Origin of the sequence: Cohaesibacter gelatinilyticus, assembly GCF_900215605.1 — a bacterium.
GTDB classification, from domain to species: Bacteria; Pseudomonadota; Alphaproteobacteria; order Rhizobiales; family Cohaesibacteraceae; genus Cohaesibacter; species Cohaesibacter gelatinilyticus.
In genome coordinates this window covers 115,344-173,014 of record NZ_OBEL01000005.1, presented here as the reverse complement: position 1 = coordinate 173,014, position 57,671 = coordinate 115,344, and the positions used below count along the sequence as shown (strand labels likewise).

At 49.9% G+C, this 57,671-nt stretch carries 52 protein-coding genes and 1 tRNA gene (2 of these 53 cut by a window edge); 31 read left to right on the top strand and 22 right to left on the bottom strand.

Going from position 1 to position 57,671, the window contains the following annotated elements:
* A protein-coding gene (locus CRO57_RS18520; protein ID WP_244580147.1) for a TRAP transporter substrate-binding protein crosses the window boundary here: on the bottom strand, window positions 1-476 show its 5' portion. It extends 688 nt beyond the left edge of the window; 476 of the gene's 1,164 nt are visible here — the first part of the coding sequence; its start codon is at window positions 474-476; the stop codon falls past the left edge of the window.
* Between the two features lie 177 nt (window positions 477-653).
* Here CRO57_RS18520 and CRO57_RS18515 point away from each other — a divergent pair, with 177 nt between their 5' ends.
* Window positions 654-2,249 carry a GMC family oxidoreductase gene (locus CRO57_RS18515; protein WP_097154981.1) on the top strand — a complete coding sequence of 532 codons (1,596 nt, stop codon included), beginning with the start codon at window positions 654-656 and terminating at the stop codon, window positions 2,247-2,249.
* Window positions 2,250-2,817: 568 nt separating this feature from the next.
* Here CRO57_RS18515 and CRO57_RS18510 read toward each other — a convergent pair.
* Window positions 2,818-3,777 (bottom strand): NAD(P)H-dependent flavin oxidoreductase, encoded by a 960-nt coding sequence (locus tag CRO57_RS18510; protein ID WP_244580146.1) that lies wholly within the window; start codon window positions 3,775-3,777, stop codon window positions 2,818-2,820.
* A 78-nt stretch (window positions 3,778-3,855) separates the two neighbouring features.
* Here CRO57_RS18510 and CRO57_RS18505 point away from each other — a divergent pair, with 78 nt between their 5' ends.
* Window positions 3,856-4,728: a LysR family transcriptional regulator gene (locus tag CRO57_RS18505; RefSeq protein ID WP_097154979.1), complete on the top strand. Its 873-nt coding sequence runs from the start codon at window positions 3,856-3,858 to the stop codon at window positions 4,726-4,728.
* Between the two features lie 6 nt (window positions 4,729-4,734).
* On the opposite strand, the gene CRO57_RS18500 is transcribed toward CRO57_RS18505, so the two are convergent.
* Window positions 4,735-5,040: a DUF2218 domain-containing protein gene (locus tag CRO57_RS18500; protein ID WP_097155180.1), complete on the bottom strand. Its 306-nt coding sequence runs from the start codon at window positions 5,038-5,040 to the stop codon at window positions 4,735-4,737.
* A 94-nt stretch (window positions 5,041-5,134) separates the two neighbouring features.
* Entirely contained in the window at window positions 5,135-7,126 is a 1,992-nt protein-coding gene (locus CRO57_RS18495; protein ID WP_097154978.1) for a TonB-dependent receptor domain-containing protein, read from the bottom strand.
* A gap of 277 nt (window positions 7,127-7,403) precedes the next feature.
* Here CRO57_RS18495 and CRO57_RS18490 point away from each other — a divergent pair, with 277 nt between their 5' ends.
* The 5 genes from CRO57_RS18490 (at window position 7,404) to CRO57_RS18470 (ending at window position 13,915) form a co-directional block, all read left to right on the top strand.
* Window positions 7,404-8,408, top strand: a complete 1,005-nt coding sequence (locus tag CRO57_RS18490) for a helix-turn-helix transcriptional regulator (protein ID WP_170956165.1) — start codon at window positions 7,404-7,406, stop codon at window positions 8,406-8,408.
* 402 nt (window positions 8,409-8,810) lie between these two features.
* On the top strand, window positions 8,811-9,617 hold the full coding sequence (locus CRO57_RS18485) for a DeoR/GlpR family DNA-binding transcription regulator (protein WP_210200937.1): 807 nt from the start codon (window positions 8,811-8,813) through the stop codon (window positions 9,615-9,617).
* Window positions 9,617-11,143 (top strand): glycerol-3-phosphate dehydrogenase, encoded by a 1,527-nt coding sequence (gene glpD, locus CRO57_RS18480; RefSeq protein WP_097154975.1) that lies wholly within the window; start codon window positions 9,617-9,619, stop codon window positions 11,141-11,143. The genes CRO57_RS18485 and glpD overlap by 1 nt, the downstream gene beginning before the upstream one ends.
* Window positions 11,144-11,190: 47 nt before the next feature.
* A complete protein-coding gene (gene glpK, locus CRO57_RS18475; RefSeq protein ID WP_097155179.1) occupies window positions 11,191-12,702 on the top strand; it encodes a glycerol kinase GlpK in 1,512 nt (503 codons plus the stop codon).
* 166 nt (window positions 12,703-12,868) lie between these two features.
* Window positions 12,869-13,915 (top strand): DUF1176 domain-containing protein, encoded by a 1,047-nt coding sequence (locus CRO57_RS18470; RefSeq protein ID WP_097154974.1) that lies wholly within the window; start codon window positions 12,869-12,871, stop codon window positions 13,913-13,915.
* 66 nt (window positions 13,916-13,981) lie between these two features.
* Here CRO57_RS18470 and CRO57_RS18465 read toward each other — a convergent pair whose 3' ends face one another.
* A complete protein-coding gene (locus CRO57_RS18465) occupies window positions 13,982-15,313 on the bottom strand; it encodes a sodium-dependent transporter (protein ID WP_097154973.1) in 1,332 nt (443 codons plus the stop codon).
* 526 nt (window positions 15,314-15,839) lie between these two features.
* On the opposite strand from CRO57_RS18465, the gene CRO57_RS18460 reads away from it, so the two are divergent.
* From CRO57_RS18460 to CRO57_RS18435, 6 genes are all read left to right on the top strand, one after another.
* A complete protein-coding gene (locus tag CRO57_RS18460) occupies window positions 15,840-16,949 on the top strand; it encodes a cystathionine gamma-lyase (RefSeq protein WP_097154972.1) in 1,110 nt (369 codons plus the stop codon).
* 101 nt (window positions 16,950-17,050) lie between these two features.
* Window positions 17,051-17,338 (top strand): DUF1330 domain-containing protein, encoded by a 288-nt coding sequence (locus tag CRO57_RS18455; protein ID WP_097154971.1) that lies wholly within the window; start codon window positions 17,051-17,053, stop codon window positions 17,336-17,338.
* Between the two features lie 220 nt (window positions 17,339-17,558).
* Entirely contained in the window at window positions 17,559-19,025 is a 1,467-nt protein-coding gene (hutW, locus tag CRO57_RS18450; RefSeq protein ID WP_097154970.1) for a heme anaerobic degradation radical SAM methyltransferase ChuW/HutW, read from the top strand.
* A 45-nt stretch (window positions 19,026-19,070) separates the two neighbouring features.
* Entirely contained in the window at window positions 19,071-19,583 is a 513-nt protein-coding gene (hutX, locus tag CRO57_RS18445; protein ID WP_097154969.1) for a heme utilization cystosolic carrier protein HutX, read from the top strand.
* A 327-nt stretch (window positions 19,584-19,910) separates the two neighbouring features.
* The gene (locus CRO57_RS18440; protein ID WP_097154968.1) at window positions 19,911-22,052 is read left to right on the top strand and encodes a TonB-dependent receptor plug domain-containing protein; all 2,142 of its coding nucleotides are present in this window, start codon (window positions 19,911-19,913) and stop codon (window positions 22,050-22,052) included.
* Window positions 22,053-22,142: 90 nt separating this feature from the next.
* Entirely contained in the window at window positions 22,143-22,508 is a 366-nt protein-coding gene (locus CRO57_RS18435; protein WP_141401274.1) for a hypothetical protein, read from the top strand.
* A 109-nt stretch (window positions 22,509-22,617) separates the two neighbouring features.
* On the opposite strand, the gene CRO57_RS18430 is transcribed toward CRO57_RS18435, so the two are convergent.
* Complete coding sequence (locus CRO57_RS18430; protein ID WP_097154966.1) at window positions 22,618-22,950, bottom strand: antibiotic biosynthesis monooxygenase family protein; 333 nt, start codon at window positions 22,948-22,950, stop codon at window positions 22,618-22,620.
* Window positions 22,951-23,132: 182 nt separating this feature from the next.
* On the opposite strand from CRO57_RS18430, the gene CRO57_RS18425 reads away from it, so the two are divergent.
* From CRO57_RS18425 to CRO57_RS18385, 9 genes are all read left to right on the top strand, one after another.
* Complete coding sequence (locus CRO57_RS18425; RefSeq protein ID WP_097154965.1) at window positions 23,133-24,119, top strand: heme/hemin ABC transporter substrate-binding protein; 987 nt, start codon at window positions 23,133-23,135, stop codon at window positions 24,117-24,119.
* A gap of 15 nt (window positions 24,120-24,134) precedes the next feature.
* Window positions 24,135-25,220, top strand: a complete 1,086-nt coding sequence (locus tag CRO57_RS18420) for a FecCD family ABC transporter permease (protein ID WP_097154964.1) — start codon at window positions 24,135-24,137, stop codon at window positions 25,218-25,220.
* Window positions 25,217-26,047 carry a heme ABC transporter ATP-binding protein gene (locus CRO57_RS18415; protein WP_097154963.1) on the top strand — a complete coding sequence of 277 codons (831 nt, stop codon included), beginning with the start codon at window positions 25,217-25,219 and terminating at the stop codon, window positions 26,045-26,047. The genes CRO57_RS18420 and CRO57_RS18415 overlap by 4 nt, the downstream gene beginning before the upstream one ends.
* A gap of 54 nt (window positions 26,048-26,101) precedes the next feature.
* Window positions 26,102-26,521, top strand: a complete 420-nt coding sequence (locus CRO57_RS18410) for a hypothetical protein (protein ID WP_097154962.1) — start codon at window positions 26,102-26,104, stop codon at window positions 26,519-26,521.
* A gap of 28 nt (window positions 26,522-26,549) precedes the next feature.
* On the top strand, window positions 26,550-27,584 hold the full coding sequence (locus tag CRO57_RS25015; protein WP_210200936.1) for a MotA/TolQ/ExbB proton channel family protein: 1,035 nt from the start codon (window positions 26,550-26,552) through the stop codon (window positions 27,582-27,584).
* Window positions 27,574-27,957: an ExbD/TolR family protein gene (locus CRO57_RS18400; protein WP_097154961.1), complete on the top strand. Its 384-nt coding sequence runs from the start codon at window positions 27,574-27,576 to the stop codon at window positions 27,955-27,957. The genes CRO57_RS25015 and CRO57_RS18400 overlap by 11 nt, the downstream gene beginning before the upstream one ends.
* 13 nt (window positions 27,958-27,970) lie before the next feature.
* The gene (locus CRO57_RS18395; RefSeq protein WP_141401273.1) at window positions 27,971-28,405 is read left to right on the top strand and encodes an ExbD/TolR family protein; all 435 of its coding nucleotides are present in this window, start codon (window positions 27,971-27,973) and stop codon (window positions 28,403-28,405) included.
* Window positions 28,405-29,364 (top strand): energy transducer TonB family protein, encoded by a 960-nt coding sequence (locus CRO57_RS18390; protein ID WP_097154960.1) that lies wholly within the window; start codon window positions 28,405-28,407, stop codon window positions 29,362-29,364. Before CRO57_RS18395 ends, CRO57_RS18390 begins: the two co-directional genes overlap by 1 nt.
* A gap of 132 nt (window positions 29,365-29,496) precedes the next feature.
* On the top strand, window positions 29,497-30,138 hold the full coding sequence (locus CRO57_RS18385) for a DsbA family oxidoreductase (RefSeq protein WP_097154959.1): 642 nt from the start codon (window positions 29,497-29,499) through the stop codon (window positions 30,136-30,138).
* A 115-nt stretch (window positions 30,139-30,253) separates the two neighbouring features.
* Here CRO57_RS18385 and CRO57_RS18380 read toward each other — a convergent pair whose 3' ends face one another.
* Window positions 30,254-31,060, bottom strand: a complete 807-nt coding sequence (locus tag CRO57_RS18380) for an undecaprenyl-diphosphate phosphatase (RefSeq protein WP_097154958.1) — start codon at window positions 31,058-31,060, stop codon at window positions 30,254-30,256.
* A gap of 199 nt (window positions 31,061-31,259) precedes the next feature.
* Here CRO57_RS18380 and CRO57_RS18375 point away from each other — a divergent pair, with 199 nt between their 5' ends.
* The 7 genes from CRO57_RS18375 to CRO57_RS18345 all read left to right on the top strand — a co-directional run bounded on the left by CRO57_RS18375 (window position 31,260) and on the right by CRO57_RS18345 (window position 37,520).
* Window positions 31,260-31,952, top strand: coding sequence for a glutathione S-transferase family protein (locus tag CRO57_RS18375; protein WP_097154957.1), 693 nt, complete (start codon window positions 31,260-31,262; stop codon window positions 31,950-31,952).
* 60 nt (window positions 31,953-32,012) lie between these two features.
* Window positions 32,013-33,203 (top strand): tRNA epoxyqueuosine(34) reductase QueG, encoded by a 1,191-nt coding sequence (gene queG, locus CRO57_RS18370; protein ID WP_097155176.1) that lies wholly within the window; start codon window positions 32,013-32,015, stop codon window positions 33,201-33,203.
* 75 nt (window positions 33,204-33,278) lie between these two features.
* Window positions 33,279-34,148, top strand: coding sequence for an SDR family oxidoreductase (locus CRO57_RS18365; protein WP_097155175.1), 870 nt, complete (start codon window positions 33,279-33,281; stop codon window positions 34,146-34,148).
* Between the two features lie 196 nt (window positions 34,149-34,344).
* Window positions 34,345-34,421, top strand: a tRNA-Arg gene (locus CRO57_RS18360).
* 490 nt (window positions 34,422-34,911) lie between these two features.
* Window positions 34,912-35,310 (top strand): MAPEG family protein, encoded by a 399-nt coding sequence (locus CRO57_RS18355; protein ID WP_097154956.1) that lies wholly within the window; start codon window positions 34,912-34,914, stop codon window positions 35,308-35,310.
* Between the two features lie 17 nt (window positions 35,311-35,327).
* Window positions 35,328-36,029: an SDR family NAD(P)-dependent oxidoreductase gene (locus tag CRO57_RS18350; protein WP_170956163.1), complete on the top strand. Its 702-nt coding sequence runs from the start codon at window positions 35,328-35,330 to the stop codon at window positions 36,027-36,029.
* A 300-nt stretch (window positions 36,030-36,329) separates the two neighbouring features.
* The gene (locus tag CRO57_RS18345; protein WP_170956162.1) at window positions 36,330-37,520 is read left to right on the top strand and encodes an MFS transporter; all 1,191 of its coding nucleotides are present in this window, start codon (window positions 36,330-36,332) and stop codon (window positions 37,518-37,520) included.
* Between the two features lie 90 nt (window positions 37,521-37,610).
* Here CRO57_RS18345 and CRO57_RS18340 read toward each other — a convergent pair whose 3' ends face one another.
* The 3 genes from CRO57_RS18340 to CRO57_RS18330 all read right to left on the bottom strand — a co-directional run bounded on the left by CRO57_RS18340 (window position 37,611) and on the right by CRO57_RS18330 (window position 41,466).
* Window positions 37,611-38,447: a TrmH family RNA methyltransferase gene (locus tag CRO57_RS18340; RefSeq protein WP_097154953.1), complete on the bottom strand. Its 837-nt coding sequence runs from the start codon at window positions 38,445-38,447 to the stop codon at window positions 37,611-37,613.
* Between the two features lie 2 nt (window positions 38,448-38,449).
* Window positions 38,450-39,664 carry an RsmD family RNA methyltransferase gene (locus tag CRO57_RS18335; protein ID WP_097154952.1) on the bottom strand — a complete coding sequence of 405 codons (1,215 nt, stop codon included), beginning with the start codon at window positions 39,662-39,664 and terminating at the stop codon, window positions 38,450-38,452.
* Window positions 39,665-39,789: 125 nt separating this feature from the next.
* Window positions 39,790-41,466, bottom strand: coding sequence for a methyl-accepting chemotaxis protein (locus CRO57_RS18330; RefSeq protein WP_097154951.1), 1,677 nt, complete (start codon window positions 41,464-41,466; stop codon window positions 39,790-39,792).
* A gap of 365 nt (window positions 41,467-41,831) precedes the next feature.
* Here CRO57_RS18330 and CRO57_RS18325 point away from each other — a divergent pair, with 365 nt between their 5' ends.
* Complete coding sequence (locus CRO57_RS18325) at window positions 41,832-42,314, top strand: DM13 domain-containing protein (RefSeq protein ID WP_097154950.1); 483 nt, start codon at window positions 41,832-41,834, stop codon at window positions 42,312-42,314.
* A 114-nt stretch (window positions 42,315-42,428) separates the two neighbouring features.
* On the opposite strand, the gene CRO57_RS18320 is transcribed toward CRO57_RS18325, so the two are convergent.
* From CRO57_RS18320 to CRO57_RS18290, 7 genes are all read right to left on the bottom strand, one after another.
* Window positions 42,429-42,650: a hexameric tyrosine-coordinated heme protein gene (locus CRO57_RS18320; protein WP_097154949.1), complete on the bottom strand. Its 222-nt coding sequence runs from the start codon at window positions 42,648-42,650 to the stop codon at window positions 42,429-42,431.
* A gap of 204 nt (window positions 42,651-42,854) precedes the next feature.
* Complete coding sequence (locus CRO57_RS18315; RefSeq protein ID WP_097155174.1) at window positions 42,855-44,957, bottom strand: methyl-accepting chemotaxis protein; 2,103 nt, start codon at window positions 44,955-44,957, stop codon at window positions 42,855-42,857.
* 502 nt (window positions 44,958-45,459) lie between these two features.
* Window positions 45,460-47,277, bottom strand: a complete 1,818-nt coding sequence (gene iolD, locus CRO57_RS18310) for a 3D-(3,5/4)-trihydroxycyclohexane-1,2-dione acylhydrolase (decyclizing) (protein ID WP_097154948.1) — start codon at window positions 47,275-47,277, stop codon at window positions 45,460-45,462.
* A gap of 93 nt (window positions 47,278-47,370) precedes the next feature.
* Window positions 47,371-48,150 (bottom strand): ATP-binding cassette domain-containing protein, encoded by a 780-nt coding sequence (locus tag CRO57_RS18305; RefSeq protein ID WP_097154947.1) that lies wholly within the window; start codon window positions 48,148-48,150, stop codon window positions 47,371-47,373.
* A 2-nt stretch (window positions 48,151-48,152) separates the two neighbouring features.
* Window positions 48,153-49,259 carry an ABC transporter permease gene (locus CRO57_RS18300; RefSeq protein ID WP_097154946.1) on the bottom strand — a complete coding sequence of 369 codons (1,107 nt, stop codon included), beginning with the start codon at window positions 49,257-49,259 and terminating at the stop codon, window positions 48,153-48,155.
* A 155-nt stretch (window positions 49,260-49,414) separates the two neighbouring features.
* Complete coding sequence (locus tag CRO57_RS18295) at window positions 49,415-50,341, bottom strand: sugar ABC transporter substrate-binding protein (protein ID WP_097154945.1); 927 nt, start codon at window positions 50,339-50,341, stop codon at window positions 49,415-49,417.
* A gap of 115 nt (window positions 50,342-50,456) precedes the next feature.
* On the bottom strand, window positions 50,457-51,269 hold the full coding sequence (locus tag CRO57_RS18290; RefSeq protein WP_097154944.1) for a sugar phosphate isomerase/epimerase family protein: 813 nt from the start codon (window positions 51,267-51,269) through the stop codon (window positions 50,457-50,459).
* 218 nt (window positions 51,270-51,487) lie between these two features.
* Between CRO57_RS18290 and CRO57_RS18285 the strand changes: the two genes are divergently transcribed.
* Entirely contained in the window at window positions 51,488-52,600 is a 1,113-nt protein-coding gene (locus CRO57_RS18285) for a LacI family DNA-binding transcriptional regulator (protein WP_097154943.1), read from the top strand.
* Window positions 52,601-52,603: 3 nt separating this feature from the next.
* On the opposite strand, the gene CRO57_RS18280 is transcribed toward CRO57_RS18285, so the two are convergent.
* The 5 genes from CRO57_RS18280 to CRO57_RS18260 form a co-directional block, all read right to left on the bottom strand.
* On the bottom strand, window positions 52,604-53,737 hold the full coding sequence (locus tag CRO57_RS18280) for a helix-turn-helix transcriptional regulator (RefSeq protein ID WP_097154942.1): 1,134 nt from the start codon (window positions 53,735-53,737) through the stop codon (window positions 52,604-52,606).
* A gap of 400 nt (window positions 53,738-54,137) precedes the next feature.
* Entirely contained in the window at window positions 54,138-54,842 is a 705-nt protein-coding gene (locus CRO57_RS18275) for a hypothetical protein (RefSeq protein ID WP_097154941.1), read from the bottom strand.
* 11 nt (window positions 54,843-54,853) lie between these two features.
* Complete coding sequence (locus CRO57_RS18270) at window positions 54,854-55,786, bottom strand: inverse autotransporter beta domain-containing protein (protein ID WP_097154940.1); 933 nt, start codon at window positions 55,784-55,786, stop codon at window positions 54,854-54,856.
* Window positions 55,787-56,128: 342 nt separating this feature from the next.
* Window positions 56,129-56,770: a helix-turn-helix transcriptional regulator gene (locus tag CRO57_RS18265; RefSeq protein WP_097154939.1), complete on the bottom strand. Its 642-nt coding sequence runs from the start codon at window positions 56,768-56,770 to the stop codon at window positions 56,129-56,131.
* Window positions 56,771-56,869: 99 nt separating this feature from the next.
* Window positions 56,870-57,671, bottom strand: the 3' portion of a protein-coding gene (locus CRO57_RS18260) for a succinylglutamate desuccinylase/aspartoacylase domain-containing protein (RefSeq protein WP_170956161.1). The gene runs 191 nt beyond the window's last position; 802 of the gene's 993 nt are visible here — the last part of the coding sequence; its start codon lies off the right edge, out of view; the stop codon is at window positions 56,870-56,872.

Here is a 57,671-nt window from a genome sequence, read left to right as displayed (position 1 = left end):
CTGAACAGGAATTTCAGGCCGTGGCGTTTTTCCAGTGGATCACGCAGGATTTGCTGGCTCTTTGGATGATAGAGGAAGTGGTATTGTGAGGCACGGCCCGGGAACATGAAGGCGTAATCCAGCACGTTCAGGTAAGGGGCACCGCCAGCTGAATTCTGTGTTGACGCTGCATAGATATCGACAATGCCCTGCTGGGTTTTCTCAACACAGCTCAACTGTCCGCAAATCTGGTTGTCGCCGATGAACTCAATTCTGATCTCGCCGTCTGTGCGGGCTTCCAGGTCGCGTGCAAATTCCAGGGCTCCGGCTCGTTCGATCAGAAGGTTGCGTGCGTTAAAGCCAGATGCGCCGAACTTCAGAGTGTGTTTGGCAGGCTTGGAATATCGTTTTTTATAGGTTGATTCCGCTGCTGTTGCGAGATTGGCAAGGCTCATTGCCCCGCCAAAGCTACCTGCTGCAAGCAGCGTGGAACTCATCCCGTAAGCTCCTGCAACCCTGAACAGATCCCTCCGCGATATACGGCTAAATTTGCCTGTAATACTCATGGCTTCCTCCCTTGAGTCATTTATTGAGACGTTTTGTATCAAAAATAGCTAGCTTATTTCTCGCAGATTGTATAGAACTTTTTTTGAAGTAGAGACGGAGGATTGGTCGTGGAAGCAGATTTTGTCATAGTTGGAGCAGGGTCATCAGGATGTGTTCTTGCGAACCGGTTAAGTGAAAACCCTAATAATAATGTGGTGTTACTGGAGGCAGGCGGGCGTGATCTCAACCCTTGGATCCATATCCCGGTCGGTTATTTCAAAACGATACACAACCCTTCCGTTGATTGGTGCTACAAGACAGAGCCCGATCCAGGTCTCAATGGTCGCTCCATTGAATGGCCCCGTGGCAAGGTGTTGGGTGGCTCCTCTTCATTGAATGGTCTTTTGTATGTGCGCGGTCAACCACAGGATTATGATCGCTGGCGCCAGATGGGCAATGTGGGCTGGAGCTGGGAAGATATACTGCCGCTTTTCAAACGGTCCGAGAATAACGAGCGTGGTGGTGATGAATATCATGGAGACACAGGCCCGCTTGCGGTTTCCAACATGCGTATTCAACGTCCGATCACTGATGCTTGGGTCGCTGCGGCGCAGGCTGCAGGCTATCCTTTTAACTCCGATTACAATGGTGCCTCTCAAGAGGGTGTTGGTTTTTTCCAGCTCACTGCCAAAAATGGCCGCCGCTGTAGTTCCGCAGTTGCCTATCTAAACCCGGTGAGAAAACGTGAGAACCTCAAAATCATCACCCATGCAATGGTGCAAAAGGTGGATATTCAGGAGGGGCGTGCGGTCGCGGTCCTATATAAAGATCGTTCGGGTGACACTAAGCGTATCGCAGCACGTCGTGAAATCATTTTGTCTGGCGGCTCCATCAATTCACCGCAAATTCTGATGATGTCGGGAATCGGAGAGGCCGCTCAACTTGCAGACCATGGTATCGAGGTCAAGAAGGATCTTTATGGTGTTGGCAAGAATCTGCAGGACCACTTGCAGGCGCGTCTTGTCTACAAATGCAATGAACCAACCCTGAATGATGAGGTCCGCACTCTATTTGGCCAGGCAAAAATCGGTTTGAAATATGCCCTGTTCCGGTCTGGCCCAATGACCATGGCTGCCAGTCTTGCAACGGGCTTCATGAGAACCCATGAGGGACTGGAAACCCCCGATATCCAGTTCCATGTTCAGCCTCTTTCGGCAGAAAATCCAGGCAAGGGCGCAGACGCTTTCTCTGCGTTTACCATGTCAGTCTGCCAATTGCGTCCAGAGAGCAAAGGCGAAATCCGCCTTGTTTCCGGTGATCCGAATATCTATCCCAAGATCATTCCAAATTACCTGTCTACGGAAACCGACTGTCGTACTGCCGTGGCTGGGGTGAATATCGCCCGCAGCATCGCCCGTCACAAGCCACTCTCATCAAAGATCTCGGAAGAGTTTAGACCTAACTCAGATTTGCCGATGGATGATTTTGACGCAACACTGGACTGGGTGCGCAGCAACACAGCCTCAATTTATCATCCCACAGGCACCTGCAAAATGGGGCAGAGTGCTGATGCAGTCGTTGATGCGAACTTGCGGGTGCATGGAATTGAGGGATTGCGGGTAGCCGATTGTTCGATCATGCCAGAAATTGTTTCCGGCAATACGAATGCACCGGCAATCATGATTGGAGAGAAAGCTAGTGAGCTTATCTTGAAACAGCCTTAGTTGGTTTTTTTTGATACCAAACCACGACCAGCTGACGTCGGTAGGATTTTGTACGTGCCTCTCGAAGTGCGGAAGTACAATATCTTCGGTAATTGCTCCGTTGGAAGTCGAAAAATATCCTCGGTCCAAAACAGCACCACGTGCCAATAGCCAGGGCTCGCCCGGCAGGGCAATGAGCAAAAGACGCCAATGGAAACTATGATTGATGGAAAGAAGATCTGGACAGAAAAATTCGTAGATCAAATCTGATCTGACAAATCACTGCCGTCAAAACGGTAAACTGTCAGATCAAGTCTGAACTTCTACACATAATATCAAGAGCGGAGGCTCGAAATCAGGCCCATGCTTTTGATCAACGTCATCCGTGAAGGTCTGGATTTCGAGGTCTATCCGTCAAACTCCACCATCTTGGCTTACGCCTTGCAGCCGACTGACCAAAGGAGCACGTCTGTAGTGCGGTGGAATTGAAATCGATATCATTTGATTGCAAGCCCGTTTGATATTCTCTGATGAATGAAACAAAGTCTGGATCCGAGCAATCAGAATAGAACGCCCAGAGGAAGCTTCATCATCGCATGACTTTCTCTGCTTCTGTGGCAATTTTCATCACTATGTCGCCAGCGCTCTCAATGTCTTCGATTAATCCGGCCGCTTCGCCAAACCAAACGCCGGTATTCTCGATATCACCTGCAGCAAACGCTTTGGCATATTTGATCACTTCCTCAGACAGGTTTTGTTTCAGTTCCTTTTCCCTCCCCTGCCAGCGTCGCACGAATGTGTTATGCCTTACACGTGCCGTCAGGCCTCGTGGCCAATCCAGTTGACGCGCGATATCTGGAATCGTCGTACGTATGGTTTCATCCCCATTGGCCTCGATGATTGCCAAATGATGATTTTCATGGACAAGAGCTTCTCTTGACGCCCAAAAGCGCGTGCCCATTAGCACACCATCAGCCCCCAGCATTCGTGCTGCTGCCAACCCTCTTCCGTCTGCAATTCCACCAGCTGCCAAAAGCACAGATTGAGGGGCGTGTTCCGCCAAAAGATCTGCAGCTTCGGGAACAAAGCTCATGGTTCCACGAGCAGCCCCATGCCCCCCCGCTTCACTTCCCTGTGCAATGATTATATCTGCCCCCACATCAATAGCATCCCAGACATGATCGGTATTCTGGCACTGACAGATCAGCAGAGCGCCCGCATCTCGAATTTCATCGACGAAAGGGCGCGGATCACCAAACGACAGCATCACCGCCGCGGGTTTGTGTTTCAGAACATCCGTGAGCAGCGATGGAGATTTCTTCAGCGCCCAAGTGATGAAGCCAACGCCAATGCGCTCTCCTTGAGCTGTAATGAATTGCTCTTCCAACCAGGCAGGATCACCGTAACCACCTCCGATCAATCCAAACCCACCTGCTCGACTAACTGCCCCTGCCAGAGCACCTCCTGCGGCCAAAGCCATGGGAGCGGATACGATGGGGTGATGGATATTCAAGAGCTCTGTCAGTCGGTTGTTTGATTTTTGCATCATTTTCCTCCCATTTGGGAGGAACTCTAGAGCTTCAATTTAGTGCTTACAAATGAATTAAAAGGAAGATACATTCTCAAAATGAGAAGCTTTGATCTGGATTCACTGGAAATATTTTGTGCTGTCGTCCACGAAGGCGGCATCGTGCGGGCTGCTGAAAAACTGCATAGAGTTCAAAGCAATGTCACCACACGTATCAAACAGCTGGAAACGCGTCTTGGAGTGATATTGTTTGAGCGGCGGGGTCGATCGCTTGTTCTGACCGACGCCGGACAAACATTTTTCAAGCATGCAGAACGTCTGCTGACTTTGGCGGCCGACATTGAATATGCGATGAAGAATACATGGATCCACGGCCCCATTCGCCTTGGCACCATGGAAAGCACATTGATCACTCGGCTCTTGCCAAAGCTTACCGAGTTTCATGATCTTTACCCTGATATACCCCTGAAGGTCACGTCAGGAGCAACGGATGATCTGGTGCGGCAGGTACGGGACCATCGTCTTGACGCTGCCTTTATCGGAGATCCCTGTTCCATTGCAGATCTGGAAGGCCAGGACATTTTCCAAGAGGATCTGGTTTTGATCACGCAACAGGATCATCCATCAGTCAAAACCGCTTCCGATCTCACCCAGTCCAGCATTCTAGCCTTTGAGGAGGGATGCGCTTATCGCAAGGTATTGGAGGAATGGTTTGCCGATCATTCAGCCACGATTGAAAAGGTGGTGGAAATCAACAGCTATCAGAGCATGATCGCCTGGGCCGCTGCTGGATCCGGTTGCGGCATTGTTCCCGAAGCAGTCCTCGAAACGATGACGGCCTCCAAGGACGTCAGAGCCCACAAGCTTCCCAAGCGTTTCTCTCGAAACAGAACCAGGCTGATTTGGGAACCGGAGAATAGCGAGAAATTACGCCCGCTATTCGACTTGCTTGGATCGACATCGGCTTCCTGAGAGAATTCAAGCTTCCTGAACAGCGCTTTCTGTATTCTCCCAGGTCAACTCCAGCTTTTCCTTCCAGGCAAAACGCTCGAGATGTTTGTCGATGATCTGGCCCATCTGAGTAACACCGTCTCTTTCTTCGGAATGACATGTAACAGTGAGCACACCTGAGGTCGCTTGCATGGTGCAGTCACCCATGGGGAACTCCACTTTTCCGCTGGTCTCATCATAAGTTGAGGGAACCTTATGGGCAAAATGCTTGCAAAGCTGCTGCAGATATTTGGAGGCAAATTCGGTCTCGGCCCTTGCAGTGATTGCATACATGATTGTGGTCCTTTGAAATGCAAGTATGAAAGCCAGATGCATAGCATCTGGCTTTCTTTCAAACAAGAAAGTTGAGTATTATTTTCTACAATAATCAGAACTTCTTGGTCGCAGTGATGTTGAATGAACGGCCCGGGCTGTGAACCGGCTCCCAACGAGAGCCATTCAGACGTGTCCCACGAGCAACATATTTCTGATCCAGCAGATTGGTTACATCGGCACGAAGCGTGAACCCTTCCAGCATTTTCTCCGGCTTATATTCAGCGAACAGATCAATCACCTGATAGCCTTCCAGATCATCTGGTGTGCCAAGGCTTGGTTCATCAATATCGAATGCGATCTGTGATTTTGCACCAAGGGTCAGATCAAGATCTGTGAAGGTATAGGCCCCTTGAAGAGTGAGCATATCCCCCACCGTCGTAGAGGTGTTGTAAACGAGGCCAGATACCTTTCCGTCATATTTCACATCCGTATGGGTAAAAGCTGCAGAAACATAGGCGTTGGCCCAATCATACCGGGCTGAGACATCAAAGCCTGAGCTAACCAGGTCTGCACCATTCACACGAGCACCAGATGCAGGCCAATTGGTATAGTCATACGCAATCGGGTTGCTCATGCGCGTATGAAAGACCTTTGCAGCTGCCGTCCAACCATCCTTTTGGTAGCTCAGTCCCGCTTCAAAACTATTCGAGCGGGTTGGTTTGAGATTAGCTGCATAGCTGTAAGGCGATGCAGATGCATAAAGCGCCATTTCACTCGGCTCCAAGCCACCAAAGTCGGATGCGGCACCTGCATTAAACTTCAACCCATCAAGAATTTCAAAACTGGCAGAGAAATTTGGTGAGAAACCGACATTATCAAATGCCTGCCCATCGACCGCATCATAGCTTTGGAAGTCTACACGAATGCCCGTGGAGATTTCCAAACGATCCATAGGCTTCAGACGTGCCTGCACCAGACCACCAATATTGGTGATGGTCTCATCCAAGGTATCCTTGCTGTAGAAACGCTCCAGATCGATATGATTGTTGTAAAAATCAACGCCTGCCGTGATCGTGCCCAGAGCAAAATGGAACTTGTTGACGGCTTTACCGCCAAACTCGACCATGTCGGAATTGAAATCACCACTATAGCGCGCATAATTGCCAAAGGGACGTTCAATTTCGTTGCGGTTCATATAGAGCAGGATTTCAGGATCAAACATCCCGCCGCCCTGCGTATTGACATATTTCGCAGTGACTGTGGTGCGCGTATTGGTGTGCTCGTTATAATTGACTGCACCATTGAGGTTCATGTCCGCACGTAGGCGACGCAAACCAGTGTCAGAAAAGCGCTCTGCACTCAGTGAGAAACGATGGCCACCATCGGACTCATAGGCCAGTTTGCCAAGACCATTCCAGACATCTGGATCCGTGCCCAACTCCTCATGGCCGCCGCCATCTTTGTAGGTGCTGCCCTGAGCATGTTTCACGATACCAACAAGCTCGAAACCATCATGCATGCCATAAGCGGAACCCGTTACCTGATAGGTGCTGGAATTGCTCTGATAGCCAGCCGAGATAAGACCACCCATTGTCTGCCCTGGCAGCAAGAGATCCTTGGCGTCTTTGGTTTCAAACGCAATGGTTCCGGCTAAGGCACCTGGCCCGGCGTCAGCAGGGGAGACACCGGATTTCACATCAACTTGCTTCAGGAAGGCTGGTTCGATACCAATATCACCGGATGTGTGATGCCAGACACCACTTCGTTGACGCGCGCCATCAATCACAATATTCACCTTGGCCTGATCAATACCATGCAGATAGAATTTTTGGGCAGCACTTGTACCACCCGCAACGACAATGGCCGGCGTCGCAGCAAACAAGTCCTGAACAGTCTGTGCATTCAGAACATTCAGCTCCTCTTCGCCGATCACCTCATCGCTTTCCATAGCCTGATTGTCTGCTTCCTGCTCACCTGAAACGACAATTTCGGAGAGATTATGAACTTCCTGAGCCTGAAGAACTGTCAGATCCGATGCAGTGACCAAGGCCAGGGCACTGACGGTCACCAACAGGAACCTGGAAAATTGTGTTTGACGCTGCATATCCCAACACCTGTATTTTTTGCCACAGACCCGTTGTCTGCATGACTTACAATCGAGAGCGGCTGGCTTGAGGTATTTTTTCACCCCAAAACTTGATTATTATTGTCATATTTAGATACAAAAGGCTGGCTCGGGATGGCTAGATGGAATGCATTTGCCAAAGCACCAAAGCTTTTTGCAACTCCACCATGGCACGGTCAAACACTGCTTTTGCGTGTATTGATGAATGATTTTCGAGCAAGCAGGATTCAGAGGACCACAATTGGAGAGATACCTTATGAGTAGCCTTTGGACTCCCAAACGGTCTTTTGTAACGGCAGGTGATCTTTATGATCGCAGCAAAGAATCTGGTGAAATCTGGCTGGAAGAAGGCTTGCCACCGGCCACAAAAGTAATCCTCGGCAGCAGTGATAACATTGAGTTGGACTGCGGCTTGGCTGTTCACTTTTCAGACTCCCAAGAGCTGGATGATCTGACAATCAAAACCAATACGTCAGCCCATATCGGGGTTCGTCTTTTCCTTGAGGGGGATATTGATGCGCGCATTGGCGAACAAATGGTTCCCATGCCAAAACGCTCCCCTGAAAATGGACAATGGCAGCCAGTCGCTTCAATCTTCTCTCAGATCCGACAGGAAAGCTTTCAGCGCAAGGTGAGAAAAGGCGACCGTGTTCGCAAAGTTATCATCAGCATGAGCCATGAATGGCTCAATCAACAAGATCTTGGTGAACCTGATGAAGCTCATCTCATCAAGCAGTTCACTGATTGCCATATGGCTTGCAAGAGCTGGGATCCCAGCCCCGCAGCTCTGGCATGGGCCGAGCAGATCATTCATCCACCTGACCTCCCCCGTTTCTTGCTCAAGCTCTATGTCCAGAGTCGAGTATTCAGCTTGATTGCCGAGGCCTTTGCGCAAATTTTGCGCCCAGAAATAAAAGTCACCAATAATCAGCTCAGACCCCAGGATCACCAGCGAATTACACGTATTGAAACTTATCTGGAGCACCATTCAACCGACAATATCAAAGCGGCCGATTTGGCAGATGCAGCAGGTGTTAGCGTCAATACCTTACAACGCCTCTGCCAAGGCCATTATGGCGCATCGGTATCCGATTTCATTCGGAGATGGCGGATGGAAAAGGCCCGTCATGCTCTTGAAATTGAAGGCGTCACAATTGCAGAGGCTGCCTTTTTGGCTGGATATGGAGGCCCTGCCAATTTCTCAACCGCCTTCAAACGCCATTTTGGGGTTTCCCCTAGTGAAGTCATCGGCGGTTGGTAGAAGCATCTTGGCCTACATCCCCATGTAAACCTTATCAAGATCTGTTGCATCCGGAGGTCTTTCGAAGGCTTTTGAGGTTTCGGAAAAGAGGAACTCCATTTTTAGATTGGCCATCAGATATGGCCCAAAGACAAGCTAAGGACCGACGATATCGCCTGCGATATTCTGCTCATATATCCGCAATCACAATGCATTTGCGTTCGTGATGTTGTCATCACAGCAACGCGTCAACAGCCGTGACAAGCTCGAAAATGACAAGCCAGCCTTATTTCAACTTTGGACTGGCTTTCATTCAATTGCCTAAAACGAACTTAAATGAACTAAAACGAATAAATACGAACTTAAATATTGACTTTTCGAAATCAAAATGACTAAATCTCGCAAGAGATCATGGAGATTTTGATGGATCCGCTTTTACCAAGACAAAGCGATATATTGAGCCTTGCCAAGAGTCAGGGGCGTGTGGATGTGGACGGCCTTGCCTCTCACTTCGATGTCACCCCTCAGACCATTCGCAAGGATTTGAACCTGCTTTGTGATCGCGAGCTATTGGAGCGGGTACATGGTGGCGCGATTTATCCGTCCGGCGTTGCCAATCTGGCCTATGAGGCGCGGCGACTTCTGGCGAGCGAAAATAAAGCCGCCATCGGTCAGGTTGCAGCCCAGCTTATTCCGGACAACAGCTCCCTCATTCTGAATATTGGCACGACCACCGAGCAGGTCGCCCATGCGCTTCGCCATCATAGTGGCCTTATGGTGATCACCAACAATATCAATGTCGCCAATATCCTGCATGCCGTTGACGGACTGGATCTGATCATTGCTGGCGGCATGGTGCGCCGCTCTGATGGCGGCATCGTTGGGGAAAGCAGCGTAGATTTCATCCGTCAGTTCAAGGTGGATTACGCCATCATCGGCACTTCGGCCATTGATCAGGACGGCTCGCTGCTTGATTTCGACTATCGCGAAGTGCGCGCGGCCAAAGCCATTATCAAGCATGCCCGTAAGACCATTCTGGTCTGCGACCATATGAAATTCGAGCGACAGGCTCCTGTCTGTATCGCTCATCTATCCGACATTGATGTGTTTGTGACTGACAAAGCCCCTAGTGAAGAGATCGTAGCATTGTGCGAGACCCACAAGGTGCAATTGGTCATTGCTGAACACCAAAAAAATCAGGCTGCGGCCCAACCAGAGATTAGTGAGTGATGGTTCAAGCGATCCAGGACATTTTCGTTATTGGCGGCGGTATCAATGGCTGCGGCATAGCCCGCGATGCCGTGGGACGCGGCTATAGCGTGACATTGGCCGAAATGAATGATCTGGCCAGCGCGACCTCTTCTGCCTCCACCAAACTGATCCATGGCGGCTTGCGTTATCTGGAGCATTATGAATTCCGACTGGTGCGCGAAGCACTGAAAGAGCGTGAAGTTTTGCTCGGCAATGCGCCTCATATCATTTGGCCTTTACGGTTTGTCCTCCCGCATCACAAAGGCCTGCGTCCGGCATGGTTCCTGCGTCTTGGCCTGTTCATGTATGATCATCTGGGTGGTCGCAAATTGCTTCCCGGCACCAAAGATGTCGACATGCGCCAAGATGCCGTCGGTGAGCCTTTGAAGCCGCTCTTCACCAAAGGCTTTGAATATTCCGATTGCTGGGTCAATGATGCCCGCCTCGTTGTGCTCAACGCCATGGACGCCCGTGAAAAAGGCGCGAACATTCTGACCCGTACCAAGGTCGTGTCTGCCAAACAGCTATCGGATCATTGGGAAATCGTTACGCAAGATCAGCTCAGTGGTGAGCAAGCAACCCATAAGGCCCGGATGGTGATCAACGCCGCCGGGCCATGGGTGGATGATATCCTCAATGATGCCATGGGCCGACCAGATGTGAAGAATGTGCGTCTCGTGCAAGGCAGCCATATTGTGGTGCCAAAATTGTTCGATCATGACCGCTGCTACATCTTCCAGAACAAAGATGGCCGCATCATTTTTGCCATCCCTTACGAGGAAGACTTCACCCTGATTGGCACCACCGATCAGGACTATGACAAGAGCCTGACCAAGGTTGAAATCAGTCAGACAGAGATTGACTATCTTTGTGCTGCGGCGAGCGAATATTTCACCGCTGAGATCAAGTCTGACGATGTGGTTTGGACATATTCCGGCGTTCGCCCGCTTTATGATGATGGTGCCAGTGCAGCTCAGGAAGCGACCCGCGACTATATCCTGAAGCTTGAAGGTGGCTCCGACAAAAATATCGCTCCTGCCCTTCATATCTTTGGCGGCAAGATCACCACCTATCGCAGACTGGCAGAATCCGCTCTTGGCAAGATTGAAGAAGCATTGGGTGCCAAAGGGAAACCATGGACGCGCGAAGTCAACCTGCCAGGCGGAGAATTCGCACCACAAGATTTTGACGCCAAACTGGCGAGCCTAAGTTCCGATTATTCCTTCCTTGATCCGCGCCATGTCAAGCGTCTGCTGCGTCTCTATGGCACCTATGCATGGACCTTGCTGGGAGATGCCAAAAGCCTTGATGATCTCGGCCAGTGCTTTGGCTCGGATCTTTATGAGCGTGAAATCAAGTATCTGACGACCAACGAATGGGCAGTGAGCGCCGAGGACATTCTTTATCGCCGCACCAAGCGTGGTTTGCATCTGGACAAAAGCCAACGGGACGCCTTGCAGCTTTATCTGGAAACAGCTCATAGTGGCAATGCAAAGCAGGCCTGATTTGCTGGCTGCAAATGGTCATCGAGAAAAAAGATCCGGGGGAGAGAATGAGCAAATCCTACATATTGTCCATTGATCAGGGTACGACCTCATCACGTGCTATTCTGTTTGATGATCGCTATCAAATTCGTGCGATGGCGCAGAAGGAATTCACTCAGCATTTCCCCGATAGCGGTTGGGTGGAGCATGATCCGGAAGAGATCTGGCAGACCGTTGTCGAGACCTGCCGCGAGGCCATGGCCAAGCTCTATATCGGTGCCAAGGATATCGCTGCGATTGGTATCACCAATCAGCGCGAAACCACCTTGGTTTGGGACAAAGCCAGTGGCAAAGCCATTTATCCAGCCATTGTCTGGCAGGATCGCCGAACCTCTGATTTCTGCAAAGGCCTGAAGGAAGCAGGGCACGAAGCTCTGGTCACCAAGACAACCGGCCTGCTGCTCGATCCTTATTTCTCGGGCACTAAAGTGGCCTGGATTTTGGACAATGTCGCAGGGGCACGTGCGCGCGCCGAAGCGGGCGAACTGGCCTTTGGTACGGTCGATAGCTTCCTGCTTTGGCGTCTGACTGGCGGCAACGTGCATGCAACCGATGCCACCAATGCCTCACGCAGCATGCTGTATGACATCACGAAAGGCGAATGGAGCAAGGATCTGCTTGATCTACTCTCCATTCCAGAAGGTTTGGCTCTTCCCAAGGTCATGGATTGCGCTGCTGACTTTGGCGAAAGTGCCCCAGATCTGTTTGGTGGTTCCATTCCCATTGCGGGCATTGCAGGCGATCAGCAGGCAGCGACCATTGGTCAGGCCTGTTTTGAGGCGGGCATGATGAAATCCACCTATGGCACCGGCTGCTTTGCCTTGCTCAATATTGGGGATGCTCCAACCATCTCCGAGAACCGCCTGCTCACCACCATCGCCTACCAGTTTGATGGCAAGCCAACCTATGCGCTGGAGGGCTCGATCTTTGTGGCTGGTGCTGCTGTTCAGTGGCTGCGTGATGGCTTGAAGGTTGTCGAACATGCTGGTCAGACCGGCACCATGGCCGAAGCAGCTGACAACAACCAGGATGTCTATCTCGTACCTGCCTTTGTCGGCATGGGGGCTCCTTATTGGGATGCGGATTGCCGTGGCGCACTTTATGGTCTCACTCGCGGTACAGGACCAAATGAGCTCGCACGAGCCGCTCTGGAAGCCGTTTGTTATCAGACACGTGATCTGCTGACTGCCATGCAAAAAGACTGGGCAGCCAGTGGACAGACAGAAGGTGAAACTGTGTTGCGCGTCGATGGCGGCATGGTGGCCTCTGACTGGACCATGCAGTTCCTCTCAGATCTTTTGAATGCGCCAGTTGATCGCCCGCAAGTGCTGGAGACAACGGCGCTTGGTGCCGCTTATCTGGCTGGTTATCAGGTTGGCTTCTATCCAGCCCCTGAAGTCTTTGCCAAAAGCTGGAATCTTGAGCGGCGGTTCGATGCCTCCATGGATGAGGAAACCCGAACCCGCAAATATGCCGGTTGGCAGGATGCTGTTCAGCGCACCCTTTCCCAACTCGATTAGAATTTTCTCTTTAAAAGTCCCTTTTTCAAACCCCTTGAAAAAGCCCCTTGAACCGACCCTTTGCCGAAGGGGTCGGTTTCTTTTTGCCTTGATGATGCTTTCTCTGGACAGATAGCTTTCATCCATGCACTCTTATCACAGTGTTGAGGAGCGACTGGGGGGATCCATGAAATTTTTGATGATGCTGGCAGCTTTGTCAGCAGGATTGATGCTGGGCAGCCCTGCTCAGGCACAAGACAACAAGATAGCGTTGAAATTGTTCGGGCAGAATATACTGGAAGGCTACAATGCCTGTCAGTTCGCCCTTTGGCAGCATAATCGCAACCCCAAGAAAGACAAATATTCCTATGTCTTCTTCGCACCATTCAATGATGGCGAAGAACTACCCGGATGGATGAAAATCGGTAAGGATGTGATTGCCCTTTCCCGCGTAGACCGCATTCGGGCGGGTGGCCAGCGCATAGAGCATATACGGCTTTATGAAGACAAGGAGAGTGGTCATCGGGTTCTTATGGAGTTCAAGAAGCAGCATCTGAGCGGTGATGACATTATCATTGATGATGCCAAACTCACCATCATCCGCAAAGGACGCTTCCCTTTCATCTCAAACACCAAGGGCCATATTTCCTGCCCACAATTGGATCATCAAAGCGCAGCAGACGCACCAGCCCCAGCTCCCACCCCTTCTGTGCAACAAGCCAGATTGTCAGGCGATGCAATCTCATTAAGCGGTCCGCAAGAATTCAGTGGCTTGAAAGGCGTGCCTAGTGCTCTTTTGAAGGCATTGCGCCAGCAGGCACCCAATTGCGAACCACAGAATACGCCAGGTTTCGGGGAGCGCTATGCGATCTCCAGTGACATGACACTGTGGGCCTTGCCTTGCAATCTCTATGCCCGCACTGGCACGACCGTCTTCATGGTCGCACTGAACGACATGCCACAACATGGGGTGGTGCTGCCAATCTTTGATGTGGATAGCAGCGAGGAACGGCAAGAAGTTCCAAACCCACAAGTCATCTCACGCAGTGCGGTTCTTTCCTTCACCGATTGGGGGCAGGATGATAGCTGCGGAATCCATTGGCGCTATCAATTGCGCGCTGTTGAAGGGGAAGCAGTAGAGTTTCAATTGCTGGAAAAGCGAGCCAAGACCTCGTGCGATGGTAAGGTCATGGAACCGGCCTCTTTCCCTTTGAAATTTTCTGCTCGTCCCTGACATCAGTACAAAAAGAAAGCGGGCCATGAAGGCCCGCTTTCAATATTTTCTCAATCACTCTCATGATCAGTTGATCAGACCATTGATCAGGATTGCTGCGATGGCGATAGGCGCCACGAAGCGCAGAATGAAGATCCAGATCTTGGTCAGGCCAGACCCTGCTTCAGAGCCGCTGACTTCCTTGATCGCCAATGGCGCGATAACCCAACCAACAAAGAGGGAGATCAGCATGCCACCCAGTGGCAGCATGATGTTGGCTGTTGCAAAGTCAAACAGATCCAGGAAGCCTTTATTGAAGACTTTCACATCACCCCAGATGCCCATGGACAGGGAAGATGGAATACCCAGCAGGAACACAATCACACCGGAAACAACAGTGATCTGGAAACGGGTGAAGCCTTTTTCGCGGAAATAGGCAACCACTGGCTCCAGAAGGGAGATGGAAGATGTCAAAGCAGCGATGGTCAGCAGCACGAAGAAAATGATGCCGAAAATGTAACCGCCTGGCATTTCCAGGAAGACAGTTGGCAAGGTAACGAAAGTCAGACCTGGGCCTGCGCCTGGATTCATGCCGAATGCGAATACGGCTGGAAGGATAGCCAGACCAGCAAGAATAGCGACAGAGGTATCGAGGATCGCGACATACCAAGCGGATTTACCAAGATTGGCATCTTTATCGAGATATGAACCGTAGGTCAGAACTGCACCCATGCCCAAGGACAAGGAGAAGAACGCTTGACCAAGCGCTGCCACAAAGGTGGTACCAGTGATCTTGGAGAAATCAGGAGACAGGAAGAAATCCAGACCTTTTTCCGCGCCTGGCAGGGTCACAGAACGGATCACCAGAGCCAGCAGGATAACGAACAGCAAAGGCATCAGCACTTTACCGGCACGCTCAATACCGTTGGCAACACCACCAAGAACCACAATCACGGTCAGGGCAACGAAGATCGCCTGATACAGGATTGGTTCAATCGGATCACCGATGAAACCACCGAATGCCCCGCCAATTGCTTCTGCATTCATGCCTTCAAAGGCACCACCAGCAAATTTGATGATGTAAGCGATGGTCCAACCTGCAACAACGCAATAGAAGGACAGGATCATGAAGGCCGCCAGAATGCCCATATAACCGATGACGGACCATTTGCCGTGGCCGAGCTTCTTGAACGAGTTCACAGCATCGGACTGGGAGGCACGACCGATAACGATCTCGGCCAACAGAACGGACAGACCAATGGTGAAGACGAGGCCAAGATACAACAGAATGAATGCTGCACCGCCATTTTCACCGGTGATGTAAGGGAATTTCCAAATGTTGCCAAGGCCGATAGCAGAACCTGCAGTCGCCATGATGAAGCCCAGACGAGAGCCCCAGTTTTCGCGTGTAATAGCCATTTTATTTCCTGAAACCTTGTATGCCTTCCACGCTCAATACCGAGCAAGCGGAGGTTGGTTCACTTTTTTCTACCGATTGACTCGACGCCCATTCAGCCAAGATCTGATCTGCCTTCCTGCCCCAGGATGGCACCCGATCAGCTCCTTGAGCCAAATGACTGGACGTGACGAAAATCTTAACGTTTCGTTACCGCCTAAATCGGCGCCATTTCTTAGACGCAAACAAGTTCAAAAGTCGACCAAAGACTTACGACAAATGAATAAAACATGCAGATAATCACAGAAATTGCGCGAAATTTACGTGGTTTGCGCCCGAAAAAGTGCAAAATTTTGAAAAGCTACAATAAAATCGGGAATAACCCTTAGATAGTTCAAAACAAATAAAAGTGCACATTGTGCATATAATTGATTTGCTCCAACTTAATTGATCCATTAGGGAATGCAGTTTCAGGAGACTGGACAAACACCAGCTCTCTGTTAGGGTCAGGACCAAAGCTCCCGCCCAATCAATTGCCCGGAAAAAATTATGGCCGATTTCTCCAAACCTTCTATGGCAGAACTGTTGCATTTACGTGGAAACCAACTGGACAAGGGTGAGCCTATTGCTCTGCCATTGGTACAAAGCTCCATGTATCACCTACCAGGTTTGGCGGAGAATTTTCCGTTTTATGGCCGAGCGACCAATCCCACCTGGGATGCCCTGGAACATGCCCTTGCACATCTTGAAAGGGCAGATTGCATAGCCTTTCCTTCCGGCATGGCAGCCATCAGCGCTTCGCTTTTTGCGACATTGAAAGCGGGTTGCAAACTGCTCATTCCATCAGACGGATATTATGTTACTCGTGTGCTCTCCAGCCGTTTCCTGTCCAATCTGGGCGTCGAGGTAGTAGAACGCCCTTCAAACGCATTTGAAGATGGCGGCTTTGAAGGATTTGATGTAGTTTTCGTTGAAACTCCATCAAATCCCGGTCTGGACGTTGTGGATCTGTCTTCCATTGCCAAACAGGTCCGTGCAGCTGGTGGTGTAAGCATTTGCGACAACACCACCCTGACCCCATTAGGGCAGCAACCACTGGATCTGGGCATTGATATTGTTGTCTCGTCCGATACTAAAAGCATGGGTGGGCATTCTGATGCCCTGATGGGACATGTGGCCAGTCGCAATGGCGATCTTTTGCAAGCAATGGAAGACTGGCGTAGAATATCGGGCTCCATCCCCGGCCCACAAGAAGCATGGCTTCTGCATCGAGGACTGGAAAGCCTGGATGTACGATTTGAACGCATGTGCAATTCAGCAGAGCTGATTGCCCCTCGATTGGCTGAGCACAAAGCTGTTCAGAGCATTCGCTTCCCCGGGCTTCAAGTAGATCCATCTCACAATCTAGCCAAGTCCCAGCAGCTTCGTTTCGGTTTCCTGATTTGCTTCACGCTTGAAAGCGAGGAAAAAGCCGAACGCTTTATCAATGACTGTCCTTACTTGCGACCCGCTACATCCTTTGGCGGCATTCACAGTTCTGCTGAACGACGTGCCCGTTGGGGGGATGATGTTGATCCTGCCTTTGTGCGCCTGTCCATTGGTTGTGAACCGGCCGAGGAACTTTGGGAAGCCTTGAAAACAAGCCTCGATCAGCTTTGATCGGCTCGTTTGGTTTGAACTTTTGGCAGTGATTGGGTCTGTCCCGAATTAAAGAATATTCATAGCCTCTCCTTGATCCAGACATTTCAAGGGAGGCTTTGATGCCCGTTCTTAATTTCTCTTATGCAGTCATCAAGGATTTTGCAGCCTTTCAGGATTATGTGCAGCAAGCTGGCCCGTTGATGGAGAAGGCTGGGGTCGAAGTTGTCGTGCGAGGCACGTTAGCAAAGACCAAACGTGGCGAAGAAAAACCAGCTCATATCGCCGCAGTTTTTCGCTATCCGGATATGGACGCTGCTCATGGTTTCTACGAGACAGATGAATATAAAACTCTTATCCCGCTGCGGGATCAAGCCTGCGACATGAGCATCTATTTTTATGACGAATAGATTTGTGTGATCCTTCAGCAAGCTTGACCCGAGTTATCAGACAGGAGGTTGGCGGAAGCCCATTTCGCCAACTTACCGCCCAAAATTACGCAAATCCTCTTATCCAAATAGCCGCATCTGGATAATTCTCGCCTCAAAAACAGTGTTTTACGCAGAAAGGCTTGCGAAGTTTGAGTCTTTCATAATATGAATCCAGGACTCAATAAATTGGATTTGCGTTATGTCTTCCACAAGCAGTAGCTTGAAACAGTCTCCGAGCTCTCCACAACCCAACGACGGCAAACGTCCAAATCATCGAGGTGTTCGCCCTCCGTATAGGCCCAAACCACCCAAACTCATGGAACAGCAGGATCTGTTTGCCAAAGTCAGCAGCAATCCTCTCTCGGAGGCATTTCCGAAAAAGGCCGTCGTCCACCCTTTTGTTGATGCTCGCCCTGTTCCCAAAGACAATTGGTCATCCATCTGGCAAGACATGAGCCATCAAGACAGGCAGAGCAAATCAGTTGCCTATCTGCATATTCCTTTCTGCGAAAATCACTGCCTCTTTTGTGGGTTTTATCAAAATCCCTGGCGATCCAATCAAAGTGAAGTCTATGCGGACACAATCATAGAAGAGATCAGGGCCAGCAAAGACCTACCAAGCCATACTGGTCATCCGCTCCACGCCGTCTATTTTGGTGGCGGAACACCAACTGCCCTTGATACTCCAGACCTTTGCCGCATCATTGAGGCCGTGCGCACTTATTTACCCCTTGCGCCGGATTGCGAAATTACCATCGAGGGACGGATTTTCAGCTTCCCGCTCGAAAAAGCCAAAGCCTGTTTTGATGCAGGGGCCAATCGTATCTCACTTGGTGTGCAGACTTTTGACAGCAAGCTTCGTCGTCGTGTCGGGCGCAAGGTTTCAGGAGAACAAGCACGCGACTTCCTGAGTGAGCTGGTAGCATTGGATCAGGGAGCTGTTGTCATTGATCTGATCTATGGCTTTCCCGAGCAAAGCCTGGATAGCTGGCGACAAGATGTCACCATTGCTTCCGAGTTAGGATTGGATGGTGTTGATCTCTATTCCTTAAGCCTTCTGCCTAGCTCCCCATTGGCCATAGCCATTGACAAAGGCAAGTTCTCCACGCCGCCCAGGCATGATGAATTGGGCCAATATTATCAGATTGGTCAGGATGTTCTGGCGCAAAAGGGATGGATGGATATTTCCACCACCCATTGGCGAAGCAGTACACGAGAACGCAATCTCTATAATTTGCTGGTCAAGACCGGGGCCAATTGTCTGGCATTCGGGTCCGGGGCCGGCGGGTTTCTGTCAGATTACAGCTTTCGGGTTGATGGAGATCTGAAACGCTATATCAAGACCGTGCTGGCTGGCAAGAAGCCCTTGGGGTTTTTGATGAAGATGCCGTCAGACCGTGCCTTTTTCAATGAAGCCAAGGGACAGATGGAAACCGGGCGATTGCATATCGTTGGCCTTCTTGAAGCTTTGCATCAACGTGGATTGGATGGCGAGAGCCTTTTGTTGCCCGTGCTTCATCAATGGCAGGAAAGCGGATTGCTGAACGTTGATCAAGGTTGGGCAAAGCTCACTCTTGCCGGTCGTTTCTGGCAGGTGACCATGACCCATCATCTCATCCAATGGATCCAGCAACATCTTCCAGCAGCAAACCAGATCAAAAATTAAGGTCCGTGCCAGCAGTTGGTCGGCTCAATTTGAAGGAACCAAAACATGAGCTCTCTCAGCACTGAGAAGAAACAGGCCATTCAGACCTCCTTGAGTGAGAATCCCGGTGCCGTTCTCGATTATGTCGCCAAGGAGCATGAAGTCAGCGCATTGGACATCATTCACTGCCTACCAGAACATCAGACAAGATTGGTTGATGGTGCATTGTTTGAAACTGTCATGCTTGAAGTCTCAGACTGGGGCGATATCACCTTTTTGGTACACACCGAAGACCTCATTCTCGAAGCCAAAGGCAGTGTCCCGAAAGGCAAAAGTGCGCGAGGCTTCTATAACCTTCATGGCGCACCAATTGGTGGTCATCTGAAAGGCGAAAATTGCGATGCGATTGCATTTGTCTCTCGCCCACTCTTCTCCTCCGACACCAAGTCCGTCCAGTTTTTCAATAAAAAGGGCGGCTGCATGTTCAAGATCTATCTAGGCCGCGATGAGAACCGTCAGATGTTGTCTTCACAGATTGAAGCGTTTGAAGCACTGAAAAGCAAACTCGGTTCCAGCTAACCATTCCTGTCCACTTGTCGCAATTCTTACCTAAAACTCTCTTGCATGCGACAATATAGAACAGGTGGCGGGTCGTGGAGGTCACCATTGGTATTTTGGCGACCCGCAAATTCTAGAACCTAAATTTGCACATATATTTCAATATATTATTGCATTTTCATATTTCCCAATAACATAATCCAAGCATTTTTACCTGATACCAAAATGTCGCTTTTTGTCGAGTTGGAACAAAAGGTCGAGAAATTTCGCCATTTTTTCCTTTATTTATGAGTCTATTTCTCATATTTTAAATAAAAATGAGTTACAGACTCAAGAAAAGGTAAAAAAATGGTTCAGAAATTTGTTGAGATGTCATTGAGAACCGGCCTTCTCCTCAGCGTGTCGCTCCTCGCTTCGCCAGTTTTGGCCCAAAGCCTTGAAGGCGCCGCAGCCGATATCGAGCTTGACACAATCGTCGTCACCGCCAGCCGTACCGAACAGAGCCTGATGGATGTCACCCGCTCTGTCGCTGTGGTGGAACAAGACGCTATCAACGAGAAAAATGTCAACGATGTTGCCGAGCTACTTCGCGATATCCCCGGCGTTTCCGTACTTGAGGGCTCCACACCCGGCCTTCGCCGCATTTCCATTCGTGGTGAAGGACAAGCCCGCAACACAATCCTGATCGATGGGCAGGAGATTTCTGATCATTCCACCTACGGCTCGCTCTTCCTGATTGATCCAACCAATATTGAACGGGTTGAAGTGGTCAAAGGTCCTTCCTCGGTTCTGCACGGCTCCAAGGCCATTGGCGGAGTGGTCAACATCACCACCAAAAAAGGGGCTGACAAAGCTCTGCAAGTCAGCGTTGGCGGAGGCTATGACAGTTCCACCGGTGGCTATAACTCCAATGCAAATGCTGCTGGCACCAAGGATAACTGGGATTATCGCATCGCTATTACCAAGTCCGATCATGGTCACCGCAAGACACCCGATGGGGATTTGAAAGCTACAGCACTCAGTAATGGCAGTGCATTTGAAAATCAGAGTGTATCCGCCAATTTTGGTTATACCAATGACAATCACAGCATTCGCATCACTGCAGAAAAAGTCGAGATGGAAAGCGATGCTTATGTAGATCCCGCAAGCTTTTCAGCAACCGGAAGACCGGGTCTAAACAAGTTTGTTCTGGATCTACCCAAGCGAGATCGATCAAAACTCGGTGTTTTCTACGATGGTGAAGATCTAAGCGAAACTTTTAAAAAGATTCACTTTGATGCATACATACAACAGATTGAACGAGTGATCGACATTGATTACACGATGACAACCTTCGGCGCACTGAGCACTAAAAACAAAACATCAGATGATCAGCTGGCAATTGGGGCAAATGGCCAAGTTGATTTGGAGTTGCTCGAAAATCACCTGACTATATTTGGTATTCAGTTTGTTAAAGATAGCATTGATAGAAACGACACTCGGAACGGCACCAGACCTGTTGTGCCTCCACCTCCAGGCGCCACAACTCCTATAAATGATAACTTCGACAAAGAAGCGTCTATCACAACACTTTCAGCATTCGTACAAGATGAGTGGGATTTAACGGATGAGTTCTCGCTGACAGGCGGTGCTCGCTACTTCCATGTTGAATCGGAGCTGTCTAAAACCAACCAGCCCGGCTATGCACCCTTCAGTAAAAGTGACGATGCATTTATCGGATCCATTGGAGTGAACTATACTGGTTTCGAGAACATTGCTCTTCGTGGCAATATCGCTCAAGGCTATGTCTATCCAACTTTACTTCAGAATATGCTGGGATCTGTGTTCAGCCCCGGTGAAATCATTGAAGCCAACAAGGATCTGAAAGCTGAAAAGAGCATCAATTATGAGATTGGTGCTCGCTTCGACAACGGCGTAGCAATGCTGGATGCTGCAGCGTTTTATAGCGTCGCAGAAAACTACATTGACTCAGCAAAATGCACCACACCAGGCGTCACTTGTACAAGTGGCGCTGCTTCGAGCAAGTATATCAACATCGACGAAGCAACCACTTACGGACTTGAACTTTCTGGTTCTTATACACTTGAGACCCTTGCACTAACACCATATTTTACCGCAACTCTCATGAACCGTGACTTCAAGAAAGCTGGCGTCGAAACAAATAACACTGACATCCCTGCATTCAGCGGCAGGTTTGGTGTTCGTAAGCTCTGGGATGTGCATAAAGACATAGTCTTCATGACTGACCTATATGTTCGGGCTGCAACCAAGCGCGAAGACGGCGAACCCTCGGATCGAGAATATGTAGAACATGATGCATTTGCCACCGTCAACTTTGCAACCAGCATGAGTTATGACTTTGGTGACGACAGAAACTTCCGTCTCAATGCATCTGTAGAAAACATCTTTGACGAATCCTATATCGAACCACTTTCCAGCGCCAAAGCTGCAGGGCGGGCGTTCAAGATTTCCAGTCAACTGACTTTCTAAAGATTGGCAGCTTGAAAGGGGCATTCTTCGGAATGCCCTTTTTATTTTGTGGTTGAAAAACCGGCTTCTGAAACAACAGAGGAAAATCGCATGAAAGTAACTTACATGCTTTTCTTGCTCACAACGGCACCGAGTGGCGAACTCTCGTCTGCCTATAGCAATTATACGGATAAGGAAGAATGCGAAGGCGCTCTTGCAGCTGTTTCATCAGTTTTTGATGCACAGGATGTTGAGACCGCTTATCGTGGTTGCTTGAAATCCGAGCAAAGCTTGACGCCGTTCGAACATCAAGTAGATCCAACTGCCAAGCAATATGTTGTGTTGAACACCATCAGCGACGACACGCTGACTGTCAGCTTCGAAGAAAGCCGGAACAGCTGCGAAGCCAAACTATCAAGCCTGGATAGTTCTACCAAATCCTGGTGCACAATAACCCACCAAAGCTTGGAACAGTGATCAAATCTGATCGTGCTTGAACCATTCAGACGTGAATTGAAACGAAAAGGCTTCCGTTCAGAAAAGAACGGAAGCCTTTTTTGTATCTATCTTATCGGACCAACAAAGCTCATGCCGGTTCCAAAGCAGAAATTGACAGGTTTTCCAGTGTCTCAAAGCCAATAAAGCGTGGCGGGCCTTTATATTCCACTTTTACCTTTGGACGGCCATGAGAAGACTTGAAGTGATCGCTGTTCAGCCAGACTTCAAAGGCCTCTCTATCGTTCCAGGTGGCATGAGATGCATAGAGAACAAAACCATCTTCCTGTTCGCCAGCCTTGAGCATTTCGAAGCTGATAAAACCATCAAACTCACGAAGCCTGCTATCACGGTCTCTCCAAATGCCCTCGAAAGCTTCCTCATATCCCGGCTTTACGAGAAAATGGTTCATAGCAATAAACATGGTTCTTGTCCTTTCGCAGTTAGCTAACAGCAGACACTCTCACCTGCCTGAACATCCTCTTCAGATATTCTTCCAATTGCCTTTTCGAAAATATGAGTATAAAAAGCAAGAAAATTAACTTGAATCCAACACTCAAATTCTTTTTGATGCAACCATATACATGCATTTCGCAGGACAACCCGATGTCATTTCCCGCCACTTCTCTGACAGACCACCTTAGAGCTTCAGCACTTCTCTTTGCACTTTACGTTGGTTTCACATGTATCTCTGTGCCGTCTTATGCGCAAACCACCAAGGCAATTGAGCTGAAAAGCTCCCAAGGTAACGTAGTCCCTGCATCTTCAGATCAGAAGATTGTCAGCATTGGCGGCTCGCTTACAGAAATTGCCTATGCACTTGGCAAACAAGGCAATGTAGTGGCAGTGGATACCAGTTCGGTTTTTCCTGAAAAGGCACTGAAGGAAAAACCGAATGTCGGCTATATGCGCGCTTTGTCTGCTGAAGGAATTTTAGCGCTCGACCCGACCTTGATTCTGGCGGAGGAAGGCGCTGGCCCACCAGAGACTACTGATCTGCTTCAAGAAGCAAGCATCCCCTTTGTAACCGTTCCATCACGTTACGATGCACAAGGCATCGTGAACAAAATCACCATGGTGGGACAGGCACTGCAAGCTGAAGAGCAAGCCAACAAACTTGCGGAAAAAGTAACCAATGAACTGGATTTGGTTGCGAGCAAGATCTCCGGTCTGAAACTGGATGAGAAGAAGAAAGTTCTCTTTCTCTTTTCCATGCGCGGCAGCCGCTTGATGGTATCAGGCTCGAACACCCAAGCATCCGCTGTCATTGAAATGGCGGGAGCCGAAAATGCCATGGCGAGCTTTGAGGGCTTCAAGCCTGTCAGCAATGAAGCCGTTTTGGCAGCCAACCCCGATGTGATCCTGATGATGAGCCGTGCTGGTGCACCGATGCCCAAAGAGGGCAAAGTTTTCAGCCATCCTGCTTTGAGCGAAACAAAAGCCGCGAAGACCAGCTCTCTCATAGTGATGCCCGGTATGTATCTGCTCGGGTTCGGCCCAAGAACGGCAAGAGCGATAGCCGACCTCGCAGATCATCTCTATCCCGACCAGAACTTGGCCAGCAAAACCATCTTCTCTGAAGCCTCCAACTAGGTCGGCAATACCCACATGGCTATCATCGCTCAAACTTCAGCATATATTCCGGGTGATCGATCCAAACTGGGTTGGTCCGCACTGGTTGTGTTGACGTTTACTCTGGTGGTTCTGACGATCCTATCCATTACACAGGGGGCAAGTGATCTTAGTGCAAGCCGTCTTGTCGGCACACTCATCGACTGGTTGAGTGGAAAAGAGGATTTCATCAGCCGCAAAGATGCTGTCATTCTGTTTGACATTCGCTTGCCACGTCTGACTATGGGGGTATTGGTGGGCGCAGCCCTCGCGACATCAGGTGCCTGTCTGCAAGGTTTGTTTCGCAATCCTCTGGCTGATCCTGGCATTATCGGTGTATCGGCCGGTGCAACCTTGGCTGCCATTATTGCCATTGTTCTGGGCAATAGCATCTTTGCACCATTGGAAGCCATTCTCGGCTCTTATTTGCTTCCAGCCTTTGCTTTTATCGGCAGTCTTTTCACGACTGTTCTGCTCTATGTTATTGCCACCAGCCAGGGGCAGACATCAGTTGCCACCATGTTACTAGCTGGTATCGCGCTTGCTGCCATATTGGGTGCAGGTGCTGGACTTCTGACCTACATCTCTGATGATCAACAATTACGCGATCTAACCTTCTGGAGCATGGGTGGTCTTGGTGGCGCGACTTGGGGCAAGGTTCTTACCTGCCTTCCTTTCATCGCAATTTCTCTCATCGCGATCCCATTCTTTGCCAAGGGACTGAACGCTCTATTACTCGGCGATCATCAGGCACGACATATGGGCATTCCTGTTCAGCGCCTGAAGCGTTTTCTGGTTGTCTGCATCGCTCTGGCCGTTGGCGCGGCAGTGTCTGTCTCGGGCACAATTGGCTTTGTCGGCATCATTGTTCCGCATGTTTTGCGTCTGGTCATTGGGCCAGATCACCGATTTCTGCTGCCTGCATCGGCGCTGCTCGGCGCAATATTGCTGATTGTCGCGGATATGATGGCGCGCACGATTGCCGCTCCCGCAGAGCTGCCAATCGGCATCATCATGTCAGCGATTGGCGGTCCGTTCTTCTTGTGGTTGCTCCTTAAAAACAAACGGGTTCTGGCACTATGACCACAGAAATCACCCTGCAACAGGCCAGTCTGACCTTGAAGGATAAAGAAGTTCTTCAGCCTCTCGATATTTCGCTTCGATCAGGAGAGCTAACCGTATTGGTTGGTCCCAATGGAGCAGGCAAATCTACGCTTTTGAAATTGATTTCAGGCGATCATGAGCCAGACAGCGGACGGGTCATCTTTGACAATCAAGATCTCAAAAACTGGCGCGTGGAAGATCTGGCGCGACGACGCGCTGTAATGGCACAGTCCAGTGAGATCGCTTTCCCCTTTACCGTGCTGGAAGTGGTTCGCATGGGAGTAAGTCTGCAGGCAAACAATTTGTGTGAGGCTGGCGAGCAAGCCATGCAGGCTCTCGCTCAGGTGGATATGTCCCATTACGCTGATCGACGCTTTCAGGAATTATCAGGTGGTGAACAGCAACGCGTTCAGCTGGCCCGTACCATGTCGCAAGTCAGGACACCCTGCATGGAGGATCGCGCCAACTTCCTGTTACTGGACGAGCCGATTTCAAATCTCGACATTCGCCATCAGATCGAAATGCTACAATTGGTCAAGGATTACACTCTGCAGGGTGGTGGATGTCTGGCGGTCCTGCATGATCTCAATATTGCTTCCATGTTTGCCGACCGCCTTTTGGTGTTGCAGAACGGCAAAATCGTTGGAGATGGCAGTCCGAATGAGACATTGACCAACGACCTGATCAGTCAAATTTTTGGAATTCAGCTGCAGGTCAATCGACCACCTAGCTGTCCTATTCCCTATATCCTGCCACAAACCTTCTTTGATGCATCCGTGCACCCGCCAATTGCAAACAGTGCCTGATGCTGCCCATCCGGACCATCACGCTCGATAAGCCAGCTTTTTAGGAAACCAAACATGCGTACTTTGATTTTCTCTACTGTCGTTTCATGCCTGACACTCATTCAGCCCGCTCTTGCCCAGCAAGGCGGATCATTGGATCTGGAATTGAACAATAGCGTTCAACATGACGGCGTATGCCGCCTGAGCTTCATGGTGCGTAATGGTTTGACTGTTCCTGTGAAAGATGTCGGCCTTGAGGTGGTCTTACTCAACAAGGACGGATTGGCGCAGGATTTCATGATGTTGCGCACAGGTGAGCTCATCAAAGGCAAACGTCGCGTCCGTCAGTTTGATTTGCCTGATGTGTCTTGTGGTGATATCGGCGAAATCCTGATCAACGACGTTGCAGATTGCCAGGGCGAAGGTCTGAGCCCCGCCAATTGTCTGGCCGTTCTGTCTGCATCCTCCCGCACCTCAATCAAGCTTGGCCTCTAAGTAATAATTGCCCGGAAAGGCTTTACTCATGACCGTTCATTCTGCCTCTGAGGCTCCACTTCTTCAGTTGGCACAAGCCAACATTGCTCAACCGGCCTCCCCTACTCCGGTTGCACCGCAGGTCATCGAGCAAGGTCAGACATCCGCTCCAGCTGCAGTACAGGAAACGACAGATGGCGACGCTACAGCGGTTATCAATTCGGCTTCTCCGGCCCCTGCTACCAACTCAACCGATCCTGTGGCAGAGGCTGTAGCAAGTTCCGCAAACGAAGCCAACACAACAGCCGCCCCAAGCTCAGTGGCTCAGCCGCAAACGGCGCTGACACCAGATGCCGTAGAACCTGTCGCTTCCCCAGCGCCTGTGGGTAGCTGGCTTAATGATAGCATTGAACAGATTCGAGCCTTCATGGAGATGGGCGGACCTGTGGTCATGCTTCTGGCAGTGTTGTCAGTGCTCTCACTCACCGTGATCCTCTATAAACTCTGGCAATTTTCATGGTTGGGCATTGGGCGTCATAAACGCGCGCGCAAGGCGCTGGGCTTGTGGCGTCAGGGACAACAGGTTGAGGCCATCAATTTGCTGAGCAAGGGCAAAGCCCCTGTAAGCGTTGTCTTGCTGCATGCCATGCGTGGTCAGCTATTTCACTCGGAAAAGGGCGCTCTGATCCGCGAGGATGTGGAGCGGGTGGCGTTGCGCTCACTGTCTAAGACCCGATTTTTGCTACGTTTTCTGGAAACCGTTGGTCAAATCTCTCCCCTACTTGGTCTGTTCGGTACGGTTATTGGCATGATTGAAGCCTTCCAGCGCCTGCAACAGGCAGGCGCTACTGTTGATCCATCCGTGCTTGCTGGTGGTATCTGGGTGGCACTTCTGACTACTGCAGTTGGTCTGGCCGTTGCTATTCCCGCCAATCTTTTTGCCGACTGGTTCAGCTCACGAGTTGAACGAGAGCAGGAAGTGATTGAAGAACTGGTTACCTCTGTCCTGACAGGCCAGATAACCGATGCTTCGGCTATTCCTTCTTCAGCCGATGTAAGTGGAGAGCCGACTTATGCGACTTAACACAGCAAAGCGTCGACGCTCTGTAGTGGGATTGACCTCTCTGATCGACGTTATCTTTTTGCTGCTGCTTTTCTTCATGCTGTCATCGACTTTTTCTCGATACAGCCAGCTTGACCTCGGTGTGGCTGGCTCGGGATCAGGTGGAGGTGAGCGGCCCAAGTTGCTGATTTCCATCATGGCTCAAGGTCCAATGCGTTTGAATGGCAAACCAACCGCATTGGATGATCTTGATGAGGCCATAGAAGCCTATGTTGAGAAGGGTGTGACGCGTGCTGTAGTGGTGCCCAAGGGGGAAGTGAAACTGCAACTTCTTGTCGTGGCATTGGAGCGTCTGAAACAGAGCGGCCTCAAGTCCGTCTCTTTGGCCAATTGAGGGTGAGGCGAGAATGCATGTTACCAAAGGCAAGCAGCGAAAAAGAGTGATGCCGGAAAATACCATTCCGCTCATCAATATCGTCTTTTTGATGCTGATCTTCTTCCTGATTGCAGGAACCGTGGCGCCACCAGTTTCAACCGAGCTCAAGCCCCCAAAGTCAGAAGAACTTCCTCTGATGCCACCTGCGGGCAACGCGGTGGAAATTCTAGCTGATGGTACACTGATCCATCATGGTCAAAAGCTTTCACTCGCTCAAATTCTTCAGCGCTTTCCGCCACCCATTACCAGCGGAAGTCCAGATCAAAATGACCTGGAACAGACATCTGTTTTGCATATTCTCGCCGATAAGCAGCTTGCAGCCAGCAAACTGATGCCAGTCCTTCAGGCCTTTCGGGCTCATGGGCACAAGACCATTAGGCTGGTTACGATCCGGGGAGGCAATTGATGCGCAATCTCGGTCTAACCATTTTTGCCTTGGTTTCTCTAGTCGTTCATGTGACTGCAGCAACGATGTTTCTGAATGGACCAGAAAAAGCCATGGAGGAGCGCGGCGCCGGGGTAGCGGCTTTGGAAATGGGCAGTTTGTTTGATTCCGCCGAGCAGGAGGCCGTTGAAGCTTCGGAGCTGAAAACGGTCAAACCTACACCGCGAACCCTTGAACAGACACCCGTTGACCGGGCTATTCCGGTCAAAACATTTGTCCAGGAAACCGTTCAGCCAAAGCAAGCACAACGCATTGAGCCCAAGCCGATAAAAGTCAGCCAGGCAACAGATCTGGCTGAGCCGTTGGTTGAGGAATTGACAGCCAATGAAGCACTGGCAAAACCGGAGATATTCAAGCCCCGGGAAATCAAGCCGGTAGAGACCAAACAAGTAAAGCCGAGGAAAAAAATAAAGGAAGTCAAGGCGACGAAGCCCAAGCCTGTCAAAAAGGTCACCCCCAAGAAGAAGAAAAAGAAAACAAAGCCAAAACGCAAATCTGTCAAGACGGCGAAGAAGAAGCAAAATGCCCGCAAGGCTTCCAAAGCCAGCCGCAAAGGTGGAGAGATCGCCAGCAAGCGTGGGCGCAAAAACGCGACGGGCGGCAATGGCGGTAAATCGCGAACCGCAAATGGCAAGGCACTAACGACAAACTATAAGGGCAAAGTTCGACGCAAAATCATTCGTAAAAAACGCTCTCTTGGGCGTCGTCACAAAGGCACTGCTGTGATCCGCTTTACTGTTTCAGCCAATGGCAGAATGTCAGGTTTGCGTCTGACCCGATCTTCCGGCAATGCTCGCGTCGACAAAGAAGCTTTGGCCATGGCGCGTCGCGCGGCTCCATTCCCTGCCTTTCCTGCGGGAATGCCCCGAAATGCAAAACAATTTACCGTTCCCATTAAATTCACGGGAGGCAGGCGATAGTTCCGTCTTTCAGTGGGATTTCAGGTTCCCCTTGATTTAGCGTGAAGTTGAACAATATCTGGATTATCACGATTTCATGCCTCTCGTTCCTGAATGAGAGGCATTCTCACTTCAAGCAAGGTGGTGCCTGTCATGTCCAACCCAATCCGTATTGATATAGTCTCCGACGTCGTCTGCCCTTGGTGCGCCGTTGGCTATCATCAACTGCAAAAGGCACTGACTGAGATTGGACCAGAAGCCGAGATTCATTGGCACCCATTTGAACTGAACAGCGACATGGCGCAAGAGGGTGAGAATTTGCGCCATCATCTAGCTGCCAAATATGGCAGCACACCTTCCCAAAGCCGCGAAATTCGTCAGCGTATCACTGATCATGGCAGCGAGTTGGGGTTTGACTTCAATTTTTCCGATGACATGCGCATGCAAAATACGTTTCGCGCGCACCAGTTGATTCATTGGGCGGCAAAACAGGGACGCGAAACAGATATGAAGCTGGCTTTGTTCAAAGCCTATTTCACCGACGGCCTGAACATCAATGATGTTGATGTGCTGGCAAGCATTGCCAAATCATTGGGGCTTGATGAAGCTGATGCTCTGCGGGCACTTGAACAAGAACACCTTGGCAAGGCTGTTCGTGAGGCCCAAAGATTCTGGACCTCACAAGGCATCTCATCCGTTCCTGCAATTATCTTCGATCAGAAATTCTTGGTACCAGGGGCTGCAGGTATCGAACAATTCAAAGCAGTGCTTGCAGACGTGCAGAAGGACACTTGAGTTCTTTGTTTTGAAGCGAATTCTTGTCCGAAGAGTCTGCAACTTTTCGGGAATGCTCTTAGTCCACGCGAATTCTTGTCCGAAAAGTCTGCAACTTTTCGGACAAGAATTCGCTCTAACCCCAAATCGCAAGGCCAATGAAGCCAAGCGTGCCGACAATGATACGCCAGATGGCAAAGGGCATGAATCCATGCTGCGAGACAAAGTCGAGTAACCTTCTGACCACGAAAACACCTGAGATGAAGGCCACCACAAAACCAATTACTATGATTGTGGCATCATCAACATTGATGATGTCCCGGTTCTTGTATAGATCATAGGCAAATGCCCCGGTCATGGTCGGCATGGCAAGAAAGAATGAAAATTCTGCAGCAGACCGCTTATCCGTGCCCATCAAGAGGGCTCCAGCAATCGTGGAACCAGAACGGGAAACACCTGGTACCATGGCAAGGCATTGAAACAGACCGATCTTGAATGCCAACCCAAGCGGATAATCCATGACATCCGTATAGCGTGGCTTTAGCTCCATCTTGTCCACCCAAGCCAGCAAGATGCCACCGACAATCAACGTGGTACAGATCAATTGTGGGCTCTCAAACAGAACTGATTTGATGAAGCCATGTGCGCTGGCGCCAATCACAGCAGCCGGTAAAAAAGCCAGAAGAACAGCGAACACGAAACGCCGAGCTTGCGCAGAAGATGGCAAAGCTATGGCGATATTCCAAAGACGCGCAAAATAGACGGATAAAATGGCAAGAATTGCACCCAACTGAATCAGAACCTCGAAGCTTTTCCCCGCACTTTCGAAACCCAGAAAATGCCCCACCAGAAGAACATGACCTGTTGAAGAGACTGGTAAAAACTCGGTCAGACCCTCAACAAGGCCTAAAAAGGCCGCCTCGAAATATGTGGCCAGTTCCATTTTTTCTTCCCTTTTACTGGTGAAATGCCGCCATACTGGCTAAGATGCATCGCTGTGAAGAGCCAAACCGGTGCCTGATGCCGGGCAAAATTAATGCAGTCTTATTAACGGGCTGATAAAAATTTACCGGTTTTATACTCTGATCCATGAAAATTTCAACAAATGGCTTCGTGATTCACAAATCAGGATCGGTGCTCTCATGCTCCAGCTTTATCACAATATGATGGATGTTCCGTCCCGTTTTGCCCGCCTGTGTCTGGCCGAGGCGAAGGCCGGAGCTGAATTGACAGAGATGATGCCATGGGCACGCGATGAAGCCTTTCTGTTGCTGAACCCGGCTGGCACGTTGCCTGTCCTTCGTGAGAATGATGGTCCGCCTGTCTGTGGTGCGCAAGTCATAGCAGAATATTTGGATGAGACACGTGGATATGCGCTTGGTGAACGTCGCCTGATGCCTGACCATCCAAATGAGCGCGCAGAAACCCGTCGCCTGATGAACTGGTTTCTGGAAAAAGCAGTTGATGATACCGCTCAATATTTCATTGAAGAAAAAATCTACAAGCGGCTCAAGGGTCCGTCTGAAGGTGGGGGTTCACCTGATTCCAATATCCTTCGTGCAGCCCGGTCAAACTTGCGCATGCATTTGCAATATATCGGCTATCTGGCAGAACGTCGAAACTGGTTGGCTGGCAATCGCATAACCTACGCAGATCTTGCTGCCGGAGCCATGCTTTCCGTCATTGATTATATGGGGGAAGTGCCATGGGAAAAGGAACCAGTGGTCAAGGACTGGTATCAGCGGATCAAATCCCGGCCCTGCTTCCGCCCCATTCTGGCTGACAGCTTGAAAGGTATTCCAGCTGCAAATCACTATATGGATCTCGATTTCTAAGCAGTGCTGCTGTATGAAAGAGCCTTGCATCCCGGACCCGATAGCCATGCAATGCCCGATATGAGCACTCATCACAATCCAAAGAACCAAATCCAGCAAGACGACAAACAACGTCAAAAGGCCGAAAAGATAAAGGCCTTCATGAAAAGCGAAGCCTTGAAGCTTGGCTTTGCGGATTTGCGCGTCTGCTCAGTGGCTGAAGCCAAAAATCATGAAGATGTGCTGAGCCGCTTTGTCGAGCTTGGCTATCATGGTTCCATGGAATGGATGCGTGAAACGTTGGAACGCCGCTCTCATCCACAAAATCTCTGGTCTGATGTGCAATCCGTCATCATTCTGGGTATGAATTACGGGCCAGATCACGATCCGCGCTCACTCCTGGAACATGGCGAGAAAGCCAATATTTCCGTCTATGCCCGCAATCGCGACTATCACGATCTGATCAAGGGACGCCTTAAGCAGCTGGCCTCCAAACTGATCGCCCGTACCCGCGATTGGAACGAAGGTGTTGAAGTCAAGGTCTTTGTCGATACAGCACCGGTGATGGAAAAACCCCTCGCCCATCTGGCAGGCATTGGCTGGCAGGGAAAGCACACCAATCTGGTGAGCCGAGAATTCGGCTCCTGGCTGTTTCTGGGCTCCATCTTCACATCCCTACCCCTTGCGCCTGATGAAGCCGAAATCGACCGCTGTGGCTCTTGTGACGCCTGTCAGGTGGCTTGTCCGACCGATGCCTTTCCTGGCCCATACAAAATTGATGGCTCACGCTGTATCTCCTATCTCACGATTGAGAATAAAGACGAGATACCCATAGAATTTCGCAAGGCGATAGGCAACCGTATCTATGGCTGTGATGATTGCCTTTCGGCCTGTCCCTGGAACAAGTTTGCTCAGGAAGCCAGTGAGATCAAGCTGGTCGCACGTGACGATCTGAAAGCGCCCGAACTCGCTGAATTCCTCTCCATGGATGAACCGACATTTCGCAAGACTTTCTCCGGCTCGCCAGTCAAACGGATCGGTTGGGCCCGTTTCATGCGAAATTGTCTGGTTGCCGCGGGTAATTCCAACTGCGACAATCTGATCCAGACTGTTCTGGCAAGAGTCAAAGAAGAAGACCCCATAATCCGCCAACATGCGGTTTGGGCCTTGGGGCAATTGCTCTCGAAAGAGAAATTTGCTCATTATCGCACGTTGTTCGAACTCAACGAGACAGACCCAAATGTACTTGAGGAATGGCAGAGCGGGCGATAAGCCGGATAAATGAATTTGTTGGCCTCTGGATGGGCCTCCCGCGCAAATAGCTGCGTATGGGAACAGGAGAATGATATGCGTCTGTTCATCTTTGGATATGGATATAGCGCCAAAGCCATTGCAAACGAGCTGAAAGATGATTGCGAATGGATAGCGGGCACCAGCCGTGACGCCGATAAACTCGCTCAAATGGAAGCACAGGGATTAAAAGCCTATCGCTTTGACGGCTATCAGTCCAATCCCGAGATTGGAGCGGCTCTTCAGGAAGCAACACATCTGTTGATTTCCGCCGGACCAGACGCGCAGGGTGATCCGGTTCTGAATTGTCATCGTCTGGATATCGCCAATGCTGCCCATCTGAAATGGATTGGTTATCTATCAACCGTTGGTGTTTATGGCGATCATCAAGGAGAATGGATTGATGAAAAGACCGCTTGCAAACCGGTCTCCCAACGCTCAACAGAGCGCGTAGCAGCTGAAGGCGCATGGCAGAATTTTGCCGGACAACTGGGCCTTCCGCTTTCCATCTTCCGTCTTGCCGGCATTTATGGACCGGGCCGCAATGGCATGGTCAATCTCTCGAAAGGACGTGGCCGCCGCATCAACAAAAAGGGTCAGGTCTTCAACCGCATTCATGTTGCTGATATCGCGCTGGCAGTGTGCATCGCAGCAAAAAAGAAGAAAAACGGCATCTATAATGTCAGCGACATGGAGCCGGCCCCACCACAGGATGTAGTCGAATATGCTGCCAATCTGATGGGCGTGGATGTACCGCCCTTGCAGGATTTTGAGAGCATGAAGCTTTCTGCCATGGCGCGCTCATTCTACGGCGAATGCAAGCGCTGCAAAAATGACAAATTGCTGAAATTGATAGGTGGCAAAATGCGCTATCCCACCTATCGGGAGGCTTTTTCTGAAATGTGGGAAAAAGATAGCTGGCGATGATAAGATAAACTACAAGCGGAGTGGCGGGTTTCTGCCACTCGCCATAAGGTAAAATCCCCAAAAAGAAAGTCGCTGTTAAAAAAATGCAAGAAAAGCAAAAAACGCCCTTGCCAACAAGCCGATAAGGCTTTAGACAACAGCCTCACTTGCCGGGCGGCAAACACAATCGCTGCCACTCATGATGCAAGATTGGTCAGCGCTGGTAGCTCAGTTGGATAGAGCACCAGACTACGAATCTGGGGGTCGGGGGTTCGAATCCTCCCCAGCGCGCCATTTATTTCTACCCTCTACAAAATACCCTAAAGTCCTGAACGGAAAAGACTTTTTTACGTTCTAAAACCCTTCCTTTCGGGTATAGGCAATACTCTCTGCAAACCCCAATCCAAGCACTATACGGCGCAAGTTCAGTTGCTCGGAAGCCCAGAGTTTCCAAGGGTTTGAGAGGAATTGCTTTGGCGTAGACAGACATCCAAGTTAGCGGATCACGAAGGTTATCGGAAAACCCTTGGTTGGGCAGGCCCGTAGGTGCGATTGCTCCACTCCGGGCTGCAGATTTTTACGCTATTATAAAACAATCCTTATTGTGCGACCTCGACGGTGAATATGAAGCAGTTCAGGTTTATCCCCTACCCTTTATAATTTTATATATTCATTAAAATTATAAATGATATTCAAAAATGAAATTTTTCTATTAATGACGATCAAGCTATTGTCTGCCTGATTAGTTGATCGGCGATAGCCAGTCATATTTTGGGAGAATTTAATGACGGACTTACACTGGCTTGCTGCAACCTGCCTCATGGTTGCATTCTTCTGGCTTCCTTACGTACTCAATCGCATGGGCGTGCTAGGCATTCTTGGGGCGATGGGCAATCCGGACCCGAATGACAAGCCATTATCAAAATGGGCTGCACGAGCACGAGCCGCTCACTATAATGCAACAGAAAATCTTGCTCTTTTCGCTCCGCTGGTTTTAATCGCAAATGCTTTGGCACTGTCCGGTACGATGACCTTATTGATGGCGCAACTCTTCTTTGCCGCCCGTCTTGCCCATTTTGTGGTTTATACCGCCGGTATTCCTGTTGCCCGAACCTTGGCTTTTGCTGCTGGATGGATCGCAACACTCGGTGTTGCAGGCGTTATTCTTGGCTTCTTGAGCTAAGGAAAGGCAGCAATCTCATGACAGTGCAACTTCCCTTGATTATCATTGCAGGATATAGCTGCGGGCTTGGAGAGGCCATTGCCACATATTATGGCAACAATGACTATCGGGTAGTGGGTCTCTCCAGGACGCCACATCAACGCCCTTCGAAACTAGAAGACAAGGCAGATTTTGTTCATATCTGTGTTGATTTGAACGATGAAGAAACTACGCAACAAACCTTCGCAAAAATTTTTAGAGAACATGGTGCCCCAACGGTACTCGTTCATAATGTCGCTAAACTGTTGATTTCACCCTTTGCGGAGATTGACCACAAAAGCTTTGTTGATGCCTGGCGTACAAGTTGCCTGAGTGCTTTTCATTGTGCTCAAGCCTGCTTGCCGGTCATGGAGCAGAATGGCGGCACTATTATATTCACTGGGGCTACGGCTTCTGTGCGTGGCAGCAGCAAGTTTGCTGCCTTTGCTTCTGCCAAATTTGCCCTTCGCGGCCTTGCTCAGGCACTTGCCAGAGAATATAGCGCCAAAAACATTCATGTGGTGCACGCCCTTATTGATGGTCTGATCTGGGGTCCACAAAGTATAGCGCGGTTCAATCCTGTCCAAGACACCTGTCTGCACCCTGACGATATTGCTGACGCCTATTTCCATCTGTCCAAGCAGCCCCGCTCCGCATGGACCCATGAGATTGATCTGCGTCCGGCCAGCGAAGTGTTTTAAAGTTCATGACTTACAGCAGCTCCTTTGATCATTAATGATGCTTTTGACGTCCGCGCTATTATACACCGTCTGTTGATTGATCAGTTTCCGTCTCGGCTTGGATACATACACACCGCTTTGAACGAGCCGAACAATTGCCTTGACCTCAAGTATAGTTGAGATCTTACGCTCCCTTGTGTGCAGACAATTTCACAAAGAGAGAGCTATTTCATGACAACGATATCCATATGGCAGCCGGTACTTGAAGCCAGGAATTACTCTTCAGCGAACCAAGCAGATAGAAGGGTCAAGGCTGCAGCAATGAATTCGGAAGATCGTGAATTTCTGGTGATCATTGCCCTTCTGATGGCAACATCCGTTCTTGCAATCAACATGATCCTTCCCGCTTTCGACCAGATAACACGCCATTTCAACTTGCCAGATACAGCGCAGGTCGGATTGACCGTTTCACTTCTTTATGCAGGCTTGGCATTTGGCCAAATGGTTTTTGGTCCTCTGTCAGATAGCATCGGACGCAAGAGGACCCTCACTATCGGTATTGGGCTGTTTCTGGCAGGATGTGCGCTCTCGGGCGCCGCCGACACTTTCGAGATGTTGATATTGGGCCAGATCTTCCAGGGCTTCGGCCTCGGAGCTCCACGTGTTCTTACGCTCGCCATTTTAAGAGATCGTTTTTCCGGTGCCTCCATGGCAAGTGCCATGTCTTTCGTTATGGTCATGTTTGTCTTGGCACCAACTTTTGCACCTTTCATCGGCCAGATCATTGTCGATGCGAGTATGTGGAGGGTGCTTTTCATTGCCTTTGCAATGATGGGAACAGGTCTGCTGCTGCTGATTTGGCTGCGGCTTCCAGAAACCTTGCCTTCCCATCGACGTCAGGTCATCAGCCTGCACTCAAGCTATTTGTCATATCTCGATGTTCTCAAGTCCAGAAAAGCGGTCGGACACGCCATTGCACTAGGGGTCATATCCGGACCTTTCATTGCCTATTTGAATATGTCGCAACAGATATTCGAGTTTCAGTATGCTCTTGGAACCTTCTATCCAATCATTTTTGCCGCCTTGTCCTTATGCATCGGAGCTGCGTCTTTTTTGAATGGAAAAATCGTGCTCCATATAGGGCCAAGCTTTCTTGTCATATTAGCCATGGCGACCATTGTCACGACCTCAATAATCGCGACTATTGTGCTGATCATGACCGGTACAAGTCTACCGCTTTTGATATTCATTGCCTATATCGGCATAATTCTGTTTTGTTTCGGTCTGTTGGTGAGCAATCTCAATGCACTTGCCATGGCTGATCTTGCAGACAATGCCGGGGCTGGCGCGGCACTTGTTGGTGCTCTATCGACTATTATCTCAATTCCGGTTGCAGTTCTTATTGGACATTTTGCCTCCCAAATGACACAGCCAATTGTGATCGGCTTCTTAATTTGTGGGATCCTGTCTTGGTCGATACATATGTTTGTGGACCGCAAAATTTGCATATAGCCTCGCCCGCTCTATGCCTCTCAGACAGAGAAATCGTTGAAAGAGGATGAATCAGCAGAAAGCCTGTTTACGCAAAAGCTACCGGTGTTTCTAAAGCCCCAGCTTTGATTCTCGTAAGCGGAAGAGCGTGATACCGACTGAGACGGCCAGGTTCAAGCTCTCGGCCTTGCCCGCCATGGGGATTTTGACGAGATGATTGCAGCTTTCCGCCATATTGTCAGGCAAGCCAGACTGTTCGTTGCCCATCATGACCATGAGCGGCTCTTTGGGGCTGACTTTGCGATAATCTACAGCGCCCTTAAGGTGTGTTCCGACGATATCGCCCGGCCAACTCTTGCGCCAGGACAGGAATTCTTCCCGGGTGCATTTATAGATGTCCAAATGGAAGACAGAGCCCATTGTGGCGCGTACGGCTTCCAGCGAGAAGGGATCCGTTGTCTCGCCAATCAAGAGAATAGCGCTGGCTCCAACCGCATCTGCGGTGCGGATGGTCGTGCCAAGATTTCCCGGATCCTTGATACCTTCCAGAGCAACAACCATATCGCCGTCAATCTGGCTGAGCTGACGCAACTCACCATAGCGCTGTTTGAAGACACCAATCACATGCTGCGGATTGTCGCGATGGGTAAGCTTGGACAGGACCTGCTCGGAGACTTCCAGGATCAGGCCACCACGCGCATGAACCTTGGCCGCCACTTGCTGCACCAAAGGTTGGGTCTTGATATTCTTGGCATAGACCAGAGTTTCCACTTCCCAGCCAGCCTCGACAGCGAAGGCAACAAGCTGCAAGCCCTCGGCCATGAAAAGGCCGGTCTGGTTGCGAATGCGGCGACGCTCCAACGCACGAATATCCTTGATATGCTGGTTGGAGACAGCAGTGATTTCCTTGATGAGGCCTTTTCGATGGGCACGGTCTTCGGTTGCCATGATTAGTCTCCCTGCTCGTCTCTATTGTCGCTCTGCAACTCATTTTTTTCGTCGCTCTGCTCCAGAGGTCTCCAACGGGAGAAAATGGAAGTAGCCAAACGACGCTCATTATTCTCACAAGCAATCATCAGCTCGCCGGTCTCAACAACACCACCCTGCCCGGTCATGACCTCGATCATCAATTCATCGAAAGCAGCAAAAGATGCCCGCATCGCATAGGCCGTGAGCGTGAAAAATTGTGCCTGAGGTGAGAGGATCTGACGGCAAGCATCCAGCATTTCCGGCAGCATTTCAAAAAGCTGCCAGACTTCGCCCTTGGGGCCACGACCAAATTTGGGGGGATCAAGCAGGATGCCATCATATTGATTGCCGCGGCGGATCTCGCGCTGAACAAACTTCATGGCGTCATCCACAATCCAGCGGATCGGCTTTCCTTCCAATCCGGCCAGAAGCTGGTTTTCCTTACCATAGGCAACAGCTTTCTTGGAGGCATCGACATGGGTGACTTCCGCACCTGCGCGCGCTGCCACCAAGGAGGCAACACCTGAATAGCCGAACAAGTTCAGAACCTTTGGCGGACGCCCGAGATAAGCTTTCTTCAGCTGATTTTCCATCCATGCCCAATGGGCGGCTTGCTCGGGGAAAAAGCCTACATGCCGGAAGGCCGTGAAACGGCCATGAAAACCGATATCATCCCAATGGGTTGGCCAGGTCTCGGCAAGCGGTGTGGGGTATTTCCAACGACCCGGCCCTTCTTCTTCCAGATCACCCGAAAAGATTGCATCAGCTCCGTCCCAGACATCCGTCGCCAGACGCGGACTTCCCATGGCCTGGGGTTCCGGACGGATCAGATGATAAGGGCCGTAGCGTTCAAGCTTTCTACCATGGCCCATATCGATCAAGGCATAATGGTCCCATGGTTCGGTTACCATCAATTGGAAAGGGGCTCTCTTTGGTACAGGACCTTGCGGACGGGGCGGCAGAACAAATGGTTCACGCGCCTCCTGCTCTTTGAATGGCTTGGCAGGCGCATCTTTGCGACCACCCTGCCTGGCGATACGTCCGGGCGTAAATTCGCGCTTGTCAGAGCTGCGATCTGAAGAACGGTTAGCGTGAGGTTTTGCTGCCCTTGCTGGGCCACGACCGCCCGCTGGTTTGCCACCATCTCGCTTTGATCCTGGCTTTTGGGGGCGTCCCCCACGTCTGTTTGTCGCCATATCGTGCCTCAAAACAGCTAGTTTCCTATCGATTGCCTTCTATAGCCCATTGGCAGGATTGTGCAAATGCAAAAGGGCGGCAAAAGCCGCCCTCTTGAGAAGATTATGTATCGATCTCAGCCAGATCAGGCTGCCGCCACTTTTTTGAGGAATTGATCAACTGTTTCAGCCAGCCCTTTGGCACATTGGTCAACATCGGATGAGACGGAATTCACTTCATCCACGGCTGTGTTGGTATCACTTACCGAGTTGGAGACGACCTCGATATCCTGGCTGACGACTTGCGTGCCTTGTGCTGCTTCCTGAATGGAAGACGCAATCTCGGACGTTGCCATATTCTGCTGTTGGACAGCAGAAGAGATGGAGGTCGTGAAATTGTTTACCTGCTCGATTGTGGTGCCAATCTCATCAATGGATTGAACCGCTTCCTTGGTGGAATCCTGAATACTACCAATCTGTCGGGAGATTTCCTCGGTTGCTTTCGATGTCTGAGTTGCCAGTTCCTTCACCTCAGACGCAACCACCGCGAAACCTTTGCCCATTTCACCAGCACGCGCTGCTTCGATAGTGGCGTTCAAGGCCAACAGATTGGTTTGTTCGGCAATATCTCGGATCAGTGAGACAACATCACCAATTTCCTGAGCAGATTGTGCAAGGCTTGCGACGCGCTCATTGGCATTACCTGTCGTCACCATAGCTGTATTCACAGCGGTGGTCGCCTGTTCCACCTGGCGGCCAATCTCGGAAATAGAGGCAGAAAACTCTTCGCTGGCGGCAGCGACCGTCTGCACATTGGAGGAAGCCAATGTTGCAGCTTCGCGCGCCTGAGAAGATCGTGATGCAGTGGATTGTGAGAGATTGGTCAGATTACCTGCAGTCTCGCGCATGCGATTCATATTGGTGGTAACCGTTTGCAATTCCCTCTCGGCCTCTGAGCGGAAATGGTTTATCAGCTGGTCCATCTCCTGCTGACGCAGATCCTGCTTTGATTGGCTTTCTTCCTGCTCAGCGCTCAGACGATGGCGCTCTTCTGTCATTTGCCGGAAGGTTTCAACCGTTCGTGCCATTTCGCCCAATTCATCATTGCGCTCAATGGCAGGAATTTCATCAATCTTGCGGCCAGCTGCCAGATTGGCCATAACGGATTTCAATTTTTCAAGTGGAGGCACAATCTGTCGGAGAGTAAACCAAGCAACAGCTGCACAAATCAGCATCACAATCAAACCTGAAAGAACAGCCAGTTGAGTGCTGTTCCAAAGAATGGCTTCAAGATCATCCATGTAAACGCCAGTACCAACAATCCAGCCCCAAGGCATATAACCTTTTACAAATGAGAGCTTGTCAACAGGTACCTCGCTCCCAGCTTTGGGCCACATATAGCCAACAAAACCTTCACCGTTTGCCTTGACGGTCTTGATGAAACTCGGGAAAATTGCAACGCCGTTTACATCCTTCAGAGTTGCCAGATTTTTGCCTTGCAGCTTTGGCTTTGCTGCATGCATGATCATGTTGCTCTCCAGATCATTGATCCAGAAATATTCCTTGCCCCGATAGCGCATGGCCCGAACAGCTTCCGCAGCCTGACTTTGCGCTTCTTCCAAGGTCAAGTTGCCAGCTTTATATTCGGCATCCTTGGATTTTATAACACTATGTGCTGCGGCAACAAGGCTTTTAAGTTCTGCAGCTTTCTGGTCTCGCAAGTAAGATGCCGCTTCCATATTCAGAGAAGCGACCACTGCGGCCAGTCCCAAAAAGAAAATTCCTACCAGAAAATAAAGTCTCTTGGCGATCGTAACTTGCATACCTATGCGCTCTTTTTACAAGATGTGGAACCATTCCCCATTTCACCCACCCACTTATGTAAAAATTAAGCTCCAAAAGTGGAAACATACTTAACAACATCGTCAATAGTGATGAATTAAAATAAAAAATACGTATTTATGTTTGAATTTTGCAATATATCATCCAAAACTCATACGAAAGACCATAAGTCTTATTCCATATATATTGCAAGTTTTTGGCCTTTACAATTCGAAAACTTGTAATTTAGAAATTTCTAATATTAATGCAATTATGTGCCACCGAGTCATGCTTCCCGTTATCCAGATGTGACTTGTCCCAAATGCCTCGTCGCATTAAACAGAATGAATACGAAACGGAGTCAGACATGAAGAAATTGGTTACACTTCTCATCAGCCATGGCGTGGCGCTATTCATCGGTTTTGCGGCGGGTATCTATGTCTTACCGATTTTGATTGAGCCGGAAGGTCCAACCAACGAAGCCGTGCAGGCAGTTGCGGAAAAGGCCCGGTATAAAGTTCAGATCAAAGAAGGGCTGAAGGGCAGCGATTTCCTTCACTGGGGAAAAGGCGAATTCTCAATCTCGTCTGATACAATATCCTTGATGGGCGAGGTGTCCCCCGGCCCGGATTATAAACTGTATCTAACACCCGAATTCGTCGAGGACGAAGCGCAATTTCTTGCCATCAAAGAGAAATCCATGCGTGTTGGTGATATCAAGACTTTTGAGAACTTCATCGTCAACTTGCCCGACAATATTGATGTCGAGGCTTATGGCAGTGTCGTTGTATGGTGCGAACGCTTTGGTGAGTTTATTACCGCTGCGCAATATAAAGATGCAACAAATTAAGCTCTGTTCATCAAATAGATAATCAATAATCTTGCAAGACCAGCAGCATCGTACCCTGCAATTATTTAGTGCGGCTAAAGCCATGGTCCTATGGCTTTAGCCCGTAAAGCGGCTTCATTTCCAATAGTTGTTTGCGGCTGCTACGGTTTGAAAATTCGTAGCGATGACATGTGATACCATGGTCAAGCTATCGGCATCATTCTCATAAATTGCCCGCATTCTTTTCCGCGCATCATCATCAGGTTGTGTTTTCTTGACGCCCATACGGGAAAGCTTGATCGCAATTTCAAAGCCTTCTTCCGGGGTCTCGGTGATAAGCGATGGTAGCCAGGACATATTGTTCTCCTCTGTAAATATCTTTTACGATTATATCGTACACGATATTTATTCATGAACTTCACGTAATGTCAATAACTTTGTCCATATGCCGTTCCTCAAGAAGTCCGTCAAACAGACGAGCCTAAGAAATGCCACTAATAAAAGAAACCCCGCCAGATTATTCTGGCAGGGCCTTGTTTCCCTTTGAAACTTGAACTTATCTCAAGCCACTTCCTGAACTTTACCCAGGAAAGTTTGTACGCCTTCACGAAGACGACCAGCTTCATTTTGCAGATCAGAAGCGGATGTACTGACCATACGAGCCGCCTCCCCGGTTTCAGCGGCAGCAGTGGAGACGCCTGCAATATTGGAAGAGACTTCCTGCGTTCCAGCAGATGCTTCCTGAATATTGCGTGCAATTTCCTGCGTTGCGTGACCTTGCTCCTGCACCGAGGTGGAAATGGATGCTGCAATCTGGTTCATCTGCTCAATTGTGTCGGCGATGGTATGAATTGCTGATACGGCACCATCAGTCTCAGATTGAACCGCATTAATCTGCTGAGAGATCTCATCGGTTGCCTTGGACGTCTGGTTGGCCAATTCCTTCACCTCTGCTGCCACAACAGCAAAACCCTTGCCCGCTTCGCCCGCACGCGCCGCTTCGATAGTGGCATTCAATGCCAACAGATTGGTTTGCTCTGCAATATCCGTGATCAATTTGACCACTTCACCAATACGGCTCGCAGCAGAAGACAGTCCTTCAATCTTGTCGTTGGTCTGGCGAGCTTGGGTCACCGCATTGGCTGCAATCTGATTGGACTGTTCAACCTGACGATCAATTTCATTGACCGAGGCAAACAATTCTTCAGCGGCGGAAGCCACTGTTTCCACATTGGAAGACGCTTCTTCAGACGCAGCGGCCACGGCATTGGATTGGTGGGCAGTGCTGTCGGCGCCCTTGGTCAATACAGTCGATGTCTGATTCAGATCATTGACTGAATTGCCGACCATATCCAACAATGCTGTAATCTGCTGTTCAAAATCTACTGTCAAACCTCTGATCTGCTCAGCGCGCTGCAAACGCTCACGCTGTTCCTGCTCCTGACCGACAGTCAGTTCCTCGGCCTGACGCGCCTTTTCGCGGAAAACTTCCAGCGCTTTGTTGATCTCGCCGATTTCATCACTGCGATCGGTATAGGAAATTGGTGCTTCATAATTCCTGTTTACCAGATGCTTGATTGAACCGATGGTGGTTTCCAGCGGCTTCCTGATCATATGTTGACCAACAATGAAAAGCGCCAGACCAACCGCAATCATCAACACCAGGCCAACGAGCGCTACTGTGGTAACAAGCTGCCAACTGGCTGCATCAAGGGTATCAATCGGAACATTGACCACCAATGCCATGGACGCACCAGTATCGCCAATTTTCGCTGGCTTGATCAATCGCAGAACATCTGTACCCAGGCTCTTCGAATACCCATGATAGGAAAAACTGCGACCGTTCTTGATCGCATCCATGACCTGGCTGGCAAACACCAAATCTTGCTCGGATCGACCTTCTTTCCATTCTTTGCCCAAAAGACTGCCATCAGGATGCGCAACCCATTTCCCGCCCTGAGAGATCAGATGAACAGAACCAGTGCCCAATGGCTTCACCTCGGCAAGGCGTTTGGATAGCTCTGTCAAGGTCAGATCAATACCTGCAACACCAATAGTCTTGGATCCATCACGAATGGGAGTGCCAATGGAGACACCGACAACCATATTTCCGGCCATTTCCCAAGTGTAGGGTTCGGTCATGTAATCTTTGCCGGACTTGTAAGGCCCATTGAACCAATCTGCTGGTTTTTCGGGATTGGTTACAGGACCGGTTGGGCGAGCACCAAAAGAACCATCGGCATTCCGATAATGATAGGGACGCCACTCACCGGTCTCATCATGCATATCGGTGTTGGCAAAATCCTTGTCCTTTCCATCCAGCGCATCATTGAGGATAACACCCCATGTACCACTGAGATTGGAATTCTTGGCCATCGTGTCTTCGATAACGTTGGTCCAGGCAAGACGATCCGTAGATCCGCTGCGTTTCAAACCATCAAAGGCAAAGGCCATGCCACGAGAAGCTACCAGCCCCTCTTCCAGGCTCAATCGCACCTGGGCAACCTGCGTCTCGGCTACTGCTTCCACTTCATTCACTGAAAGGTCGTGAGTGATGCCCTGAGCTTGCCATCCGATTCCGGCAATACCCACAGCAAGGACGGTGGCCAAAGCAGCTGAGCTTACAGCAACCATTTTTGTTGTTATTGGCAATTTTTTCATCATGGCTCTTGCTCCTGCACAATTGAACATGCTGGATTTTTGATCGATAAACTACTGATTTGACGCTAGTTAGTCAGAGTTAACACAACCCTTACAGATGGTTAGAAATTACGAGGTGAAATTAAGCGCTTGTCCCATAAGTATTTTCAATTACATTGAAGAATGGAGAGTTTTTATTCAATAATTTCAATAAATTATTTTTCTATAGCTTAGGGTCACTGACCCGGTCGGGGTATATTTCCGGTTAAAATTTGATGCACAAATTGCGTTTCTTGCATTTGCGCATTGTGAATAAACAAGACCGTTTGGACAAAAAGGCCACCTCGTTGCAACCAACATCAGGTTGGATTTGCATCGGACTCCCAAGCTGACATCGTCACGCTCAAATGGTAAGCCAAAACGTCAAAGGGCCCACTTCCGATCTTCAAAAGACGAGATGTGGACCCATTTGCAAAAGGAAGGCGTGGCCTCCTCCCATTCACCGAATATGCAATCCTGACGTGACTTAGTTTCGCGAAGCAAGAGAATGCAAATAGGCTGCTCGCGCTTGCTGAACTTCCTCACGTTCAGATACCTCGGGCACTGCCACATCCCACCAATAGCCGCCAGCCTCGGTGCTCGGATATGGATCGGTATCAATCACGATAACCTTCACGCCCGGTTCTTTTCTGCTCGCCAACTCCTCTTCCAGCTCATTGATGCTGGAAACATGAACAGACTTGGCGCCCATGGAAGCAGCATGCTGGGCGAAATTGATAGCGCTTGGATTTTCATGGATCGTATGATCCAGCAAATTGTTGAACTCTGCTCCACCACAACCCATTTGCAGGCGGTTGATACAACCATAGCCACGGTTGTCGGTTACAACGATGGTGAAATTGATGCCCATCATGACAGCCGTTGCCAGCTCGGAGTTGGCCATCATGTAGGTTCCGTCACCGGTAAAGCAGATCACATCCCGCTCTGGCTGGGCCATCTTGATGCCCATGGCCCCTGCAATCTCATAGCCCATACAGGAAAAACCATATTCCATGTGATAGGAGCCAGGATTGTAGGACTTCCAAAGCTTATGCAACTCGCCTGGCATTGTACCAGCAGCACACATAACGACCGAAGTCTCATCAGCTGCACGCTGGACAGCACCGATCACCTGCATGTCGGTCGGAACGTCATTACTGCCATCCGGTGCTTTGGTCACTGCATCTACAGATGCATACCAGTCGGTACGGATCTGCTGGCTACGCTCGGATGCTTTATAATCAGTCAATCCATCACACAGAGCTGCCAGAGCGACTTTCGCATCAGCAACCAGAGACTGGGCATTATGCTTATGGCTGTCATAAGCCTGCACATTGATCGCCAGGATTTTCTGCATCTTGGAGAAGAGAGCCCAAGACCCTGTGGTGAAATCCTGAAAGCGGGTACCGAGACCAATAACAAGATCGGCTTCTTCACAGATCTGGTTGGCAGAGGCAGATCCGGTAACACCAACCGGGCCAAAGGCCATTGCATCGTTCCAAGGAAGAGCCGATTTGCCTGCCTGAGTTTCGACAACCGGAATATTGAAGCGATGTGCAAAGGCTTTCAGCTCTTCACAGGCGTCGGAATAATGAACACCGCCACCAGCAACGATAACCGGATTCTGGGCTGCGGAAATGGCAGCAATCGCATCGGCCAACTCGCCGGCATCCGGTGCCGGGCGGCGGGTAGTCCATTTCTTTGGTTCGAAGAAACTAAGCGGATAATCGTAGGCCTCCGCTTGAACATCCTGACAGAATGCAAGGGTCACGGGACCACATTCAGCAGGATCCGTCATGGTACGGAATGCACGTGGCAGAGCCGTTAGCAAATGTTCTGGGCGGGAAATACGGTCAAAATAGCTGCTGACTGGCTTGAAACAATCATTGGCAGAAATTGTACCATCACCAAAGACCTCGATCTGCTGCAAAACCGGATCCGGCCCTCGATTGGCAAACACATCACCCGGGATCAGAAGAACCGGAAGACGATTGACATGAGCAAGAGCTGCAGCCGTTACCATATTGGTGGCACCTGGACCGATTGAAGATGTCACTGCCATCGCACGCTTGCGTTTTGATTGCTTAGCATAGGCAATTGCGGCATGTGCCATGGTTTGCTCGTTGTGGCCGCGATAAGTCGGCAAGTGATCTTTTGCTGCATGCAAGGCTTCCCCGATCCCTGCCACATTGCCGTGACCAAATATGGCCCATACACCTTCGATGAAACGTTCACCATCCGCATTCATCTGATTTTCCAGATAACGAACCAAGGCCTGCGCTGCCGTCAATCGAATAGTTGTCATGCAAGACCGTCCTTCTTGTATTAGGGAAGTATTCTGTCGGGCCAACGCAAACAAAGCATGTCGGCCCGACCACAGGATGAGATGGATGTCAGATCAAATCGTGCCACCCAATGAAGATTCCAGTTCAGCCAACTCCTGGCCACCCGCCATCAGATCTTGCAGCTCATCAGGAGTGATATCGCCTTTCTTGGCCGTGCCAAGGGTCTTGCCCCTGTTCAACACTGTAAAACGATCACCCACAGCCAGAGAATGACGAACGTTATGAGTGATGAAAACCACACCAATGCCCTGATTGCGGACCCGATCGATGGTCGCCAGGACATTGGAGGTCTGGCGCACGCCAAGTGCAGAGGTCGGCTCATCAAGAATCAATACTTTGGCACCGAAGTGAACCGCGCGGGCGATGGCCACGGTCTGACGCTCACCACCAGATAATGTTCCCACAGCCTGATCCGGCCCGCGCAGATTGATACCCATCTTGCGCATTTCCTCCATGCAGATCTCATTGGCAGTCTCAGTATCAAAACGCTTTAGAATGCCACGACCTTTGGTTGGTTCACGCCCCATGAAGAAGTTACGCGTCACCGACATCAGCGGGATCATTGCCAAATCCTGATACACCGTTGCAATGCCTGCTTCCATGGCATCTCGCGGGCTATCAAAATCCATGTGGTTTCCCTCAAACAGGATCTCTCCCGCCGTCGGCTTGTGCACACCGGACATGGTCTTGATGAAGGTCGACTTACCCGCACCATTGTCGCCAAGCAGACAATGACATTCTCCAGGAGTGACATCAAAGCTGACACCTGCCAGAGCGATGACATTGCCAAAATGCTTTTCGATCTTGTCCATATGAACGATTGGTTTGGTCATGATCAGCGCTCCCCGGTTACACGTTTACGGATCATGTTGTTGAACAACACAGCCAGCAGCAGCATGCCGCCAAGGAAGACCTGGAACCAATCCTGATCAAAGTTGGTATAGGTCAAGCCAATCACGACCATTCCGAAGATGGTCGCACCGAAGAACGCTCCAATTGCGGAGCCGTAGCCGCCGGTCAACAGACAACCGCCGATCACTGCCGCGATAATGGCCTCAAATTCCTTCTGAAAACCACGACGAGCATCGGTCGAACCCGCATCGATCACCTGAATGACGGCAAGTAACGCCGCGCAACAGGCGGTAACCATGAAGAGAGAGATCTTGACCTTGCGAACAGGTACCCCCGAGTTGGATGCAGCATTGGCATCACCACCGGATGCAAAGATCCAGTTACCTGCCGGAGTACGAAGCAGGATATAGGTTGCCAGCAATGCAAGGGCGACAAACCACAAAATCTCCACCGGTACACCTTTGACCTTTGGCGTGCCGTTTTTGAACGTGTCAATCCAGCCCATCTCTGCCAACTTGACAAACAGGCTGGTGAAAGCATCACCGGAGAAGAAACCGGCCAGCGGATCATTTTCAACAGCCTGACGCACACCACGCAGCTGGGTGGAACCACCGGTTGCCCATTTCAAGCCGACGAGGGACAGACCACGAAGAATGAACAGGAATGCCAGGGTTACAATGAAGGAGGGCAATCCTGTACGAAGGACAATTTGCCCATTGATAGCACCAACCATACCGGCAAAGGCCAGTGTGGCGGGAATAGCGATGAACAATGGTGTTCCAAAATTCACCACACAAGCGGCAAAGAACAGACCGGCAAAAGCGACCATGGACCCCAATGAGAGGTCAAACTCGCCACCGATCATCAGCAAGGATGCACCGATCGCCAGAATCCCCAACTGCGCTGCAGGTGTCATGAAATTCATGAAGCCTTGCAGGGTGAACATGGCATCATCGGCCGTAAGAAGGAAAAAGATTGTAACCAGAACAACTCCGGCGATTGCCCCCAATTCCGGGCGCTTCATCAACTGGGCCATCCAGGATTCCTGTTTGATCCGTTCGTCAACCTTTACGGGCTCTATCGTTGACATTCGGCGTCTCCCATTTTTTCGGACTGTGGGACATAAGGGCGAGTGACTTACTTGTCTCTCCAGCCCGATCAGCGCGTCCTGTCGCAACTGATCATCCATTCAAGAGCAGGACAGCTAACACCGCCCTGCTTGTTGTTACACATTCATTCGCGCGATTAGCGAATGCCGTTGGCAGACAACTCCACCACCTGACCGGCTTTGTCTTTGGTGATCAGGTTTGGACCAGAAGCAACATTACCACCTGGCATCAGACCAAACTCTGCGTGCATCGCCAAAAATGCTACAGGCAAATAGCCCTGCAGAAACTGCTGTTGATCGATTGCAAATGCAGCATCACCAGCCATGACAGACTCCAGGAAATTGGCGGACAGATCAAATGAGGCTACTTTTACCTCACCAGAGCGTCCAATCGCTTTCACAGCTGCAACCGTGGGCTCCCCTGCGGTCCCTGCGCCAAGCGCCATGACGGTATCGATTGATCCATCAGATTCCAGTGCCGCTTTGACCTTGGCTTCAATCTCAGCAGGATCGTTCGTGGTTGGCAGAACTTTGGTTTTGCCACCAAAACCTTCTGCAAATCCTGCACAACGTTGATCAAGGGCAACGTTGCCAACTTCGTGGTTCACACAAAGTCCACTCTTGCCGCCCATTGAGGCAAGTTTCTCGCCAGCTTTTTTACCTGCATCGAATTCTTCCTGGCCAACATGCAGAAGAGCACCAAGGCCCTTGGAGACATCAGAACCCGAATTCATGGAAATCACAGGAATGCCAGCTTCCACCGCACGCTGGATGGATGGGCCAAGCGCATCGCCATCGGGGATGGAGACAACCAGCCCATCCGGCTCCTGATTCACTGCTGCATCAATCAGCTGGCTCATTGCAACCATGTCGAAGGTTTCAGGAGCACGATAGCTGACTTTGGCACCGGTATCCTTTGCGGCACGCTCGACACCATTTTTCACCACAGACCAGAATGGGTCGTTTGCCTGACCATGAGAAACCACGATGATATCAGCAGCCAGAGCCGGTGCTGCGATTGCAAGTGATGCGGCAACTACAGCGGATTTCAATAGCTTTTTCATTTTTCCTCCCAAGGAACGTTGGTTTTGGTTTACTTCAATTTCCGGGCAGCTCCACCCACCCGATGTGATCCTGCCTGATGCAAGCACCACCAAGATCAAACAAGACCCTTGAGAGCTAGGCTCCCAAGGCACGCAAAGCTTGAACACTCTGCGCCAACTGGTTCGCAACAATGCTCTGGAACCCCTCTCCCTTGTTTGGGGTAAAGGGATTGGGGCCCGGAGCATTCACTTCCAGAATGATGGGGCCGGCATACTCAATCTCATTGAGAGCATTGATTTGCGCGGCAAATTCGATATTGCCCTGGCCGACACCACAGCGATTGGAATCGGCAGCGTGATAGAGACCCAATGTGTCACCGGCCAATTTCAAGGCATGAGCTGGATCTTCTTCTTCGATATTCATGTGATAGGCATCAGGCAACAAAGACAGATTGGATGCGCCAACCTCATCCAGCAATGCCAAACCTTCCTTGACCGTACGGATCTGATGGGTCTCATAACGATTGAGAATTTCGAAAACGACCTTCAGATCATTGGCCTTGGCCATCTCACAAATCTTACGAGTGACATCCACCAGCAAAGCATCCTCTTCTTCCTGAGAAGAGATTGGCGCGATACGTGTCACCTGCCCATGGCAAGAGACAAGTGGCGCACCGAACTCTGCCGCAAAGTCCATAAGGCCTTTGTAATAATCGAGTGCCATCTGACGTTTCGCCGCATCTGGATGCGAAATATCAGCATCGGCAGGCGTAAGCGAAAAAACCTGCAGACCCTGGTCATCCAGAATCTCCTTTGCTTCACCTGCCTCGATATTTTGCCAATCGCCAAACAGCTCGACTCCATCAAGGCCAGCCTTTTTGACCATTCCTGCACTGCTGACCAATGACGCTTCCCCAAAGATCCATGTGCAACAGCCTATCTTGCGCATTGATGTCTTCCCTGATGACCTGATCTTTTAACGTCCGCTCGATAATGAGCCTGTCCAACAACACAAGATCCATGTATGTCCAGATCTCCGTATTCGCCCTTATTCATACTGGAATACACAGCTTTGCTCCCGCGTGCAAGAATTTTTGCACGCGGGAGCAAAAAAATGTATATTCGATTATCCTTGAATTCCTTGTGGCCTATGGATAATGAACAAGCATGGGTGATAAACGTGTGAACCAAACGGATAGAAAAAACGCTTTGGAATCAGATGTAAAAGACGAAAAGCAATCAAAAGCAGTGTCCGTTGATACCGCAGCCAATGTCATGCAGGCTGCCAGAAATGCAACTGCACAAGATGTAGCGAACCTGGCCGGGGTTTCCCGCTGGACCGTTGCTCGTGCGTTCAAACGCGATGCCTCTATCTCTCAAAAGAACCTCGAAAAAGTTCTGAATGCTGCCAAGGATCTTGGCTATGCACCCGATTTGCTTGCATCCAGTCTCGCGACCAATAAAACCAACCTCGTCGCACTTCTGATTGATGATTTCGATAATCCCTATAAACTACCTCTCCTTAAGCATCTTACTGATGCTCTGCAGCAAAAAGGCCTTGCGGCCCTTGTGATCAATATCGGTGAATTTCATAGCCCGACCGATGCACTTCTCAATGCTTCTCAGCGACGCGTGGATGCAGCCATTCTTATGGGCACAGGGTTCAGTGATGAGTTGTTGTCGACAGCATTGGGCGCACAACGCATGAAAAAGATGATCGTTTTTGCACGGGAAAGCAGCCATGAACGAACCATCTCAATCAGCTGTGATAACGCAAGAGCAATTAGAGAGATTGTCGAACATGCCCTTGAGCGTGGCTTCGAAAAAACCGCTTTTCTTGCTGGCCCGATCACTCACTCTACCAGCTTGCTCCGAAAGCGTACCTTTGTGCGAGAGCTAAAGCGCCTCGGTAAACCAGAGCCGGATATTTTCTCGATCCCGACATATAATCGTGAACTGGCGCGAGATGCTGTCCATAGCTATCTCGATGGCCTGGAAGCAGATCACTATCCTGATCTGATGCTGTGCGAGAACGATGTCATGGCGCTCGGAGCCATTGATGCCATTCGCTACGATCGCGGCCTGTCCGTACCTGACGACATTGCTGTCATCGGGTTTGACAATATCGACCTTTGCGCCACCCCGGCCTATGACCTGACTTCCTATCATCAGCCATTGGAAGAAATGGTCCATCACCTGCTAAATTTGCTCGATGATATTCCGCCAGGGGAGGATGTGATCCGGGTTCCAGGTAAACTGGTGGTCCGCACCTCGGGTTAAGGCTTACCCTGAGCGATATTGTTCCAACAACAACATCAGATCAGCCTGCCTGGATGTTCGGGTCTTGGAAAAAATATCCTTGATCCGTGATCGTGCAGTCTCGTAGGTAATCGCGCAACATCTGGCAGCTTCAGACAAAGAGTGACCGGCCAACAACATTTGACAAAGCCTCTCCTCGGCTTTGGTCAGATGAAATGCGGATGAGAATTCCGTCAGTTCCAGAATATTTTGTGTCTGTCCAAGGCGACTTACCGTTACCAGAACCAATTGTTGCGGAATCAAAGGGGCTGTATTCAACGAACTGGGAAGACGAGAGCAGGACAATACCCAATCCCCCTGATCATCACGCACAACCATTTTGGATGTTTGTGCGCTGGCAAAAAGTGCCATTTGGCGAACAAGCTGTTTGAACCTGTCATCATAACGATAATTCATCAACGACAATTGACCATGCTCATGCCTGAAAAGCATGTGCGTCTCCAGATATTCCTCAAAAATCGAGTTGCAGTTCCTGAGACAAGCTGAGACATCGACAATGAAAGCTGCCTTGTCCTTGCGATCAATCAGCGCAGAGGCCCCCACCAACTCGCTTTGGTTTTCCGTCAATTGTTGTGCCAGCGTTATGGCACGATAAAGTGGGGCACGAACCTTGTGCATGATATACATGGCGGGGGCTTCATAGTCTGCAAAATCCCTTGTGGCGAACTGAAGATTGAAACGCACCTCGTTCTCTGCGGTCGGGTTCAACTTCACTCCAATGGCAGAGTCGAACTCTCCCAACTTTGCCATCCAGTCATTGTAAAATTCATCATTTTTCAGCTGTGAGATTGGCAACACATAGTCCGAGATCCAAACCTGACCATCTTCATGACCTCGCCAATATTTCTCATAGGGATTGATGGTATGATAATAGTCGATATAGGAGCGCAAGAATGATTGCTCGACACCGTCGACTTGCAGAAATGGCATGGTGTTATTGACGACATCGTAATTGATCAACCCCGAGAAAGAGCCAGGGAACAAATCCGTCATGGCCACGGTAATGTCCGACCAATCAGCCAGCCCCAATGGCGCAAGCGAGATGATTTCCGAGATGGTTTCAATCGTCTTGTCAATGTTTGCTTGAATCAGATCCAATCCAGCTCTCCGGCGCAATCTTATTCGGCAAACTCAATTGAAATCTCTCAATCCATTCCATGCAACCGTTTACATTTCAAAAATTCGTGATCAGAGTGCTAATTGCCGCACAAACAACTCTGGGTAATATTTTCAATGGCTGAACCACGCGTTACCCCCAAATGGGAGTTGTGCAATTTTGGACCAGCATGTTTCCTAGAGACGGGCATTCGGTGCACTGGATTTTTCCAATGACCCTGAATTTTTCAATTATTTCATAACCTATTGCAGGTGATGGGAACTTTTCCTGTCACCTGTTTTGGTATAGCTTGAGAAAATAGAAACAGGGTGAAGCCTCGTCAGCTTACACCCTGCTCGACCTTTATCTGGAAAAGAATTCCGCCCAACCACCAGAGTGGATTTATGCCTTCGGTGTAATCCGTAACGTGGGTGGAGAAATATACAGCCCACAAGTTGAAGCACCAACTCCAAGTGCATTAAGGCTATCCGTTACCTTGAACTTGATATCTACCTCCGGGATGACATCACCAGCGGTGGCATTGAGAGAAAAAGGTAGCTGGTAGGTCAAGGTAAGCGTCGCTGGTTGAACATTTATAGTCAAGTTGGCAGGTACCACAAAGGCTGGCGGAACACGGCTTACAACATAGTTCATGATACCCAGAGCTCCTGGTGTGGCATGGCTTTGTCCATTATCGCCCGCACCCAGGTCAATCACACCCCCGGCCACAGTGTTGCAAGTCATGGTACCGCCCGCAGGGTTGGCAACATTTGTTACGCTACCGGTTACCTTGATCGAATTGGTAACAGTCAGACGCATATGAGTATAATTGCCCGTGGCCTGCACAATCCTATTGATCGTATAGGGTTGCTGTGTTGCGAGTGGTCCTCCACCGGACGCCAATGCAAAGGTCGCAGTGGTATTGGACAGAGTTGTCGAGGTACCGCAGTTTGCATCTGTGCAAAGCAATATGGACTGAACTTCCACATCATATTGCATAGGCGTTGCCTGCACCTGAGCAGATGCATAGCTCATGCTGGCAAGCATCAATGCGATTATGGCGACGAAATGATAAGCAATCTTTTCTGCTGGAATTTTGATATGCATGCCTTAAGTCCTTACTCACCGCTTATATAAACACCGGCACCAGAGACCGTGCCAGTTGAAGCATTTATCGTACGACGCTCGGTTACGATTTCATTTGTCCGTAAAACTTTCTGCCAAAGCTGTGCTGACAAATCACGCTTGGGCAGGGGGGCGTTTGAAATGAAATCATCGGCAGCAGTGAACTGGGTTTCTTTACGCTCACCCAACGAGATTGTCAGGCGAGCCCAAGCTTTCTCATCATAATTATCAAAGGACCCGCCAACTTCCAGCTTCGCATATCGGGTCAGATCACCACGAAGGGAAGTTTTGAGACCGGTAATATCGTCATTGGCCTTCGCTTGCCAATGATATCCACCCACCGCAGCTCTAAGCCAGGGCATGTAAGGCACGACTGCTTCGATCTCACCATCAATTCCACTGAGGGCACGTTCCTGAGTAGTGATATTTCCAACGGTTGATACATGCTTCCAATCGGACAGTGCTTCGTAACCATTGACGCGAGCGGTCAGATTGGAACTGATGACCTCAAACCCGGCACCAACACGATTATGGTGATATTCAGTTGCGTGATCATAGAAGGCATTTACACCGAGGATCAGATTGTCACCAAAGAAATGGCGTGCACCAATACCAGCATTCAGCGTCCAATTATCGGAATTGTCACCATCCCATTCAGTGCCACCTGTTGCCCTACCTTGAAAGAAGATTCCACCTTGTTCCATGGAGAGTAGCGGCTGAAGAGTTTCCAGCGATATATTGACCCGGTCTTCATTCGCGAAGACCGATATGTCCGTTCTGGTTAACCAATCCGGTACATTCGAGAGCATGCTCTGCTCATCCACCTCTTGCGAATATCCCGCAGGCAGAGCCACTCCCATACAAAATACTGTCACCAGACCTGCCAATATTGGCTTTCTGATCCCAGAGCGCATATCCCAAACCATGAGTTTTACCTCGTTATTCCCTTTTCGTGAGCACAGTGAAAAGAGATGAGGCGCTCAAGGTCAATTGGACTAGTACATCTAAATTTGCTTAATTTCGGATATTCCCTGAGATATGTCTTTCTGACATCAAGTCGAGTTGATCCAACGCAAATTTCTTGATCTCAACTAGTACAGATGTAGGATGTCCTAGGGGAAGATCTGATAATTACTCAACAGGCACTGTGAATAACTCAAACGGATGAAATATAAGTATTAACCTATACATTGAACCCAGAATCCTTGAGTACTTGGCTGTCATTGAGATCGCCAATCAAACCCTTTCCTATCAATTATAAAGCAGTTTTAGGTTCGGATCGCTTTCAGGTCATTATAGATCGTCGCTCTGCTCACATTCAGAACCCGAGCAATATAGGATGCAGCATGTTTCTCACGCAAAGCTTCCGTATCCAACAAGGCTTCGAGTAGCATCTTGCGATCCTTGCGATCCAAAGCTTCGACGGATTTGTTTCGATCCCGGCACCAATCCACGATGTAGTGGTTCATTTTCTCATGCCAGTCATTCTTGAACAAAGCTTCAGACCCTTTTGACGTGACCGGCGTCCCGATCAGGGCAGTGATGGCATTTTGGGCAGCCATGATTTCCGAAATATCATAATTGAAACATGCCAGCGCCACTGCTGTCCCATCATCATCACGCAAAACGGCTGAGATTGAGCGAATGACTCGCCCGTCCCAGTTGACCCTCTCAAATGGGCCGATGACTGTCTCATTCTTATCCTTGCGAAAATCTATTTCCGACAAGAAGGACGGATCCCCAATCTCACGTTTGGAAAATGGATTACAAATATGCACCACAGTCTCTGTGATCAGGGAGTGGACAACAATCTCGACATTGGAGCCCAGCAATTTGGACAAGGCTTCTGCGATCGGGACGGCTACATTCTCGACCACTTGATTTGCAGAAGTCTCTTCTGTCTTGATCATTCGATTGATTTCCACTTTTTCAAGGGCCTGAGTTGAATGCCGACGTTTGCATAAATGCTTATCAATAGCAGTTCTCTTCTATTGGCAGCTTTTCAAGGATTATTCAATATGCCCAACAACGGCTAGAACATCTCCACGCTGAACCAGCCCCTGCCCGGCAGTACAAAAGAGAACTCCGCTGGTATTAGCCAGAACCGACTGCGGTGGGCGATCAACACGATCTGCGAAATGCAGATAACCGATCACCTGCCCTTGCTTCACTTTGCTACCTGGCTCAAATAGCATCTCATAGATGCCTGCATCATCTGAATATGTGTAATGGTGCAAACCATCCACCAGCAGGGTCATCTTCTCTTTTGAGGTTGCCGGTATCGCGGCTTGTTCCTTCAATATGCCCATCGAAGACAGAACACCTTTTATCCCGCGCTTTGTGATCGAAATCGTGTTGGCAGTAGCCAATGCAGAGCCACCCAGCTCGGTTGCCAATATTCGTTTGCCTTGCCGCTCGACTTCGGTGTCAATCATCTCTGCTGCTGAGGGTTCACGAATGGTGACGGACAATGGCGCATCAAATGCATTAGCCAGATCCTGAATAGCTTGAGTTGCCGCTTCCGTTTTCTGTACTGGCACAAAGGTGCAGGGCAAGAACATCAGTGAGCGCCCGCCGGAATGCAGATCAACCACAACATCACTACGCGGGATCAATTCACGTGTGACAAAGTCAGCAATCCTCTCCGTGATTGTCCCGCGTGGATTTCCCGGAAAAGCCCGGTTCATGTTGCCATCGTCAAGTGGAGAGAGCCGACTGCCATTCTGAACAGCTGCAGTATTGAAGGCTGGCATGACAATGATCTGTCCTTGAACATCCTCCAACTTAAGCTCTCCATGCACCAGATGAGAC

What these genes read in the sequence shown, in the direction of transcription:
- CRO57_RS18510 (WP_244580146.1), bottom strand. Translation starts at nt 3,777, where the DNA reads ATGATGCAAAAATCAAACAACCGACTGACAGAGCTCTTGAATATCCAT.
- CRO57_RS18505 (WP_097154979.1), top strand. Translation starts at nt 3,856, where the DNA reads ATGAGAAGCTTTGATCTGGATTCACTGGAAATATTTTGTGCTGTCGTC.
- CRO57_RS18500 (WP_097155180.1), bottom strand. Translation starts at nt 5,040, where the DNA reads ATGTATGCAATCACTGCAAGGGCCGAGACCGAATTTGCCTCCAAATAT.
- CRO57_RS18495 (WP_097154978.1), bottom strand. Translation starts at nt 7,126, where the DNA reads ATGCAGCGTCAAACACAATTTTCCAGGTTCCTGTTGGTGACCGTCAGT.
- CRO57_RS18490 (WP_170956165.1), top strand. Translation starts at nt 7,404, where the DNA reads ATGAGTAGCCTTTGGACTCCCAAACGGTCTTTTGTAACGGCAGGTGAT.
- CRO57_RS18485 (WP_210200937.1), top strand. Translation starts at nt 8,811, where the DNA reads ATGGATCCGCTTTTACCAAGACAAAGCGATATATTGAGCCTTGCCAAG.
- glpD (WP_097154975.1), top strand. Translation starts at nt 9,617, where the DNA reads ATGGTTCAAGCGATCCAGGACATTTTCGTTATTGGCGGCGGTATCAAT.
- glpK (WP_097155179.1), top strand. Translation starts at nt 11,191, where the DNA reads ATGAGCAAATCCTACATATTGTCCATTGATCAGGGTACGACCTCATCA.
- CRO57_RS18470 (WP_097154974.1), top strand. Translation starts at nt 12,869, where the DNA reads ATGAAATTTTTGATGATGCTGGCAGCTTTGTCAGCAGGATTGATGCTG.
- CRO57_RS18465 (WP_097154973.1), bottom strand. Translation starts at nt 15,313, where the DNA reads ATGGCTATTACACGCGAAAACTGGGGCTCTCGTCTGGGCTTCATCATG.
- CRO57_RS18460 (WP_097154972.1), top strand. Translation starts at nt 15,840, where the DNA reads ATGGCCGATTTCTCCAAACCTTCTATGGCAGAACTGTTGCATTTACGT.
- CRO57_RS18455 (WP_097154971.1), top strand. Translation starts at nt 17,051, where the DNA reads ATGCCCGTTCTTAATTTCTCTTATGCAGTCATCAAGGATTTTGCAGCC.
- hutW (WP_097154970.1), top strand. Translation starts at nt 17,559, where the DNA reads ATGTCTTCCACAAGCAGTAGCTTGAAACAGTCTCCGAGCTCTCCACAA.
- hutX (WP_097154969.1), top strand. Translation starts at nt 19,071, where the DNA reads ATGAGCTCTCTCAGCACTGAGAAGAAACAGGCCATTCAGACCTCCTTG.
- CRO57_RS18440 (WP_097154968.1), top strand. Translation starts at nt 19,911, where the DNA reads ATGGTTCAGAAATTTGTTGAGATGTCATTGAGAACCGGCCTTCTCCTC.
- CRO57_RS18435 (WP_141401274.1), top strand. Translation starts at nt 22,143, where the DNA reads ATGAAAGTAACTTACATGCTTTTCTTGCTCACAACGGCACCGAGTGGC.
- CRO57_RS18430 (WP_097154966.1), bottom strand. Translation starts at nt 22,950, where the DNA reads ATGTTTATTGCTATGAACCATTTTCTCGTAAAGCCGGGATATGAGGAA.
- CRO57_RS18425 (WP_097154965.1), top strand. Translation starts at nt 23,133, where the DNA reads ATGTCATTTCCCGCCACTTCTCTGACAGACCACCTTAGAGCTTCAGCA.
- CRO57_RS18420 (WP_097154964.1), top strand. Translation starts at nt 24,135, where the DNA reads ATGGCTATCATCGCTCAAACTTCAGCATATATTCCGGGTGATCGATCC.
- CRO57_RS18415 (WP_097154963.1), top strand. Translation starts at nt 25,217, where the DNA reads ATGACCACAGAAATCACCCTGCAACAGGCCAGTCTGACCTTGAAGGAT.
- CRO57_RS18410 (WP_097154962.1), top strand. Translation starts at nt 26,102, where the DNA reads ATGCGTACTTTGATTTTCTCTACTGTCGTTTCATGCCTGACACTCATT.
- CRO57_RS25015 (WP_210200936.1), top strand. Translation starts at nt 26,550, where the DNA reads ATGACCGTTCATTCTGCCTCTGAGGCTCCACTTCTTCAGTTGGCACAA.
- CRO57_RS18400 (WP_097154961.1), top strand. Translation starts at nt 27,574, where the DNA reads ATGCGACTTAACACAGCAAAGCGTCGACGCTCTGTAGTGGGATTGACC.
- CRO57_RS18395 (WP_141401273.1), top strand. Translation starts at nt 27,971, where the DNA reads ATGCATGTTACCAAAGGCAAGCAGCGAAAAAGAGTGATGCCGGAAAAT.
- CRO57_RS18390 (WP_097154960.1), top strand. Translation starts at nt 28,405, where the DNA reads ATGCGCAATCTCGGTCTAACCATTTTTGCCTTGGTTTCTCTAGTCGTT.
- CRO57_RS18385 (WP_097154959.1), top strand. Translation starts at nt 29,497, where the DNA reads ATGTCCAACCCAATCCGTATTGATATAGTCTCCGACGTCGTCTGCCCT.
- CRO57_RS18380 (WP_097154958.1), bottom strand. Translation starts at nt 31,060, where the DNA reads ATGGAACTGGCCACATATTTCGAGGCGGCCTTTTTAGGCCTTGTTGAG.
- CRO57_RS18375 (WP_097154957.1), top strand. Translation starts at nt 31,260, where the DNA reads ATGCTCCAGCTTTATCACAATATGATGGATGTTCCGTCCCGTTTTGCC.
- queG (WP_097155176.1), top strand. Translation starts at nt 32,013, where the DNA reads ATGAGCACTCATCACAATCCAAAGAACCAAATCCAGCAAGACGACAAA.
- CRO57_RS18365 (WP_097155175.1), top strand. Translation starts at nt 33,279, where the DNA reads ATGCGTCTGTTCATCTTTGGATATGGATATAGCGCCAAAGCCATTGCA.
- CRO57_RS18355 (WP_097154956.1), top strand. Translation starts at nt 34,912, where the DNA reads ATGACGGACTTACACTGGCTTGCTGCAACCTGCCTCATGGTTGCATTC.
- CRO57_RS18350 (WP_170956163.1), top strand. Translation starts at nt 35,328, where the DNA reads ATGACAGTGCAACTTCCCTTGATTATCATTGCAGGATATAGCTGCGGG.
- CRO57_RS18345 (WP_170956162.1), top strand. Translation starts at nt 36,330, where the DNA reads ATGAATTCGGAAGATCGTGAATTTCTGGTGATCATTGCCCTTCTGATG.
- CRO57_RS18340 (WP_097154953.1), bottom strand. Translation starts at nt 38,447, where the DNA reads ATGGCAACCGAAGACCGTGCCCATCGAAAAGGCCTCATCAAGGAAATC.
- CRO57_RS18335 (WP_097154952.1), bottom strand. Translation starts at nt 39,664, where the DNA reads ATGGCGACAAACAGACGTGGGGGACGCCCCCAAAAGCCAGGATCAAAG.
- CRO57_RS18330 (WP_097154951.1), bottom strand. Translation starts at nt 41,466, where the DNA reads ATGCAAGTTACGATCGCCAAGAGACTTTATTTTCTGGTAGGAATTTTC.
- CRO57_RS18325 (WP_097154950.1), top strand. Translation starts at nt 41,832, where the DNA reads ATGAAGAAATTGGTTACACTTCTCATCAGCCATGGCGTGGCGCTATTC.
- CRO57_RS18320 (WP_097154949.1), bottom strand. Translation starts at nt 42,650, where the DNA reads ATGTCCTGGCTACCATCGCTTATCACCGAGACCCCGGAAGAAGGCTTT.
- CRO57_RS18315 (WP_097155174.1), bottom strand. Translation starts at nt 44,957, where the DNA reads ATGATGAAAAAATTGCCAATAACAACAAAAATGGTTGCTGTAAGCTCA.
- iolD (WP_097154948.1), bottom strand. Translation starts at nt 47,277, where the DNA reads ATGACAACTATTCGATTGACGGCAGCGCAGGCCTTGGTTCGTTATCTG.
- CRO57_RS18305 (WP_097154947.1), bottom strand. Translation starts at nt 48,150, where the DNA reads ATGACCAAACCAATCGTTCATATGGACAAGATCGAAAAGCATTTTGGC.
- CRO57_RS18300 (WP_097154946.1), bottom strand. Translation starts at nt 49,259, where the DNA reads ATGTCAACGATAGAGCCCGTAAAGGTTGACGAACGGATCAAACAGGAA.
- CRO57_RS18295 (WP_097154945.1), bottom strand. Translation starts at nt 50,341, where the DNA reads ATGAAAAAGCTATTGAAATCCGCTGTAGTTGCCGCATCACTTGCAATC.
- CRO57_RS18290 (WP_097154944.1), bottom strand. Translation starts at nt 51,269, where the DNA reads ATGCGCAAGATAGGCTGTTGCACATGGATCTTTGGGGAAGCGTCATTG.
- CRO57_RS18285 (WP_097154943.1), top strand. Translation starts at nt 51,488, where the DNA reads ATGGGTGATAAACGTGTGAACCAAACGGATAGAAAAAACGCTTTGGAA.
- CRO57_RS18275 (WP_097154941.1), bottom strand. Translation starts at nt 54,842, where the DNA reads ATGCATATCAAAATTCCAGCAGAAAAGATTGCTTATCATTTCGTCGCC.
- CRO57_RS18270 (WP_097154940.1), bottom strand. Translation starts at nt 55,786, where the DNA reads ATGGTTTGGGATATGCGCTCTGGGATCAGAAAGCCAATATTGGCAGGT.
- CRO57_RS18265 (WP_097154939.1), bottom strand. Translation starts at nt 56,770, where the DNA reads ATGATCAAGACAGAAGAGACTTCTGCAAATCAAGTGGTCGAGAATGTA.